This is a genomic window from Paraburkholderia caledonica NBRC 102488 (assembly GCF_000685095.1).
GTDB lineage: Bacteria > Pseudomonadota > Gammaproteobacteria > Burkholderiales > Burkholderiaceae > Paraburkholderia > Paraburkholderia caledonica.
The window spans coordinates 456,451-512,479 of record NZ_BAYE01000003.1; the positions used below are offsets into that span (position 1 = coordinate 456,451).

58 protein-coding genes and 1 tRNA gene (2 of these 59 running past the window's edge) are annotated in these 56,029 nt (G+C 61.3%); 39 read left to right on the forward strand and 20 right to left on the reverse strand.

Features of this window, described 5'->3' with window-relative positions; translation table 11 throughout:
* From BCA01S_RS09140 to BCA01S_RS09165, 6 genes are all read right to left on the reverse strand, one after another.
* Positions 1–627 carry the 5' portion of a glycosyltransferase family 4 protein gene (locus BCA01S_RS09140; RefSeq protein WP_027776646.1) on the reverse strand. It extends 405 nt beyond the left edge of the window, so the window shows 627 of its 1,032 coding nt (coding positions 1–627); its start codon is at positions 625–627; its stop codon lies off the left edge, out of view.
* 42 nt (positions 628–669) lie between these two features.
* Positions 670–1,611, reverse strand: a complete 942-nt coding sequence (locus BCA01S_RS09145; protein ID WP_027776647.1) for a UDP-2,3-diacylglucosamine diphosphatase — start codon at positions 1,609–1,611, stop codon at positions 670–672.
* A gap of 155 nt (positions 1,612–1,766) precedes the next feature.
* Entirely contained in the window at positions 1,767–2,228 is a 462-nt protein-coding gene (locus BCA01S_RS09150) for an RDD family protein (RefSeq protein ID WP_244217811.1), read from the reverse strand.
* A gap of 109 nt (positions 2,229–2,337) precedes the next feature.
* Positions 2,338–3,096 carry a DUF3106 domain-containing protein gene (locus BCA01S_RS09155; protein WP_027776649.1) on the reverse strand — a complete coding sequence of 253 codons (759 nt, stop codon included), beginning with the start codon at positions 3,094–3,096 and terminating at the stop codon, positions 2,338–2,340.
* Between the two features lie 16 nt (positions 3,097–3,112).
* A complete protein-coding gene (locus tag BCA01S_RS09160; protein ID WP_027776650.1) occupies positions 3,113–3,541 on the reverse strand; it encodes a DUF3619 family protein in 429 nt (142 codons plus the stop codon).
* Positions 3,538–4,101 carry an RNA polymerase sigma factor gene (locus BCA01S_RS09165; protein ID WP_020069568.1) on the reverse strand — a complete coding sequence of 188 codons (564 nt, stop codon included), beginning with the start codon at positions 4,099–4,101 and terminating at the stop codon, positions 3,538–3,540. The genes BCA01S_RS09160 and BCA01S_RS09165 overlap by 4 nt, the downstream gene beginning before the upstream one ends.
* A gap of 355 nt (positions 4,102–4,456) precedes the next feature.
* On the opposite strand from BCA01S_RS09165, the gene BCA01S_RS09170 reads away from it, so the two are divergent.
* From BCA01S_RS09170 to BCA01S_RS09195, 6 genes are all read left to right on the forward strand, one after another.
* On the forward strand, positions 4,457–6,220 hold the full coding sequence (locus BCA01S_RS09170) for an acetolactate synthase 3 catalytic subunit (RefSeq protein ID WP_027776651.1): 1,764 nt from the start codon (positions 4,457–4,459) through the stop codon (positions 6,218–6,220).
* A gap of 123 nt (positions 6,221–6,343) precedes the next feature.
* The gene (gene ilvN, locus BCA01S_RS09175) at positions 6,344–6,835 is read left to right on the forward strand and encodes an acetolactate synthase small subunit (protein ID WP_020069570.1); all 492 of its coding nucleotides are present in this window, start codon (positions 6,344–6,346) and stop codon (positions 6,833–6,835) included.
* Positions 6,836–6,947: 112 nt separating this feature from the next.
* Positions 6,948–7,964 carry a ketol-acid reductoisomerase gene (gene ilvC / locus BCA01S_RS09180; RefSeq protein ID WP_020069571.1) on the forward strand — a complete coding sequence of 339 codons (1,017 nt, stop codon included), beginning with the start codon at positions 6,948–6,950 and terminating at the stop codon, positions 7,962–7,964.
* A gap of 134 nt (positions 7,965–8,098) precedes the next feature.
* A complete protein-coding gene (locus BCA01S_RS09185) occupies positions 8,099–8,737 on the forward strand; it encodes a phosphatidylserine decarboxylase (RefSeq protein ID WP_027776652.1) in 639 nt (212 codons plus the stop codon).
* Positions 8,738–8,761: 24 nt separating this feature from the next.
* Positions 8,762–9,631: a CDP-diacylglycerol--serine O-phosphatidyltransferase gene (gene pssA / locus BCA01S_RS09190; protein ID WP_027776653.1), complete on the forward strand. Its 870-nt coding sequence runs from the start codon at positions 8,762–8,764 to the stop codon at positions 9,629–9,631.
* Between the two features lie 469 nt (positions 9,632–10,100).
* Complete coding sequence (locus tag BCA01S_RS09195; protein ID WP_027776654.1) at positions 10,101–11,648, forward strand: 2-isopropylmalate synthase; 1,548 nt, start codon at positions 10,101–10,103, stop codon at positions 11,646–11,648.
* A 120-nt stretch (positions 11,649–11,768) separates the two neighbouring features.
* Here BCA01S_RS09195 and BCA01S_RS09200 read toward each other — a convergent pair whose 3' ends face one another.
* The 3 genes from BCA01S_RS09200 to BCA01S_RS09210 form a co-directional block, all read right to left on the reverse strand.
* Complete coding sequence (locus BCA01S_RS09200) at positions 11,769–13,349, reverse strand: SulP family inorganic anion transporter (RefSeq protein WP_027776655.1); 1,581 nt, start codon at positions 13,347–13,349, stop codon at positions 11,769–11,771.
* A gap of 76 nt (positions 13,350–13,425) precedes the next feature.
* A complete protein-coding gene (locus tag BCA01S_RS09205) occupies positions 13,426–14,061 on the reverse strand; it encodes a carbonic anhydrase (RefSeq protein WP_027776656.1) in 636 nt (211 codons plus the stop codon).
* Between the two features lie 233 nt (positions 14,062–14,294).
* Complete coding sequence (locus BCA01S_RS09210) at positions 14,295–14,846, reverse strand: hypothetical protein (RefSeq protein ID WP_027776657.1); 552 nt, start codon at positions 14,844–14,846, stop codon at positions 14,295–14,297.
* 185 nt (positions 14,847–15,031) lie between these two features.
* On the opposite strand from BCA01S_RS09210, the gene BCA01S_RS09215 reads away from it, so the two are divergent.
* The 16 genes from BCA01S_RS09215 (at position 15,032) to nuoI (ending at position 31,244) form a co-directional block, all read left to right on the forward strand.
* Entirely contained in the window at positions 15,032–16,348 is a 1,317-nt protein-coding gene (locus tag BCA01S_RS09215; protein WP_027776658.1) for a branched-chain amino acid ABC transporter substrate-binding protein, read from the forward strand.
* A 207-nt stretch (positions 16,349–16,555) separates the two neighbouring features.
* A complete protein-coding gene (rpsO, locus tag BCA01S_RS09220) occupies positions 16,556–16,828 on the forward strand; it encodes a 30S ribosomal protein S15 (protein WP_006048211.1) in 273 nt (90 codons plus the stop codon).
* A gap of 357 nt (positions 16,829–17,185) precedes the next feature.
* Positions 17,186–19,324, forward strand: a complete 2,139-nt coding sequence (pnp, locus tag BCA01S_RS09225; RefSeq protein ID WP_027776659.1) for a polyribonucleotide nucleotidyltransferase — start codon at positions 17,186–17,188, stop codon at positions 19,322–19,324.
* Positions 19,325–19,559: 235 nt separating this feature from the next.
* The gene (locus BCA01S_RS09230; protein WP_027776660.1) at positions 19,560–20,576 is read left to right on the forward strand and encodes an NAD(P)H-quinone oxidoreductase; all 1,017 of its coding nucleotides are present in this window, start codon (positions 19,560–19,562) and stop codon (positions 20,574–20,576) included.
* A 277-nt stretch (positions 20,577–20,853) separates the two neighbouring features.
* Positions 20,854–21,633, forward strand: coding sequence for a triose-phosphate isomerase (gene tpiA / locus BCA01S_RS09235; RefSeq protein WP_027776661.1), 780 nt, complete (start codon positions 20,854–20,856; stop codon positions 21,631–21,633).
* A gap of 82 nt (positions 21,634–21,715) precedes the next feature.
* Entirely contained in the window at positions 21,716–22,093 is a 378-nt protein-coding gene (gene secG, locus BCA01S_RS09240; protein WP_027776662.1) for a preprotein translocase subunit SecG, read from the forward strand.
* A 112-nt stretch (positions 22,094–22,205) separates the two neighbouring features.
* Positions 22,206–22,290 (forward strand) — tRNA-Leu (locus BCA01S_RS09245).
* A 160-nt stretch (positions 22,291–22,450) separates the two neighbouring features.
* Positions 22,451–22,810, forward strand: a complete 360-nt coding sequence (locus BCA01S_RS09250; protein WP_013339872.1) for an NADH-quinone oxidoreductase subunit A — start codon at positions 22,451–22,453, stop codon at positions 22,808–22,810.
* Positions 22,811–22,873: 63 nt separating this feature from the next.
* Positions 22,874–23,353 (forward strand): NuoB/complex I 20 kDa subunit family protein, encoded by a 480-nt coding sequence (locus BCA01S_RS09255; protein WP_006052903.1) that lies wholly within the window; start codon positions 22,874–22,876, stop codon positions 23,351–23,353.
* 20 nt (positions 23,354–23,373) lie between these two features.
* Positions 23,374–23,976 (forward strand): NADH-quinone oxidoreductase subunit C, encoded by a 603-nt coding sequence (locus BCA01S_RS09260; RefSeq protein ID WP_020069583.1) that lies wholly within the window; start codon positions 23,374–23,376, stop codon positions 23,974–23,976.
* Between the two features lie 9 nt (positions 23,977–23,985).
* A complete protein-coding gene (locus BCA01S_RS09265; protein ID WP_027776663.1) occupies positions 23,986–25,239 on the forward strand; it encodes an NADH-quinone oxidoreductase subunit D in 1,254 nt (417 codons plus the stop codon).
* 131 nt (positions 25,240–25,370) lie between these two features.
* The gene (gene nuoE / locus BCA01S_RS09270) at positions 25,371–25,856 is read left to right on the forward strand and encodes an NADH-quinone oxidoreductase subunit NuoE (RefSeq protein WP_006052900.1); all 486 of its coding nucleotides are present in this window, start codon (positions 25,371–25,373) and stop codon (positions 25,854–25,856) included.
* On the forward strand, positions 25,853–27,181 hold the full coding sequence (gene nuoF / locus BCA01S_RS09275) for an NADH-quinone oxidoreductase subunit NuoF (protein WP_020069585.1): 1,329 nt from the start codon (positions 25,853–25,855) through the stop codon (positions 27,179–27,181). Before nuoE ends, nuoF begins: the two co-directional genes overlap by 4 nt.
* Before the next feature lie 160 nt (positions 27,182–27,341).
* On the forward strand, positions 27,342–29,675 hold the full coding sequence (nuoG, locus tag BCA01S_RS09280; protein ID WP_027776664.1) for an NADH-quinone oxidoreductase subunit NuoG: 2,334 nt from the start codon (positions 27,342–27,344) through the stop codon (positions 29,673–29,675).
* The gene (nuoH, locus tag BCA01S_RS09285) at positions 29,676–30,740 is read left to right on the forward strand and encodes an NADH-quinone oxidoreductase subunit NuoH (RefSeq protein ID WP_020069587.1); all 1,065 of its coding nucleotides are present in this window, start codon (positions 29,676–29,678) and stop codon (positions 30,738–30,740) included.
* A gap of 15 nt (positions 30,741–30,755) precedes the next feature.
* Positions 30,756–31,244 (forward strand): NADH-quinone oxidoreductase subunit NuoI, encoded by a 489-nt coding sequence (nuoI, locus tag BCA01S_RS09290; RefSeq protein ID WP_027776665.1) that lies wholly within the window; start codon positions 30,756–30,758, stop codon positions 31,242–31,244.
* On the opposite strand, the gene BCA01S_RS37940 is transcribed toward nuoI, so the two are convergent.
* Positions 31,241–31,468 carry a hypothetical protein gene (locus tag BCA01S_RS37940; RefSeq protein ID WP_156955041.1) on the reverse strand — a complete coding sequence of 76 codons (228 nt, stop codon included), beginning with the start codon at positions 31,466–31,468 and terminating at the stop codon, positions 31,241–31,243. The genes nuoI and BCA01S_RS37940 overlap by 4 nt on opposite strands.
* On the opposite strand from BCA01S_RS37940, the gene BCA01S_RS09300 reads away from it, so the two are divergent.
* The 14 genes from BCA01S_RS09300 to BCA01S_RS09360 all read left to right on the forward strand — a co-directional run bounded on the left by BCA01S_RS09300 (position 31,458) and on the right by BCA01S_RS09360 (position 43,675).
* Positions 31,458–32,144 carry an NADH-quinone oxidoreductase subunit J gene (locus tag BCA01S_RS09300; protein WP_027776666.1) on the forward strand — a complete coding sequence of 229 codons (687 nt, stop codon included), beginning with the start codon at positions 31,458–31,460 and terminating at the stop codon, positions 32,142–32,144. The genes BCA01S_RS37940 and BCA01S_RS09300 overlap by 11 nt on opposite strands.
* Before the next feature lie 20 nt (positions 32,145–32,164).
* Positions 32,165–32,470, forward strand: a complete 306-nt coding sequence (nuoK, locus tag BCA01S_RS09305) for an NADH-quinone oxidoreductase subunit NuoK (protein ID WP_013339863.1) — start codon at positions 32,165–32,167, stop codon at positions 32,468–32,470.
* A 17-nt stretch (positions 32,471–32,487) separates the two neighbouring features.
* On the forward strand, positions 32,488–34,569 hold the full coding sequence (gene nuoL / locus BCA01S_RS09310; RefSeq protein ID WP_027776667.1) for an NADH-quinone oxidoreductase subunit L: 2,082 nt from the start codon (positions 32,488–32,490) through the stop codon (positions 34,567–34,569).
* A 14-nt stretch (positions 34,570–34,583) separates the two neighbouring features.
* Positions 34,584–36,074, forward strand: a complete 1,491-nt coding sequence (locus BCA01S_RS09315; protein ID WP_027776668.1) for an NADH-quinone oxidoreductase subunit M — start codon at positions 34,584–34,586, stop codon at positions 36,072–36,074.
* Between the two features lie 24 nt (positions 36,075–36,098).
* On the forward strand, positions 36,099–37,571 hold the full coding sequence (gene nuoN, locus BCA01S_RS09320) for an NADH-quinone oxidoreductase subunit NuoN (protein WP_042318281.1): 1,473 nt from the start codon (positions 36,099–36,101) through the stop codon (positions 37,569–37,571).
* Positions 37,571–37,867: a DUF2818 family protein gene (locus BCA01S_RS09325; RefSeq protein WP_027776670.1), complete on the forward strand. Its 297-nt coding sequence runs from the start codon at positions 37,571–37,573 to the stop codon at positions 37,865–37,867. Before nuoN ends, BCA01S_RS09325 begins: the two co-directional genes overlap by 1 nt.
* 43 nt (positions 37,868–37,910) lie before the next feature.
* Entirely contained in the window at positions 37,911–38,501 is a 591-nt protein-coding gene (locus BCA01S_RS09330) for an NUDIX domain-containing protein (protein ID WP_027776671.1), read from the forward strand.
* Between the two features lie 320 nt (positions 38,502–38,821).
* The gene (locus BCA01S_RS39005) at positions 38,822–39,067 is read left to right on the forward strand and encodes a hypothetical protein (protein WP_084166832.1); all 246 of its coding nucleotides are present in this window, start codon (positions 38,822–38,824) and stop codon (positions 39,065–39,067) included.
* 45 nt (positions 39,068–39,112) lie between these two features.
* The gene (locus BCA01S_RS09335; protein ID WP_027776672.1) at positions 39,113–39,637 is read left to right on the forward strand and encodes a helix-turn-helix transcriptional regulator; all 525 of its coding nucleotides are present in this window, start codon (positions 39,113–39,115) and stop codon (positions 39,635–39,637) included.
* Positions 39,638–39,898: 261 nt separating this feature from the next.
* Entirely contained in the window at positions 39,899–40,324 is a 426-nt protein-coding gene (locus tag BCA01S_RS09340) for a DUF1178 family protein (RefSeq protein ID WP_027776673.1), read from the forward strand.
* A gap of 48 nt (positions 40,325–40,372) precedes the next feature.
* Positions 40,373–41,569, forward strand: a complete 1,197-nt coding sequence (locus BCA01S_RS09345) for an acyl-CoA dehydrogenase family protein (protein WP_027776674.1) — start codon at positions 40,373–40,375, stop codon at positions 41,567–41,569.
* A 10-nt stretch (positions 41,570–41,579) separates the two neighbouring features.
* The gene (locus BCA01S_RS09350; protein WP_027776675.1) at positions 41,580–42,707 is read left to right on the forward strand and encodes an acyl-CoA dehydrogenase family protein; all 1,128 of its coding nucleotides are present in this window, start codon (positions 41,580–41,582) and stop codon (positions 42,705–42,707) included.
* Between the two features lie 36 nt (positions 42,708–42,743).
* On the forward strand, positions 42,744–43,202 hold the full coding sequence (locus tag BCA01S_RS09355) for a MaoC family dehydratase (protein ID WP_027776676.1): 459 nt from the start codon (positions 42,744–42,746) through the stop codon (positions 43,200–43,202).
* Positions 43,203–43,204: 2 nt separating this feature from the next.
* Positions 43,205–43,675: a MaoC family dehydratase gene (locus BCA01S_RS09360; RefSeq protein ID WP_042318285.1), complete on the forward strand. Its 471-nt coding sequence runs from the start codon at positions 43,205–43,207 to the stop codon at positions 43,673–43,675.
* A gap of 90 nt (positions 43,676–43,765) precedes the next feature.
* Here BCA01S_RS09360 and BCA01S_RS09365 read toward each other — a convergent pair whose 3' ends face one another.
* The 6 genes from BCA01S_RS09365 to BCA01S_RS09390 form a co-directional block, all read right to left on the reverse strand.
* Positions 43,766–44,467, reverse strand: coding sequence for a glutathione binding-like protein (locus BCA01S_RS09365; protein WP_027776678.1), 702 nt, complete (start codon positions 44,465–44,467; stop codon positions 43,766–43,768).
* A gap of 143 nt (positions 44,468–44,610) precedes the next feature.
* The gene (locus BCA01S_RS09370) at positions 44,611–45,867 is read right to left on the reverse strand and encodes an acyl-CoA dehydrogenase family protein (protein WP_027776679.1); all 1,257 of its coding nucleotides are present in this window, start codon (positions 45,865–45,867) and stop codon (positions 44,611–44,613) included.
* 120 nt (positions 45,868–45,987) lie between these two features.
* Positions 45,988–47,094, reverse strand: coding sequence for a phosphotransferase (locus tag BCA01S_RS09375; RefSeq protein WP_027776680.1), 1,107 nt, complete (start codon positions 47,092–47,094; stop codon positions 45,988–45,990).
* A 20-nt stretch (positions 47,095–47,114) separates the two neighbouring features.
* The gene (locus BCA01S_RS09380; protein ID WP_027776681.1) at positions 47,115–47,831 is read right to left on the reverse strand and encodes a histidine phosphatase family protein; all 717 of its coding nucleotides are present in this window, start codon (positions 47,829–47,831) and stop codon (positions 47,115–47,117) included.
* Positions 47,832–47,841: 10 nt separating this feature from the next.
* Positions 47,842–48,630, reverse strand: coding sequence for an oxepin-CoA hydrolase, alternative type (locus BCA01S_RS09385; protein WP_027776682.1), 789 nt, complete (start codon positions 48,628–48,630; stop codon positions 47,842–47,844).
* Positions 48,627–50,192, reverse strand: coding sequence for a 3-hydroxyacyl-CoA dehydrogenase (locus BCA01S_RS09390; protein WP_027776683.1), 1,566 nt, complete (start codon positions 50,190–50,192; stop codon positions 48,627–48,629). Before BCA01S_RS09390 ends, BCA01S_RS09385 begins: the two co-directional genes overlap by 4 nt.
* Before the next feature lie 123 nt (positions 50,193–50,315).
* On the opposite strand from BCA01S_RS09390, the gene BCA01S_RS09395 reads away from it, so the two are divergent.
* A complete protein-coding gene (locus tag BCA01S_RS09395; protein ID WP_027776684.1) occupies positions 50,316–50,963 on the forward strand; it encodes a glutathione S-transferase family protein in 648 nt (215 codons plus the stop codon).
* Between the two features lie 121 nt (positions 50,964–51,084).
* On the opposite strand, the gene BCA01S_RS09400 is transcribed toward BCA01S_RS09395, so the two are convergent.
* The gene (locus tag BCA01S_RS09400) at positions 51,085–52,257 is read right to left on the reverse strand and encodes a pyridoxal phosphate-dependent aminotransferase (RefSeq protein WP_020069608.1); all 1,173 of its coding nucleotides are present in this window, start codon (positions 52,255–52,257) and stop codon (positions 51,085–51,087) included.
* A gap of 124 nt (positions 52,258–52,381) precedes the next feature.
* Positions 52,382–52,921, reverse strand: coding sequence for a putative toxin-antitoxin system toxin component, PIN family (locus BCA01S_RS09405; protein WP_027776685.1), 540 nt, complete (start codon positions 52,919–52,921; stop codon positions 52,382–52,384).
* Between the two features lie 57 nt (positions 52,922–52,978).
* Here BCA01S_RS09405 and yaaA point away from each other — a divergent pair, with 57 nt between their 5' ends.
* Entirely contained in the window at positions 52,979–53,761 is a 783-nt protein-coding gene (gene yaaA, locus BCA01S_RS09410) for a peroxide stress protein YaaA (RefSeq protein ID WP_020069610.1), read from the forward strand.
* Positions 53,762–53,852: 91 nt separating this feature from the next.
* The gene (locus BCA01S_RS09415; protein WP_027776686.1) at positions 53,853–55,007 is read left to right on the forward strand and encodes a M14 family metallopeptidase; all 1,155 of its coding nucleotides are present in this window, start codon (positions 53,853–53,855) and stop codon (positions 55,005–55,007) included.
* Positions 55,008–55,197: 190 nt separating this feature from the next.
* On the opposite strand, the gene BCA01S_RS09420 is transcribed toward BCA01S_RS09415, so the two are convergent.
* Positions 55,198–55,827, reverse strand: a complete 630-nt coding sequence (locus BCA01S_RS09420) for a BspC domain-containing protein (protein WP_027776687.1) — start codon at positions 55,825–55,827, stop codon at positions 55,198–55,200.
* A gap of 193 nt (positions 55,828–56,020) precedes the next feature.
* Positions 56,021–56,029: the final stretch of an energy-coupling factor ABC transporter permease gene (locus BCA01S_RS09425; RefSeq protein ID WP_027776688.1), read on the reverse strand. Its footprint extends 666 nt past the window's final position; 9 of the gene's 675 nt are visible here — the last part of the coding sequence; the start codon falls outside the window, past its right edge; it ends in the stop codon at positions 56,021–56,023.

Genomic DNA, 56,029 nt, shown 5'->3' on the forward strand with positions numbered 1-56,029 from the left:
GGCAACCCATTTCGAGCCGGGCAAATCGAGCTTCAGGAAAGCCTCGACGTTTTTCTCGACGGCGACGCGGCCCACGTACAGAAAGATCGGCCGCGCGGTATTCAGAACCTTCGAATCCATCGGGTGAAAAATGTCGAGATCGACGCCGCGCGTCCACAACACGACATTCGTAAAGCCGTATTTTTCGAGGTCGCTTTTGACGACCGGCGTCGGCGCCATCACGGCAAGCGACGGCTTATGAAACCAGTGCAGGAACTTGTACGTCGCGGCGAGCGGAATGCCGAAGCGCGCCTGCACATATTCGGGAAAGCGCGTGTGATACGCGGTCGTGAACGGTAGCTTGTGCTGGATCGCATAAGCGCGCGCGGCCATGCCGAGCGGGCCTTCGGTCGCGATGTGGAGCGCGTCGGGCGCAAATTCGTCGATACGCTGGCGCAGCTTGCGGCGCGGCAGCAGCGACAGGCGAATCTCGGGATACGTCGGGCAGGGAATCGTCCGGAATTCGAGCGGCGTCAGCAAGTCGACGCGGTGGCCGAGCTCGGTCAGCTCGCGCGTGGTGTTCTTCAGCGTGCGCACGACGCCGTTGACCTGCGGTTCCCATGCGTCGGTGACGATCATGATCTTCATCGATTGGTTTCCTCGATTCGAGCCAGCAGAGGTTAAGAGGGATTACGCCGTCGCCCGGGCCTTTTGCACGCCCGCTTCCGGGGCTCGCATCACGGTCCAGTAAATCACCTTGAGTTCGCCTTCGTACGTCTCGACGAGCGCCGACAGGCTTTCGACCCAGTCGCCGTCATTGCAGTACAGCACGCCGTCGATGTCGCGTATTTCGGCCTTGTGGATGTGCCCGCAAACTACGCCGTCGCAGCCGCGGCGGCGCGCTTCGTCGGTCATCACGCGTTCGAACGACGAGATGAAGTTCACCGCGTTCTTGACCTGATGCTTCAGGTATTGGGAAAGCGACCAGTACGGAAAGCCGAGCCGGCTGCGGATCCGGTTGAACCAGCGGTTCAGGATCAGGATCATCGTGTAGAGGGTGTCGCCGAGATAGGCGAGCCATTTCGCGTGCTGGATCACGCCGTCGAACAGATCGCCGTGCACGATCCACAGGCGCTTGCCGGCTAGCGTGGTATGGAAGGCTTCGCCGCGCACGTGGATGTCGCCGAACGCGAGGTCGCAGAACTGGCGCGCCGCTTCGTCGTGATTGCCGGGCACATAGACCACCTGCGTGCCTTTACGCGCCTTGCGCAGCACTTTCTGCACGACGTCGTTGTGGGCCTGCGGCCAGTACCAGCCTTTTTTCAACTGCCAGCCGTCGATGATGTCCCCGACGAGATACAGATACTCTGACTCGTTGTAGCGCAGGAAATCGAGCAGATAAGGCGCCTGGCAGCCGCTCGATCCGAGGTGGATGTCCGACAGCCAGATCGTGCGGTAACGGTGCGGCTCCGCGTGCTCGTCGTCGTGCTGGCGCGCGTGCGTGTCGAGCGGCAACGGTGCGACGGGAAGCGGCAAGCCGTGGCTATGGGTGGATTCGGGGCGGAACGCGACGGGGTCGACGCTCGGGCCAGTCTGGCGGAACAGGGAAGTCGCGGACGTTTTGGAGTCCATGGCTCACGCGTCGAGTTGCGGTGCCTGTATTGGGCCTACGGCGCGTGACTGTGCCGTGACAGTCATGAGAAGTTCTTATTACTGCGGCGGACGAGGAGGTACGAGAAGGACGAGCGGGGACTGCGGGACGGATGCGGATATCTGGGCCGGGCCGCTCAGCGCGCGACGTCGATGACGCGCGTTCCGGCAAGACGGTCATGCAGAAACTGGCGGCTTGCGCCGAAGCGGCCGGTGGCCGCCCACAACACGAACCAGATAGCGGCGATCACGAGGGTTTGCGGCAAGCGCAGGCCGAGGAGCGGATGCAATGCGAGCGGCGGCAAAAACCATAGCCACGCGAGCACGTAGCGTGCAATCGCCCGCCACGCGGAGAGCGGCGCGCCGCTGGCCGCGACTACGCGCAGACGCCAGGTTTTCATCGGCAGGGTCTGGCCGCTGTGGGTCCAGAACCACACGAAATACAGACCGACGACAAGGCCGATCCACGCCGCCAGCAGATTGTGGTGCGTGAGTCCGTTGCGCTGCTGCGTGAGCGTGCTGAACAGATAACCGGCGACGAAGACGACGCCGAACAGCAGCAGCGCTTCGTAAAGCAACGCGGCGAGGCGGCGGCGCACAGTAGGCGGGGTGTCGGTTGAACCGCGCGGTTTGGCCTGAGAAGGACTCGCGTTGGAGTTCGAACTGGATCTGGAAGTCACGCGCGGTTCTGACACGGGCAGGAGCGGTTCAAGAACCGTTGAAAATCGACGGCGCTTCCGCCGGGGAGACCGGCAGCGGCGTGGCCGGCACGAAGCTGCCGGCTGCCGGGATACCCGGCAGCGAAGCCGGGCTCGGCAAAGACACGGCCGCCGCCGCGCTTGCCGACGACGTGCCGCTAGCGGCACGCTCGCGCGCATTGACGAGCCGGTCGAGCCCCTTGATCTCGCTGCGGCCCGACGGAGGCGCGCTGACCACGCTCGGACGCCGCTTGTGCTCGCTCGCGGCAAGCCGCTGCTTCAGTTCTTCCGGCAACTCCTGATAGGCCTTCCACGCGTTTTGACGCGCTTCACGGGGCAATTGCTTGGAAACCTGGTAGTTTTCACGCGCGACGCGGCGCTGATCCGGCGTCATGCGCACCCATTCGGTCATCCGCTCATGCAGGCGTTTTTGCGCATCAGGTGACAACTTGGAGTAACGCGACGCGATCTTCAGCCATTTTCGTTTGCGTTCGTCACTGAACGAATCCCACTGCGCCTCGAAGGGCGCGAGCGCCATGTGCTCCGCGGCGCTCAGTCGCGACCACGCCAGCGGGCTTTTGCTGCCAGGCAGGCCAGGCAATTCGACGCCGAGTGCGGGCGCGGGCGGGGGCGCCGCGCCGTTACCGGTCGCGGCAGGCGCGCCGGCGGGCGAAGGGCTCGGGTAAAAGCGCGGATACGTTGCGGCAAACGACACGAGAGCCGCAATCGCACATCCGAAAACAACGGCAAGACCGCGCTTGTAGCTCACCCGAACACTCTCCCGCTCAGTGGGCGCGCGAAAGATACGCGTTGAAACCGTGGTCGAGATAGGCATTGAGCGGCAGGTCGTCGCTTAACATGGCGGCATCGATATCGGCGAGTTCAGCCGTGCGCTGCTGGTCTTCCCAGTAGGCAATGCCGACGAGGCTCACGACGAGCGCAGCGAGCGGCCACGCGAGAGCGAAGCGGCGCAGCGGCGAACGGCGGCGTTGTGGCAGTTCGCCATGCGACAGACCGCCCGGCATTCCCGCTCCGGCGAGCGCGGGCGCGAACACCGGCGCGCTCACGGTTTCGGGCTTCTTGCGGGCGAGCGCGGCGCGGCGCGCCGCGGCGAGTCGATCGACGGTGGCGGGCGGAATGCTGGCGGCGTTTTCGTCGAGCGCGCGGCGCACCTGGCGCGCGAACTCGAGTTCTTTTGTTTCTTGGGAGCTCATAGCGTGATTCCTTTGGCCTTGAGCGCTTGCGCCAGCGTGTGGGTGGCCCGCGAACAGTGCGTCTTCACACTGCCTTCGGAGCAGCCCATTGCGGCGGCAGTCTCGGCGACATCCATATCTTCCCAATAACGCATGAGAAACGCCTCCCGTTGACGTGCCGGTAACTTTCGGATCTCGTCGTCGATCATCTGCAAGACCTGTTCGCGTTCGAGCTTCTGTTCGTTGCTCTCGGCGCCGGCAGAGCCCTGCTGGGCCTCGAACGTTTCCAGTGGATCGAATTCGTCGTCGTCGGCATTGCCAAGCGACGAGAAGAGACTGACCCACGTATTGCGTACTTTCGCACGACGGAAATGGTCGTGCATCGCATTCTGCAGAATACGCTGAAACAGCAGCGGAAGCTCGGCCGCCGGACGGTCGCCGTATTTTTCGGCGAGCTTGATCATCGCGTCCTGCACGATATCCAGCGAGGCGTCGTCGTCCCGCACGGCGTAGACCGTCTGCTTGAATGCGCGCCTTTCGACGCCCGCCAGAAAATCGGCGAGTTCCTTGTCTGATGCCATCCGTTTGGGGGTCGGCGCAGCGAGCGTGCGCGTAATCGGTCGAAAAATGTCGTAAAACTCGCGGATGCTAACAAACTTTTGCGAAAGCAGGGGCGAAAGCTGGACCGGCCGACATCGTCATGACGTTGGCAGCCGGTCAGAAGGGCGCGTCAGGGACGGGGGTTCGGGCAATATTTGCTTGACCGCGCGGGCGTCTGCCGCTATCGTCGCTGGTTCGCAACATAAGTGACTTGTCTCATTGAGGTGTAGCCCAAGAAGCTCACCTGTCAACTGGACGCGCCGCTTGAACCCGAGCCACAAGCCCGGCAGAGAGCACCCGATCAATTTTTTGCCGAAAATTCGAAAGGTGAATTGAATGAATATGCCCAGCGCGGAATTCTCCACGTCGGATACCACTCCACAACACGAAGCTGACTCTATCGGCGCCACCGTGCTCATGAAGGCACTGGCCGACGAAGACGTCGAATTTGTTTGGGGCTATCCCGGCGGCTCGGTACTCTACATTTACGACGAGCTGTACAAGCAGGACAAGTTTCAGCACATCCTCGTGCGTCACGAGCAGGCCGCGGTTCACGCCGCCGACGCTTATTCGCGTTCCACCGGCAAGGTCGGTGTATGCCTCGTGACTTCCGGCCCCGGTGTCACCAATGCGGTGACCGGTATCGCCACCGCCTACATGGATTCGATCCCGATGGTCGTGATCAGCGGCCAGGTGCCGACTGCCGCGATCGGCCAGGACGCGTTCCAGGAATGCGATACGGTCGGCATCACGCGTCCTTGCGTGAAGCACAACTTTCTCGTGAAAGACGTGCGCGATCTCGCCGCGACCGTCAAGAAAGCGTTCTACATTGCCCGTACCGGCCGGCCCGGCCCGGTGCTGATCGACATTCCGAAAGACGTGTCGAAGGCGCCTTGCCAGTACGAGCCGATCAAGACGGTTTCGCTGCGCTCGTATAACCCCGTCACGAAGGGCCACTCCGGTCAGATCCGCAAGGCGGTTTCGCTGCTGCTGTCGGCGAAGCGCCCGTACATCTACACCGGCGGCGGCATCATCCTGGCCGATGCATCGCGCGAGCTGAACCAGTTCGCCGACCTGCTCGGCTACCCCATCACGAATACGCTGATGGGTCTGGGCGGCTACCGCGCGAGCGACAAGAAATTTCTCGGCATGCTCGGCATGCATGGCACGTACGAAGCCAACATGGCGATGCAGCACTGCGACGTGCTGATCGCAATCGGCGCGCGCTTCGACGACCGCGTGATCGGCGACCCGGCGCACTTCGCGTCGCGTCCGCGCAAGATCATCCATATCGACATCGATCCGTCTTCCATTTCCAAGCGCGTCAAGGTCGACATTCCGATCGTCGGCGACGTGAAGGAAGTGCTGAAGGAACTGATCGAACAGTTGCAAACGGCCGAGCATGGCCCGGACACCGCGGCGCTCGCCGACTGGTGGAAGGACATCGAAGCCTGGCGCGCGAAAGACTGCCTGAAGTTCGATCGCAAGAGCGACATCATCAAGCCGCAGTACGTGGTGGAAAAGGCGTGGGAATTGACCGACGGCAATGCGTTCGTCTGTTCCGACGTCGGCCAGCATCAGATGTGGGCTGCGCAGTTCTATCGCTTCAACAAGCCGCGCCGCTGGATCAATTCGGGCGGCCTCGGCACGATGGGCTTCGGCCTGCCCGCGGCGATGGGCGTAAAGATGGCGCACCCGGACGACGACGTGCTGTGCATCACGGGCGAAGGCTCGATCCAGATGTGCATCCAGGAACTCTCGACCTGCAAGCAGTACGAGACGCCCGTGAAGATCATCTCGCTGAACAACCGCTATCTGGGCATGGTCCGCCAGTGGCAGCAGATCGAGTACAGCAAGCGCTACTCGCATTCGTACATGGACGCCTTGCCGGATTTCGTGAAGCTCGCTGAAGCGTACGGCCACGTCGGCATGCGCATCGAGCGCACGGCCGATGTCGAGCCGGCGCTCAAGGAAGCGCTGCGCCTGAAAGATCGCACGGTGTTTCTCGACTTCCAGACCGATCCCACCGAAAACGTCTGGCCGATGGTACAGGCCGGCAAGGGCATCACCGAGATGCTCATGGGTTCGGAAGATCTATAACGACAGCGCGTTGGGGTAGGCCCAGCGTCGGCTTCGTCATGCGCGCCTTCAAGAAAGGCGTCGGCGGGCGAAGCGGCGCGAAGCCGCTCGCGTACATCGACAAACATCTGGAAGAAGCGAAACATGAGACACATTATTTCCGTCCTGCTGGAAAACGAACCGGGCGCGTTGTCACGCGTGGTGGGTCTCTTCTCGGCACGCGGCTACAACATCGAAACCTTGACGGTGGCTCCGACCGAAGACCGTTCGCTGTCGCGCATGACCATCGTCTCCATTGGCTCGGACGACGTGATCGAACAGATCACGAAGCATCTGAACCGCCTGATCGAGGTGGTGAAAGTGGTCGACCTTACCGAGGGCGCCCACATCGAGCGCGAGCTGATGCTGATCAAGGTGAGGGCGGTCGGCAAGGAGCGTGAGGAGATGAAGCGGATGTCGGATATTTTCCGCGGCCGCATCATCGACGTCACCGAAAAGACCTACACGATCGAACTGACGGGCGCAGCCGACAAGCTCGACGCCTTCATCGAAGGGCTCGACGCCACAGCGATTCTCGAAACGGTCCGCACGGGCAGTTCGGGCATTGGGCGCGGCGAGCGCATTCTGAAGGTGTAACCCGCTCCGCTTCGACCCGGCCGGGTGGCGTTCATCACTATCCGGCCTTGCAACACAACATTCGCAGTATCTGAATCTCTCTGAATCATCCGAATTTAGCCAAGGAACCGACATGAAAGTTTTCTACGACAAGGACGCCGATCTCTCCCTCATCAAGGGCAAGCAGGTCACCATCATCGGCTATGGCTCGCAAGGCCATGCGCACGCGCTGAACCTGAAGGAAAGCGGCGTGAACATCACGGTCGGTCTGCGCAAGGGCGGCGCATCGTGGAGCAAGGCTGAGAACGCCGGCCTACAAGTCAAGGAAGTGGCGGAAGCCGTGAAGGGCGCGGATGTCGTCATGATGCTGCTGCCGGACGAGCAGATCGCCGAAGTCTATGCCAAGGAAGTGCACGGCAACGCCAAGCAGGGCGCGGCACTCGCATTCGCGCACGGCTTCAACGTTCACTACGGTCAGGTGATCCCGCGTGCGGATCTGGACGTGATCATGATCGCGCCCAAGGCGCCCGGCCACACGGTTCGCGGCACCTACACGCAAGGTGGCGGCGTGCCCCACCTGATCGCCGTTGCGCAAGACAAGTCGGGCGCGGCACGTGACATCGCTCTGTCGTACGCGGCAGCGAACGGCGGCGGCCGTGCGGGCATCATCGAAACGAACTTCCGCGAAGAAACCGAAACCGACCTGTTCGGCGAACAGGCCGTGCTGTGCGGCGGTACCGTCGACCTGATCAAGGCCGGTTTCGAAACGCTGGTTGAAGCCGGCTACGCGCCGGAAATGGCGTACTTCGAATGCCTGCACGAACTGAAGCTGATCGTCGACCTGATCTACGAAGGCGGCATCGCGAACATGAACTATTCGATCTCGAACAACGCCGAATACGGCGAGTACGTGACGGGTCCGCGCATCGTGACGGCTGAAACGAAGAAGGCGATGAAGGCCGTGCTGACCGACATTCAGACGGGCGAGTACGCGAAGAGTTTCATCATCGAGAACAAGGCCGGCGCACCGACGCTGCAATCGCGCCGCCGCCTGACGGCCGAGCACCAGATCGAGCAGGTCGGCTCGAAGCTTCGCGCCATGATGCCGTGGATCGCGAAGAACAAGCTGGTCGACCAGTCGAAGAACTAAGAAGTCCGTTTTATCGCCTTGTACCGGCGCGGCGCACCGCCGCATGCGCCGGTAATGCAAAAAGCCGCCCGAGGGTGCTGAACCCCGGGCGGCTTTTGCTATCCTACGGTTTTACAAAAATACTGAAGCCACCCATGAATTACCCACATCCGATCATCGCGCGAGAAGGCTGGCCGTTCATCGCCATCGCGGCCGTCGTTGCATTACTGGTTCACGCCTTCGCGGGATTCGGCTTTGCGTGGCTGTTCTGGCTGATCCTGATCTTTATCGTGCAGTTCTTCCGCGATCCGGCACGCCCGATTCCGACTCAGGCGAATGCCGTGCTATGCCCGGCCGACGGCCGCATCGTCGCAGTCGAAACCGCGCATGATCCGTACGCCAATCGCGAAGCGCTGAAAATCAGCGTCTTCATGAACGTGTTCAATGTCCATTCGCAGCGCTCGCCCGTCGACGGTGCGATCTCGAAGGTCGAATATTTCCCTGGCGCTTATCTGAATGCCGCAGTGGAGAAGGCTTCGCTCGAAAACGAACGCAATGCAATCGTGATCGAAATGGCCGGCGGGCAAACGGTTACGTCGGTGCAGATCGCCGGTCTGATCGCGCGGCGCATTCTTTGCTATGTACGTGCTGGCGAGCCGCTTACGCGCGGCCAGCGCTATGGCTTTATCCGCTTCGGTTCGCGTGTCGATGTGTACCTGCCTGTGGGTAGCCGTCCGCGAGTGTCTATCGGCGAGAAGGTGTCGGCGTCGTCCACGATCCTCGCTGAACTGTAAAGCGGCACAAAGGAGATTGTCCGAATGGCCGCATTCAAACCGCGCCGACCGCGCACCAGTGGACCGTTACCGCGTCCGTTTCGCCGCAACAAGCCGATCGTTACGGATTCGCCGGTGGTGGAGAGTCGCCGCGCGCAGCGTCAGCAGTTCCTGAGAAAGCGCGGTATCTATTTGCTGCCGAACGCGTTCACCACGGCTGCGCTCTTCTGCGGCTTCTTTGCCGTCGTCCAGGCAATGAACGTGCGTTTCGAAGTCGCGGCAATCGCGATCTTCGTGGCCATGGTGCTCGACGGCATGGACGGCCGCGTCGCCCGCATGACACATACGCAAAGCGCATTCGGCGAGCAGTTTGACAGTCTGTCCGACATGGTGTCGTTCGGCGTTGCGCCGGCGCTCGTCATGTATGAGTGGATCCTCAAGGATCTGGGCCGGTGGGGCTGGCTTGCGGCTTTCGTCTACTGTTCGGGCGCGGCGTTGCGGCTTGCGCGCTTCAACACCAACATCGGCGTGGTCGACAAGCGTTTCTTCCAGGGCATGCCGAGCCCGGCAGCCGCGGCGCTCATCGCGGGCTTCGTGTGGCTTGCCACCGACAACCGCGTGCCGCTCAAGCTCGTCTGGCTGCCGTGGGTCGCTTTTGTGCTGACGATCTATGCCGGCGTGACGATGGTGTCCAACGCGCCGTTCTATAGCGGCAAGGCGCTCGACGTGCGGCATCGCGTGCCGTTCGGCGTGATTCTGCTGGTAGTGGTGGCGTTCGTTCTGGTGTCATCCGATCCGCCTCTGATGCTGTTCGGCCTGTTCGTGTTGTACGGTCTGTCCGGCTATGTGTTCTGGGGCTATCAGGCGCTCCGCGGCAGGGCAAATCCCGCTCGTTCGGTCGCGCACGACAGGTAGTCCTGTGTGCATGCACGCTATGCACGTGCAGTCCGAGAGCTTGCGAAGTATCGGAACGGCGACCTTTGGGTCGCCGTTCTCATTTCCGGGGGGCCGCTCCCAATCTCGCTCTGACGCTCGCTGCGCGGAGGTTTGACGTCAATTGCACGGCGAAGGGAATGCCGCTATAGTCGTTGGATGACTACGTCCGCGTTGGCTTTCCAGTCGCAGTAAATGCGGCAGGGGCGGGGGGCGCTACGAGCCACGATCGTGCCACCAGCAATCCACCAAGAGCCATCAAGAGCCACGATCGAGCCGCGCCGCGAACCTCGACAAGCCGGCGCATCTATTGCGCTGACCGTCGCACTGACCCGGCTGGTGCCCGTTGCGCTTCATCCATGGTCGAGCGTTGCTTGCGGCGCTAACGGCGGCGGCATCCACATTCCAATATCCGATTCCCACAATTGAACGACTCCGCAGGAGACTCGACATGTCCGACAAACTGATTATTTTCGACACTACGCTGCGTGACGGCGAACAATCGCCTGGCGCGTCGATGACGAAAGAAGAAAAAATCCGTATCGCGAAGCAACTCGAACGGATGAAGGTCGACGTGATCGAAGCAGGCTTCGCGGCAAGTTCGAATGGCGACTTCGACTCGATCCAGACAATCGCGGGTCTGATTAAAGAGAGCACGGTGTGCTCGCTCGCCCGGGCGAACGACAAAGATATCCAGCGTGCAGCCGACGCGCTCAAGCCCGCCGAGCGTTTCCGCATTCACACGTTTATCGCCACGTCGCCGCTGCACATGGAAAAGAAGCTGCGCATGACGCCGGACCAGGTGTTCGAGCAGGCGAAGCTCGCGGTTCGTTTCGCCCGCAAATTCACCGACGACGTCGAGTTCTCGCCGGAAGACGGCAGCCGCTCTGACATGGACTTCCTGTGCCGCGTGCTGGAGGCGGTGATCGCAGAAGGCGCGACCACCATCAACATCGCGGACACCGTTGGTTACGGCGTGCCCGAACTTTACGGCAACCTCGTGAAGACGCTGCGCGAGCGCATTCCGAACTCGCACAAGGCGGTGTTCTCCGTGCATTGCCATAACGATCTCGGCATGGCGGTGGCGAATTCGCTGGCCGGCGTGCAGATCGGCGGCGCACGTCAGGTCGAGTGCACGATCAACGGTCTCGGCGAGCGTGCGGGCAATACGTCGCTCGAAGAAATCGTGATGGCCGTGAAGACTCGCAAAGACTATTTCGGCCTCGAACTCGGTCTCGATACGACGCAGATCGTCCCGGCTTCGAAGCTCGTATCGCAAATCACCGGGTTTGTCGTACAGCCGAATAAGGCGGTGGTGGGCGCGAACGCATTCGCGCACGCGTCGGGCATTCACCAGGACGGCGTGCTGAAGGCGCGCGACACTTACGAGATCATGCGCGCGGAAGACGTGGGCTGGAGCGCAAACAAGATCGTGCTCGGCAAGTTGTCGGGCCGCAATGCGTTCAAGCAGCGTCTGCAGGAGTTGGGCATCGCGCTCGACAGCGAGGCCGAACTGAACGCGGCGTTTGCCCGCTTCAAGGAACTAGCCGATCGCAAGGCGGAGATTTTCGACGAGGACATCATTGCGATCGTCACCGAAGAATCGGCTGAAGCGCAGCAAAAGGAGCACTACAAGTTCCTGTCGCTCTCGCAGCATTCCGAGACCGGCGAGCAACCGCATGCGAAGATCGTATTCGCGATGGACGGCAAGGAGATCACCGGCGAGGCGCGCGGCAACGGTCCCGTGGATGCCACGCTCAACGCAATCGAAACGGAAGTCGGCAGCGGCTCGGAGTTGCTGCTTTACTCGGTGAATGCGATCACGACCGGCACTCAGGCGCAGGGCGAAGTGACCGTGCGGCTTTCCAAGAGCGGACGCATCGTCAACGGCGTGGGCACCGATCCGGATATCGTCGCGGCGTCCGCGAAGGCTTATATCTCTGCGCTCAACAAGCTCTATTCGAACGTCGACAAAGTGAATCCGCAGCGTTCCGAATGAACTCGCGGCAGCGGCTCATGCGCTGCCGTCGCCAGAAAACGATGCCCCGCGCCTTGAGTGGCGCGGGGCATTTTTTATTGCGGCATGCTGGTCTCGCTCGTTCGCCGCAGTCTCCCCACGTTACTCGGTCGCCGTACGTCGCATCGACCAGCCGCGCGCCGCGCGTGCCTGGCCTCGCGCCTGATGCCGCACTTCGACTGCAATGCCGCGGCGTGGCGCGTCTTCGACAAAGGTATCTAGCAGTTCACGCACGTCGTGGTCGACGAAATCGGCGCGCGTCGCATCGACTATCAGCGTCGCGCCGTCGGGAATCTGCTGCAGGTAGTGCTTGAGCGGCACCTTGCCGAGAAACGACACGTCCTTGCGGAACGACAGCAGGTAATGATCGCCGTGTTGCGCAAGCACGATCGGGCTGCGCAGATTGGCGTACAGCGCAAGCATCACGCTGCACAGAATGCCGAGCACGATGCCGATCAGCAGATCGGTCGCGAGCACGCCGACCAGCGTGACGATGAACGGCGCGAAGGGCGCAAAACCCTGCTTCGCGACCGCGACGAACAGCGACGGCTTGGCGAGCTTGAGTCCCGTGAAAATCAGGATCGCCGCAAGACAGGCGAGCGGAATCAGGTTGATGACGCTCGTCAACGCAAACACGCTGACTAGCAGCAGCACGCCGTGAATGATCGCCGACAGACGGCTTTTTGCGCCGGCATGCACGTTGGCGGAACTGCGCACGATCACCGCCGTAATCGGCAGGCCGCCAATCGCGCCCGCAATCAGATTGCCGACGCCTTGGGCCTTCAGTTCACGATCGGGGGGCGCCGGGCGTCGTTCGGGGTCGATCTGCTCGACCGCTTCGAGGCTCAGCAAGGTTTCGAGACTAGCGACGATCGCAAGCGTGATCGCGACGCGCCACACGTCCGGGTTCGCGAGTTGCGCGAAATGCGGCCCGAAGTCGGCCCACTCGAGCGCGACGCTCAACGCCGCGAACGATTCGAGCGACGGTAACGCAACGCGATGCTCGGCGGGCGGCGCGAGCGACGGCGCCAGCACGTGCAGCAGCAAGGTGGCGCCGATACCCAGCAAGACCACCGCGAGCGGCGCTGGGACGATGCGCACCAGCGCAAAGCGGCGCATGGGGCGCGTTTCCCAGCCGATCAGGATCGCCAGAGACAGGAGCGTGATCACGCAGGCCACGAGCGACACGGAGCCGAACGGCGCGACTATCGTGCCGGCAGCTTGCGCTGCGGCGGGCGCGTCGTTTGCCGCTTGTCCGGCGACCAGCCCGAGCGCAAGCGGGAACTGTTTGACGATCAGCAGGACGCCGATCGCGGCCAGCATGCCTTTGATGACCGGCGAGGGCACATAGGCGGCGAAACGGCCTGCCTTGAGCATACCGAAGCCGAACTGGATCGCGCCGGACAGCAGCACGGCCGCGAGGAACGCCGAAAAGCTGCCAAGCTGCGCGATTCCGTCGACGACGATCACGACGAGACCCGCCGCCGGTCCGCTGACGCTCAGGCGCGAGCCGCTGAGAACCGCGACCACGAGGCCGCCGACGATGCCCGATACAAGTCCGGCAAACGGCTCGACGCCCGACGCATTGGCGATGCCAAGGCACAGCGGCAGAGCCACGAGGAAAACGACAGTGCCCGCAAGCACGTCGCGCTGAAATGTCGAAAAGAAAGCTCGAAGGTTCATGGTGTCGGTGCTGGAATGAGTGATGCCTGATCGCAGGCGAAGGCTGAACCGGATAGGCCCCGAACGAAGCCGCGCATCAGGCGGCGCTATGGGCGGCGGTCTCGCAGGTCATTGCATCGTCGGCCTCGTAACCGGACGCAAGCACCTTGATGCGCCCGTCTTCGAGCGCGAAGATCCAGCCGTGCACGAGCGGCGCAGTCTCGGCGTCGCGCACGATCGGATTCGCCCGAAGCTGGCCGACCTGTTCGAGCACGTTGAGTTCGGCGAGGCGGTCGACGCGCTCGCGTTCGCTCGCGTGTGCGTCGAGTTCATCGCGATGAATCCTGGCGAGTGAACAGAGCGGCGCGATACGGCGATTTACGTGCGGCAGGCTCGGGTCGGGCGGCAACAACGAGGCGCGCACGCCACCGCAACCATAATGTCCGCAGACGATCACATGACCGACCTTGAGCACGCGCACCGCGTATTCGAGGACGCTCGCGGAGTTGTCGTCGTGGGGATGAAACAGGTTGGCGATGTTGCGGTGTACGAACAGGTCGCCAGGCTCGCAGTGCGTGATGGTTTCGGCCGGCACGCGGCTATCGGAGCAGCCGATCCACAGTACGTGCGGATTCTGTCCGCGTACCAGATCGCGGAAAAACTCGGGGTTGCGCTCGGCGGTTTCATGCGCCCATGCGACGTTGGCGACGAGAAGGCGTTTGGGACGATTCATCGATAGCGGCTCCAAAAAGGGCGCATCGTCCGGTGCAGCAATCACGGCTGTGCCGTGTGGTCGCGCTCGTTGTTCCGCAGTCGGACCTGCATCGGATCAATGCTTACAAAAGCCTTTCTATCAAAAAATTAATGGCCTGTGTGTGAAATAAAATTCGTGGCTATGCGAAATAAATAAAAAAAACCGCTCCAAGGAGCGGTTTTGGGAGATGCGCGGGCAGGACTCGCAGCATGCTAGAACAAGTTGCGGCGGTCGGGATCGTGCAACGGGTCCGGCGATTTCTGCGTGAGACGCAGCACACCCTGATCGTCGAAATAGAAACTGAACATCATGTACCAGTAGTTGTCCTCGAGATAGCGATAGGTCCAGACTTCGCGCTTCATCAGCGGGAAGTAGGACGTCTCCACCGGGCGGCCAAAATTCACCAGCACGTCGCTTCTCGTCCACTTGCCGATTTCGGAGCGATAGAACTCGTTCGGCTGCAATACCTGGCGGACGGTCACGATCTTGCCGGAGGCGTCGATGTCCGCCGCGGTGGTCGTTTCGCCCATTGGCTGGGTCGGCCACATGAGCCGCTTGCCGCCGTTTGGCAAATCGTAGCTTTCTCGCGGCGGGCCGAGGCGCGCGACGATTGTCGATTCGTCCGCGCCCGCCTGGTATTGCTGCCAGGGCTGCGCGCAGCCGGCGAGGGCGAGCGCGCTCAGGCACACGAGCGCCGCGCGGCGCACGCGCCCGGTAGCCGGCGCCACGATCAAGGCCGCCTTACGGCGATGGCGGTTCAACATGATTCCTCCGATGGCTTTCAAGTAGCGTTTTTATCATCAACACAGATTATTTTGACACGCGCCGCCGTAAAAGAATCGCGATGCGCGCGCGTTTGCCAGCCTGCACGATAACGGTTGGAGCGGCTTGCTTATTCCATTGTCGACGCCCTATGATCCGCGCTTCGACGAATCAGACGGAACGGACGATGGCGAAGTGGCAATGGAAGACGGCCGTAGCATTGGCGGCACTCTCGGTAACGGTGGCGGCGACCTGCGCGGCTGCGGCGCAGACGCCGCAACCGACCCAGACACCGGAAGCGGCGCCGGGGTCGACCGGCGCGCCGATCCAGCTGGCGCTGATCGAAGGCATGTCAGGTCCGTTCGCGAACGCCGGCGCGGCAGTTGAGCGCAATCTGCGTTACGGCGTCGAACAGGTGAATGCGCGCGGCGGTGTGAAGCTTGCGGACGGCGCTCATCCGCTCGAGCTGGTCGTGCTGGACAGCAAGGGCGGCACCGAAGAGGCGCTGACGCAACTGCGTAGCGCGGCCGACCGTCACATCGGTTATATCCTGCAGGGCAACAGTTCGGCGGTCGCGGCGGCGCTCATCGGCGCAATTGAAAAGCAGAACAGCCGCGAGCCGGGCAACCGCGAGCTATTTCTCAACTATTCCGCCGACGACCCGGCACTGACCAACGCCAATTGCAGTTTCTGGCACTTTCGCTTCGACGCGCATGCGGGTATGCGCATGGACGCGCTCGCCGACGTGATCGAGCGCGACCGGGCGGTGAAGAAGGTGTATCTGCTGAACCAGGATTACAGCTTCGGTCACGACGTGAGCCGTCTCGCGCGTTCGGCGCTGTCGGCGAAGCGCCCGGACATTGCCGTGGTCGGCGACGAGTTCCATCCAATTGGCCGTGTGAAGGATTTTTCGCCGTACGTCGCGAAAATTCGCGCGAGCGGCGCGCACGCCGTCATTACCGGCAATTGGGGCAATGATCTGACACTGCTCGTCAAGGCGGCGCGTGAGCAGGGGCTCGACACGAAGTTCTACACGTTTTACGGCAACAGTCTCGGCGCGCCTGCCGCACTGGGCGACGCGGGCGTCGGGCGGGTGATTGCCGTCGCGGACTGGCATCCCAACGCGGGCGGCGCGGCCTCCGACGCCTGGTACGAGGCGTTTCGCACCCGCTTCCCGGCCGCGCAGGACGACTACCCGATCCTGCGCATGCCGCTGATGATCGAAACCCTCGCCGCGGCGATGAATCGGGCGAAAAGCGCCGATCCTGCGGCGGTCGCGCGGGCGCTCGAAGGCATCCGGTTCGACAACGGCTTCCACCCGTCGTGGATGCGCGCGGACGATCATCAACTGATCCAGCCGCTTTACGTGATGGAAATGGACAAGGTCGGCACGCGCGGCGTGCGCTTCGATAACGAGGGCTCCGGCTTCGGTTTCCGCACGGTGCTGGCGTTGCCGGCTGAGCGCACCGTTCCAGCGAGCGTGTGCAAGATGAAGCGCCCCTGACCGGTTGTTGCCCGCGCGCGCGGCGTCCTCGCGGTCGCTGTCCGGCGCGGCAGGCAGGGTTCGCGGCGGAATCGCGCTGTGCTACAATACGCGTCCCGTTGCGGTACCGGCTGTCATGCAAGGTGTCTGGCAGCGCTAGTTCGCACGGGTAACCCACGGCACGGCCTTTCTTCCGTGACCGCCTGTCTAGTTCTCAAGGAAATCGACATGTCCGCAGTTGATACAAGCAAGAAGTCCGAAGTCGTTGCGCAATTCGCACGCGCAGCCAACGACACCGGCTCCCCCGAAGTTCAGGTCGCGCTGCTCACGACCCGCATCAACGAACTGACCGTTCACTTCAAGGCACACGCGAAAGATCACCACAGCCGCCGCGGTCTGCTGCGCATGGTGAGCCGCCGCCGCAAGCTGCTCGACTACCTGAAGGGTAAGGACGCGGATCGTTACCGCGCACTGATCGAGAAGCTGGGTCTGCGTAAGTAATCGGCCAGTCGTTCAGCAAGATGCCTGTGTCAGTTCCACTGATACAGGCATTTTGTTTTTGCGCGGTGCGCTTCATGTGGGGCGCACAGCCTGTAGTCCGCCGCGGCGTGCCGGTTCATGTGGCGGGGCAGTAAGCAGTAAAAGCAGTAGAAAAGCAGCAAATACAGAAACATGGCCGGGCTTCAGGGCGGAGCTTTGTGTCATTCCAGCGATTCGCGCGCTTAGTCGACGTAAGCAATGCAGACGGCGCAGAGCGTGGCTCCCTGGAATGGCATAACACTACTCTTCCCATGCGGCGCCGGTCCTGGCGTTGCCGCGCCGCTTCTGGTCCGCGCGGCATAACGATGAGGAAAAGCAATGACTATGTTCAGCAAGATCGTCAAAGAATTTAAGTGGGGACAACATAACGTTCGCCTCGAAACCGGCGAGATTGCTCGCCAGGCGAGCGGTGCGGTGATCGTCGACGTCGAAGACACCGTGGTTTTGGCGACCGTGGTGGGCGCCAAGACGGCCAAGCCGGGCCAGGACTTTTTCCCGCTGACCGTCGACTATCTCGAGAAGACCTACGCCGCCGGCAAGATCCCCGGCGGTTTCTTCCGCCGCGAAGGCCGTCCGTCTGAGGGCGAAACGCTGATCTCGCGCCTGATCGACCGCCCGTTGCGCCCGCTTTTCCCGGAAGGCTTCTACAACGAAGTCCAGGTCGTGATCCACGTCCTGTCGCTGAACCCGGAAATTCCCGCTGACATTCCCGCGCTGATCGGCGCGTCGGCGGCGCTCGCCGTGTCCGGTTTGCCGTTCAACGGCCCGGTCGGCGCTGCACGCGTGGCCTACATCAACAACGAATATGTGTTGAACCCGACGCGTCCGCAAATGAAGGAATCGGCGCTCGACCTGATCGTCGCCGGCACGGAACGCGCGGTGCTGATGGTGGAATCGGAAGCGCAGCAACTGAGCGAAGAAGTCATGCTCGGCGGCGTGGTGTTCGGCCATGAGCAGATGCAAATCGCGATCGACGCGATCCACGATCTGGTCCGCGAAGGCGGCAAGCCCGAATGGGATTGGCAACCGGCCGCGAAGAACGAGCCGCTGATCGCGCGCGTGACGGAACTGGCGCAAGCCGAACTGCTCGCCGCATACCAGATCCGCGACAAGCAGGCGCGTTCGACCAAGCTGAAAGAAATCTACGCAGCAGTTTCCGCGAAGCTGGAACAAGACGCGTCGGCAAGCGGCACCGTGGCGGCCGACAAGGCAACCGTCGGCAACGTGCTGTTCGACATCGAAGCAAAGATCGTCCGTACGCAGATCCTGAACGGCGAGCCGCGTATCGACGGCCGCGACACGCGCACCGTGCGCCCGATCGAAATCCGTACCGGCGTGCTGCCGCGTACGCACGGCTCGGCACTGTTCACGCGCGGCGAAACGCAGGCGCTGGTGGTCGCGACGCTCGGCACGAAGGGCGACGAGCAGAACATCGACGCGCTCGAAGGCGAGTACCGCGAACGTTTCATGCTTCACTACAACATGCCTCCGTTCGCGACCGGCGAAACGGGCCGCGTCGGTTCGCCGAAGCGCCGTGAAATCGGTCACGGCCGTCTCGCCAAGCGCGCGCTCGCCGCATGCCTGCCTAGCGCCGACGAATTCGGCTACTCCATCCGCGTCGTGTCGGAAATCACGGAATCGAACGGCTCTTCGTCGATGGCTTCGGTGTGCGGCGGCTGCCTCGCGCTGATGGACGCCGGCGTGCCGATGAAGGCGCACGTCGCCGGCATCGCCATGGGCCTGATTCTCCAAGGCAACAAGTTTGCCGTGCTGACTGACATCCTCGGCGACGAAGATCACCTCGGCGACATGGACTTCAAGGTGGCGGGCACCGAACATGGCGTGACCGCACTGCAGATGGACATCAAGATCCAGGGCATCACGAAGGAAATCATGCAGGTCGCCCTCGCGCAAGCGAAGGAAGGCCGCATGCATATCCTCAGCAAGATGACTTCGGCGGTGTCGGGCGCGAACACGCAATTGTCGGAGTTCGCACCGCGCATGATCACCATCAAGATCAATCCGGAAAAGATCCGCGACGTGATCGGCAAGGGCGGTTCGGTGATCCGCGCGCTGACGGAAGAAACCGGCACGACGATCGATATTTCCGACGACGGCGTCGTGACCATCGCGAGCACCAGCAGCGAAGGCATGGCCGAAGCGAAGAAGCGTATCGAGAACATCACGCTTGAAGTCGAAGTGGGTCAGGTGTACGAAGGCACCGTGCTCAAGTTGCTCGATTTCGGCGCGATCGTGAACATCCTGCCGGGCAAGGACGGTCTGCTGCACATCTCCGAAATCGCCAACGAGCGTATCAAGGACATCAACGACTACCTGAAGGATGGCCAGCAAGTGAAGGTCAAGGTCATCCAGACGGACGAAAAGGGTCGTGTGCGTCTGTCGGCAAAGGCGTTGCTGAACGACGGCGCGCCGCAAGGCGAGCCGACGCCGCAGTAAAGCGGTAGCTTCACAACGGCCGGCAGCGCGTACGCGCGCCGGCCGTTTTTCATGATGGGCGCAGGGTGGATTGCCTTGCAGACAGATCCGATTCGACAGGCGAATAACCGGGTCGAAGCGGCGGTTTTATCGGCGGTTCACGCGGCTCGTGCCTGATTGCCGTGATCCGGCGACAATGCAGGGAACGCGGACGAACGCGGGTACGCAACGCAATCCAATCTTGGAGCTGACGCAGATGAAAGCGATCGAAATCACGGAATTCGGAGCGCCGGAAGTTCTCAAGCTCGCGGAGCGGCCTACGCCGCAGCCGAAAGCGGGGGAGGTGCTGATCAAGGTGGCGGCTTTTGGCATCAACCGTCCGGACGTGTTTCAACGCAAGGGCGCCTATGCGCCGCCTCCGGGCGCCTCCGATCTGCCGGGGCTCGAAGTGGCGGGCGAGATCGTCGGCGGCGACATCGACGGAAAGAACAATCCGTTCGGCCTGAAAATCGGCGATCGCGTATGTGCGTTGCTAGCGGGCGGCGGCTACGCCGAGTATGCGACCGCGCCGCTATTGCAATGCTTGCCGGTGCCCAACGGCCTGTCCGATGTCGAAGCGGCTTCGCTGCCCGAGACTTTTTTTACGGTCTGGAGCAACGTGTTCGATCGCGCGCAGCTCGGCAAGGGCGAGGGTGGCCCGAACGAAACTTTGCTGGTGCAGGGCGGCTCGAGCGGTATCGGCGTCACCGCGATCCAGATTGCACATGCGCTGGGTTTTCGCGTGTTCGCAACCGCCGGCTCGGACGAAAAGTGTCGTGCGTGCGAGGCGCTGGGCGCGGAACGTGCCATCAACTACAAGACGGAAGACTTCGTCGAAGTCATCAAGTCGCTGACTAACGACCGTGGCGTGGACGTGGTCCTCGACATGGTGGCGGGCAGCTACGTGTCGCGCGAACTCACGGCACTCGCCGACGGCGGGCGCATTGTGCTGATCGCGCTGCTGGGCGGTGCGAAGGCGGAATTGAATTTGAACGAGGTGCTGCGCCGCCGCTTGACGGTGACCGGTTCGACGCTGCGTCCCCGGCCGGTCGAATTCAAGGCGAAAATTGCCGCACAACTCAAGGCGCAGGTGTGGCCGCATCTGGAAGACGGTCGGATCAAGCCGGTGGTGCATCGCGTGTTTCCTGCCGCGCAGGCTGCTGAAGCGCATGCGCTGATGGAAAGCAGCACGCACGTCGGCAAAATCGTGCTGACCTGGGGTCAGGACGCTTGATGCAGGCTCCCGGGCGGGATTCGGTGTGCGCAGGCTTGTTTGACCCGATCTCGCCCACGCAGTAAAATTGCGCGTTTTGCGCACGCTGCATGAATTCGAAAGGCGGGCTGCGAGGTACACAAAGGGTGCACGCAAAGGGTGCACGCAAAGGGTGCACGCAAAGGGTGCACGCAAAGGGTGTACGCAAAGGGTGTACGCAAAGGGTGTACGCAAAGGGTGCACGCGAAAGCCCGCCGCCAAGGCACCGCAAGCAGACGACAAGGGGCAAGACGAGACGATGTCGACGCAACGAGCGAAACTGGTAGTTGGTAACTGGAAGATGCACGGGTGTCTCGCCGACAACGCGGGGCTGTTGCAGGCGGTGGCGAAAGGTGCCGCAGAACTCCCGGCTGACGTGCGCGTCGGTGTTTGCGTGCCGAGCCCGTACCTCGCGCAAGCGCAGTCGCTGCTGGAAGGCAGCCGGGTGGTGTGGGGCGTGCAGGACATTTCCGCTTTCACGCACGGTGCTTATACCGGTGAGGTGGCTGCGCAAATGGTGGCGGATTTCAGCGCCGCGTTTGCCATCGTCGGGCATTCGGAGCGCCGCGCCTATCATCGCGAAAGCGCCGAACTGGTCGCCGTAAAGACACAGCGCGCGCTCGAGGCGGGATTGACGCCGATCGTATGCGTCGGCGAAACGCTCCAGGAGCGCGAAGCCGGATCGACCGAGCAGGTGGTCGGCGTGCAGCTCGACGAGGTGCTGGCGAAGCTGTCGGCGGAGGAAGCGGCGCGTATCGTGGTTGCGTACGAGCCCGTTTGGGCGATCGGCACGGGCAAGAGCGCGAGTTCCGGGCAGGCGCAGGCGGTGCACGCTTTCTTGCGCTCGCGTCTTGCGGCAAAGGGCGCCAGTGTCGCGAATGTGACGCTGCTGTATGGCGGCAGTGTGAAGCCGGACAACGCGGAAGAGTTGTTCAGCCAGCGGGATATCGACGGCGGCCTGATCGGCGGCGCGTCGTTGAAGGACCAGGATTTTCTGGCGATCTGCAAGGCGGCGGCTGCAACGACAGCCGCGACTTAAGTGGCTCGCCTTCGTCGAGGATGACCCATTCCGGGGCTCGCAGCCTGCGAGGCCCGGCTAAATAAAGACTCAGGTGAGTGTAATGCTGTATTTGAAAACATTGATTATCGTCGTTCAGCTGTTGTCGGCGCTCGGGGTCATCGGCCTCGTCTTGCTGCAGCACGGCAAAGGCGCCGATATGGGCGCGGCTTTTGGCAGTGGAGCGTCGGGCAGCCTGTTCGGCGCCACTGGATCGGCAAACTTTTTGTCGCGGACAACGGCAGTGCTCGCCGCGGTGTTTTTTGTAACTACGTTGACGCTGACCTACCTCGGCGCGTATCGCGCAAAGCCTTCTGCAGGCGTGCTCGGTGCGACGGCTACGGCACCTGTTGTAGCTTCTGCCGCTTCGGCACCGGCAGGTACTTCGGGCGCGTTGGCGGCATCGGCCGCGTCCGTGCCTGCTACCGACGTGCCGAAATAAATTTTCGTAGAAAGTGGTTTTGTGCGTTGAACAAACTGTTTAGAGCAGATACAATCTAAGTCTTGAAGCGATTCGCGGGTTTTATAAGTTGTTTTCCCGGATTGCATACAGTGCCGACGTGGTGAAATTGGTAGACACGCTATCTTGAGGGGGTAGTGGCGAAAGCTGTGCGAGTTCGAGTCTCGCCGTCGGCACCAAATGTTATCTAATGCCAGCCGCTTGCTTCGCTTCGGCTGGCATTTTCACTTCTGGCGCACGGATTGCACTCAATCCGTGGCATGTACGTCTCAGAAGTGATTTCGCGTCAGGGGTGCTATGCTCCTGACGGCACTCAGAACCAACCGATTGAGGATAGTCTTGAACCTCGCAGCCTATTTCCCCGTCTTGTTGTTCCTCGTTGTGGGCACCGGTTTAGGCGTAGCACTGGTCAGTATTGGCAAGATCCTCGGTCCCAACAAGCCCGACACCGAGAAGAACGCACCGTACGAGTGCGGCTTCGAAGCATTCGAAGATGCGCGCATGAAGTTCGACGTGCGCTATTACCTCGTCGCCATTCTCTTCATCATTTTCGACCTTGAAACCGCGTTCCTGTTCCCGTGGGGCGTCGCCCTGCGCGACATCGGCTGGCCCGGCTTCATGGCGATGATGATTTTCCTGCTCGAATTCCTGCTGGGCTTCGCCTATATCTGGAAGAAGGGCGGCCTCGACTGGGAATGATGGTTTAATCGCCGGTTTGCGTGGGTGGCCAAGGCTTGCCGCCCCGTCTGGAGTGGAAAGCAAATGAGTATCGAAGGGGTCTTGAAGGAAGGGTTTGTCACCACAACGGCTGACAAACTGATCAATTGGACGCGTACCGGCTCCCTGTGGCCGATGACGTTCGGTCTTGCGTGCTGCGCGGTCGAGATGATGCATGCGGGCGCTGCCCGTTATGACCTCGACCGCTTTGGCGTGGTGTTTCGTCCGAGTCCGCGTCAATCGGACGTGATGATCGTCGCCGGCACGCTTTGCAACAAAATGGCGCCGGCTCTGCGCAAGGTGTACGACCAGATGGCCGAGCCGCGTTGGGTGATTTCGATGGGCTCGTGCGCGAACGGCGGCGGCTACTACCACTACTCGTATTCGGTAGTACGTGGCTGCGACCGCATCGTGCCGGTCGACGTCTACGTACCGGGCTGCCCGCCAACAGCGGAAGCGCTGGTGTACGGCGTGATCCAGTTGCAGGCCAAGATTCGTCGCACTAACACAATCGCCCGTCAATAAGGCAACGCCTCCCCCACAATATGGCAAGCAAACTCGAGACCCTGAAAGCGAACCTCGAGGCGGCATTTGGCGGCCTCCTGCTGAGCACCACCGAGGCAATCGGTGAGTTGACAATCGTCGTGAAAGCAAGCGACTACCTCAACGTGGCAACGCGTCTGCGCGACGACCGCTCGCTCGGTTTCGAGCAGATGATGGACCTGTGCGGCGTCGACTATCAAACCTATGCCGACGGCGCTTATGACGGTCCGCGTTTCGCGGCCGTTCTGCAGTTGTTGTCGGTGCAGAACAACTGGCGTGTGCGGCTTCGCGTGTTCGCGCCCGACGACGAAATGCCCATCCTGCCATCGGTGGTCGACGTGTGGAATTCGGCGAACTGGTACGAGCGCGAGGCATTCGACCTGTACGGCATCGTCTTCGAAGGCCATCCGGACCTGCGCCGTATCCTGACCGACTACGGTTTCATTGGTCACCCATTCCGCAAAGATTTCCCTGTCTCCGGGTACGTCGAAATGCGTTACGACCCGGAAGAAAAGCGCGTCGTCTATCAGCCTGTGACGATCGAGCCGCGGGAAATCACGCCACGCGTGATCCGCGAAGATCGCTATGGCGGTCTGAAACACTAAGAGAACGCCATGGCAGAGATCAAGAACTACACGCTCAATTTCGGTCCTCAGCACCCGGCAGCGCACGGCGTGCTGCGTCTCGTGCTGGAGCTCGACGGCGAAGTCATCCAGCGCGCCGATCCGCACATCGGCCTGCTGCATCGCGCGACTGAAAAGCTCGCCGAAACGAAAACGTTCATTCAGTCGGTGCCGTACATGGACCGTCTCGACTACGTGTCGATGATGGTGAACGAGCACGGCTATGTAATGGCAATCGAAAAGCTGCTCGGCATCGACGTGCCGGTACGTGCCCAATACATCCGCGTGATGTTCGATGAAATCACGCGTGTGTTGAACCACCTTATGTGGATCGGCGCGCACGCGCTCGACGTCGGCGCAATGGCGGTGTTTCTGTACGCGTTCCGCGAGCGTGAAGATCTGATGGACGTGTACGAAGCAGTGTCCGGCGCACGGATGCACGCGGCTTACTATCGTCCGGGTGGTGTCTATCGCGACCTGCCGGACGCGATGCCGCAGTACAAGGCGTCGAAGATTCGCAATGCGAAGGCATTGTCGAAGATGAACGAGAACCGTCAGGGTTCGTTGCTCGACTTCATCGACGATTTCTTCACGCGTTTTCCGAAGTGCGTCGACGAATACGAAACGCTGCTCACCGACAACCGGATCTGGAAACAGCGTCTGGTCGGCATTGGCGTGGTCAGCCCGGAGCGCGCCCTGCAAATGGGTATGTCCGGTGCAATGCTGCGCGGGTCTGGCATCGAATGGGATTTGCGCAAGAAGCAGCCGTACGAAGTCTATGAAAAGCTGGATTTCGACATTCCCGTCGGCGTGAACGGCGACTGTTACGACCGCTACCTGGTTCGCGTCGAAGAAATGCGCCAGTCCACGCGAATCGTGAAACAGTGCATTGAGTGGCTGCGCAAGAATCCGGGCCCTGTGATGATCGACAATCACAAGGTTGCTCCGCCGTCGCGCGTGGGCATGAAGTCGAACATGGAAGAACTGATTCACCACTTCAAGCTGTTTACGGAAGGCTTCCACGTACCGGAAGGCGAGGCTTACGCCGCCGTCGAACATCCGAAGGGCGAGTTCGGTATCTACCTGGTGTCGGACGGCGCGAACAAGCCGTATCGCCTGAAGATCCGCGCACCCGGCTACGCGCATCTGTCCGCGCTCGACGAAATGGCGCGCGGTCACATGATCGCCGACGCCGTAACGATCATCGGCACGCAGGATATCGTGTTCGGCGAAGTAGATCGCTAGGACGTAATCATCGGCGCGCGCCTTCAGGAAGTTCCGAAAGCGCGCGTCAAGCAAGGAACGCCGGGTCTGTCGCAGCACGAAGTGAGCGACAGGTTTTCGTTCGGTAGGAATTGAAAGAGTCGTGTCTGAAAATGATCTCAGCTGAAGGCCTGAAAGAAATCGATCGTGCGATCGCGAAGTATCCCGCCGATCAGAAACAGTCCGCCGTGATGTCGGCGTTGGCCACTGCTCAGGAAGAGCATGGCTGGCTGTCGCCCGAACTCATGCAGTTCGTCGCGGACTATCTCGGCATGCCGGCAGTCGCCGTGCAGGAGGTGGCAACCTTCTACACGATGTACGAGACGTCGCCTGTCGGCAAGCACAAGATCACGCTCTGCACGAACCTGCCGTGTCAACTCGGCCCGGACGGCGGCTCCGACAGCGCCGCTGAATATCTGAAGCAGAAGCTCGGCATCGACTTCGGCGAAACCACGGCTGACGGCAAATTTACCTTGAAAGAAGGTGAATGCATGGGGTCGTGCGGCGACGCGCCGGTGATGCTGGTGAACAACCATCGCATGTGCAGCTTCATGAGCCGCGAGAAGATCGACCAGCTGCTCGAGGAACTTTCGAAATGACGTCTTTACACGATCGTCACATCAAACCGCTGATTCTCGCTGGCCTGAACGGCGACAACTGGCATCTCGAAGACTATGTGGCGCGCGGCGGTTACGCCCAGCTGCGTCGCATCCTTGAAGAAAAGATTCCGCCCGAGCAGGTGATCGCCGACGTCAAGGCGTCGGGTCTGCGCGGTCGTGGCGGTGCGGGTTTCCCCACCGGCCTGAAGTGGAGCTTCATGCCGCGTCAGTTTCCGGGTCAAAAGTACCTGGTCTGCAATTCGGACGAAGGCGAGCCGGGTACGTTCAAAGACCGCGACATCCTGCGCTTCAATCCGCATTCGCTGATCGAAGGCATGGCCATCGGCGCATACGCGATGGGCATCACGGTCGGCTACAACTATATCCACGGCGAAATCTGGGAAGTCTACAAGCGCTTCGAAGAAGCGCTGGACGAAGCTCGCCGCGCAGGTTTCCTCGGCGAGAACATCATGGGTTCGGGCTTCTCATTCGAACTGCATGCGCACCACGGTTACGGCGCCTACATCTGCGGCGAAGAAACCGCGCTGCTCGAGTCGCTGGAAGGTAAGAAAGGCCAGCCGCGCTTCAAGCCGCCGTTCCCCGCGAGCTTTGGCGTGTACGGCAAGCCGACCACGATCAACAACACCGAGACGTTCGCGGCTGTGCCGTTCCTGCTCGCGATCGGCCCGCAGAATTATCTGGAAATCGGCAAGCCGAACAACGGCGGCACGAAGATCTTCTCGATCTCGGGCGACGTCGAGCGTCCGGGCAACTACGAGGTTCCGCTCGGCACGCCGTTCGCGACGCTCATGGAGCTCGCTGGTGGCATGCGCGGCGGCAGAAAGATCAAGGCTGTGATTCCAGGCGGTTCGTCGGCACCGGTGATCCCGGGCGACGTCATGATGCAGACCGACCTGGACTACGATTCCATCGCCAAGGCCGGCTCGATGCTCGGCTCGGGCGCGGTCATCGTGATGGACGAGACGCGCTGCATGGTGCGTTCGCTGCTGCGTTTGTCGTACTTCTACTACGAAGAGTCGTGTGGTCAATGCACGCCTTGCCGTGAGGGCACGGGCTGGCTGTACCGCGTCGTGCATCGCATCGAGCACGGCCTCGGCCGTCCGGAAGATCTGGATCTGCTGAACTCGGTTGCGGAAAACATCATGGGCCGCACGATTTGCGCGCTCGGCGATGCAGCGGCCATGCCGGTGCGCGGCATGCTCAAGCACTACTGGGACGAATTCGAATATCACGTCGCTCACAAGCATTGCCTCGTCGGCGGTCATGCGGGCGCCGCGGCGGCTGCGGAAACAGTGGCTGCCTGAGAGGGCGGTAAGCGACCCCGGTAAGCGACCGGACAAGCGCTCCATAGGAATGCTGCACAGGTACGTACCAGAACACGTCAACCACGGGATTTCATTGCCTGAACGGGCGATGAACGGGGCGAACGATTGAGCGGTAACAGGTTAAGGAAGATTGACCATCATGGTTGAACTTGAAATAGACGGCAAGAAAGTAGAAGTGCCTGAAGGCAGCATGGTGATCCAGGCTGCGCATAAGGTCGACACGTACATTCCTCACTTCTGCTATCACAAGAAGCTGTCGATTGCGGCCAACTGCCGGATGTGTCTGGTCGATGTCGAGAAAATGCCGAAGGCCGTGCCCGCATGCGCGACGCCAGTGTCGGCCGGCATGATCGTGCGCACGAAGTCGGACAAGGCGGTGAAGGGCCAGCAAGCCGTGATGGAATTCCTGCTGATCAACCACCCGCTGGATTGCCCGATCTGCGATCAGGGCGGCGAGTGCCAGTTGCAGGATCTGGCGGTGGGCTACGGCAAGTCGTCGTCGCGTTATAGCGAAGAAAAGCGTGTCGTGTTCCACAAGAATGTCGGCCCGCTGATCTCGATGGAAGAAATGTCGCGTTGCATTCACTGCACGCGCTGCGTGCGCTTCGGCCAGGAAGTGGCCGGCGTGATGGAACTCGGCATGCTGGGCCGCGGCGAGCATTCGGAAATCACGTCGTTCGTCGGCAAGACGGTCGACTCCGAACTGTCGGGCAACATGATCGACCTGTGCCCGGTCGGCGCGCTGACCAGCAAGCCGTTCCGCTACAGCGCACGTACATGGGAACTGTCGCGCCGCAAGTCGGTGAGCCCGCATGATTCTGTCGGCGCAAACCTCGTGGTGCAAGTGAAGAACAACCGCGTGATGCGTGTTCTGCCGTTCGAAAACGAAGCCATCAACGAATGCTGGATTTCGGACAAGGACCGCTTCTCGTACGAAGGCCTGAATAGCCCGGAGCGTCTGACGCAGCCTATGCTGAAGCAGGGCGGCAAGTGGGTCCAAACCGACTGGCAGACCGCGCTCGACTACGTGGTTAAGGGTCTGAAGGGCATCAAGGGCGACCACGGCGCGAACGCGCTGGCCGCGCTTGGCAGCGCCCATAGCACGGTCGAAGAACTGTTCCTGCTGAAGCAACTCGCTCAAGCGGTCGGCACGCCTAACGTCGACTTCCGTCTGCGTCAGTCGGATTTCTCGGCTCCGGTCAACGGCACGCCGTGGCTCGGCACCGCGATTGCGGATCTGTCGAACATCGACTCCGCTCTGGTGATCGGCTCCGATCTGCGTCGCGACCATCCGCTGTTCGCCGCGCGCCTGCGTCAGGCCGCAAAGGGCGGCGCGAAGCTCACGCTGGTCCAGGCAACGGGCGACGACGCGCTGATTCCGCAAGGTCAGCGCCTGGCCGCAGCGCCGTCCGCGTGGCTCGATACGCTGGCTGGCATTGCATCGGCGGTCTCACAAGCGAACGGTACGGCGCTGCCTGAAGCTTTCTCGAGCGCACAAGCTACGGACTCGGACAAGGAAGTCGCGAAATCGCTCGCAACCGGCGAACGCCGTCTCGTGCTGCTCGGCAACGGTGCGGTGCGTCATCCGGATTTCGCAGTCATTCATGCGGCCGCCCAGTGGATCGCGGATGCAACCGGCGCAACGCTCGGTTTCATGACGGAAGCCGCCAACACGGTCGGTGCGCATCTGGTGAACGCATTGCCGGGCGAGGGCGGTCTGAATGCTCGCGAAGTGTTCGAACAGCCGCGCAAGGGCTATCTGCTGCTGAACGTCGAACCCGAATTCGATACAGCGAATCCGGCTCAGGCTTTGGCGGCGCTCACGCAAGCTGAAATGGTTGTCGTGATGTCGCCGTTCCAGACCGGCGCAGAATACGCCGACGTGCTGCTGCCGATCGCGCCGTTCACGGAAACGGCCGGCACGTTCGTCAACGCTGAAGGCACGGTGCAGTCGTTCAACGGCGTCGTGCGTCCGCTCGGCGACACGCGCCCGGCATGGAAGGTGTTGCGCGTGTTGGGCAGCCTGCTGGGCGTGCCCGGCTTCGAATACGACACAGCGGAAGAAGTTCGCCAGGCTGCTCTCGGCGACGGCGAACTGCAGTCGCGTCTGTCGAACAGAACAGGCGTGGCGGTTGCACGCGGCAAGACGGCTAAGGCGGCGGAAGGCAGGTTCGAGCGGATCGCCGACGTGCCGATCTATCACGCCGACGCGCTCGTCCGTCGCGCGGAGTCGCTGCATCTGACCGCCGCGGCGCGTGCCGCGAACAACGTCGGCCTGCCGGCTGCGCTGTTCGACAAACTGGGTTTGAAAGAAGGCGACGCGGTTCGCGTGCGCCAGGGCGAGCAATCGGTGCAGTTGCCGGCCGTGCGCGACGCGAATCTTGCGGAAACGGTCGTCCGCGTATCGGCGGCTACGCCTGCCGGTGCAGCGCTGGGCAGCCTGTTCGGTGAACTGGTGGTGGAGAAGGCGTAAATGAGCTTGTTCGATACGATCAACTCGGGCGGCACCCAGCTTCTCGGTGTGGCATGGCCTACGGTGTGGGCACTGGTGCGCATCCTTGTGGTGGCCGTCGTGATCCTGCTGTGCGTGGCTTACCTGATTCTGTGGGAGCGTAAGCTGATCGGCTGGATGCACGTGCGTCTCGGCCCGAACCGCGTCGGCCCGGCGGGTCTCCTGCAGCCTATCGCCGACGTGCTGAAGCTGTTGCTGAAAGAAGTGATCCAGCCTGCTCAGGCAAGCCGCTGGATTTACCTGATCGCGCCGATCATGGTGGTGGTGCCGGCCTTCGCGGTCTGGGCGGTCATTCCGTTCCAGGCGGGCGCGGTGCTCGGCGACATCAACGCGGGTCTGCTGTATGCGATCGCGATTTCGTCGATCGGCGTGTACGGCGTGATTCTGGCCGGCTGGGCGTCGAATTCGAAGTACGCGTTCCTCGGCGCCATGCGTGCCGCAGCGCAGATGGTCTCCTACGAAATTTCAATGGGCTTCGCGTTGGTCGTCGTTCTGATGACGGCGGGCACGCTGAACCTGTCGGGCATCGTCAATTCGCAGGAGCAGGGCTTCTTTGCATCGCACGGCCTGAACTTCCTGTCGTGGAACTGGCTGCCGCTGCTGCCCATGTTCGTGGTGTACTTCATCTCGGGCATCGCCGAAACGAACCGTCACCCGTTCGACGTGGTGGAAGGGGAGTCGGAAATCGTCGCGGGCCACATGATCGATTACTCGGGGATGGCGTTTGCGCTCTTCTTCCTCGCCGAATACATCAACATGATCGTGATCTCGGCCTTGGCGTCGACATTGTTCCTCGGGGGCTGGAGCGCACCGTTCGGGTTCCTGTCGTTTATCCCCGGCATCTTCTGGCTCGTCCTCAAGGTCTTCCTGCTGTTGTCGGTGTTCATCTGGGCGCGTGCCACGTTCCCGCGCTACCGTTATGACCAGATCATGCGTCTTGGCTGGAAAATTTTCATTCCGGTTTGCGTGGTATGGCTGGTGGTGGTCGGCTTCTGGATTATGTCGCCGTGGAATATCTGGAAATAAAGGGCGGATGAACTCATGACCGCAATCCAAAATTTTTTCAAGACCTTCTTTCTGACGGAGCTCCTCAAGGGCCTCGCGCTGACCGGACGTTATACGTTCCAGCGCAAGGTCACGGTGCAGTTCCCCGAAGAGAAGACGCCGATCTCGCCGCGTTTTCGTGGCCTGCACGCGTTGCGCCGTTATGAGAATGGCGAAGAGCGCTGCATCGCATGCAAGCTGTGTGAAGCGGTGTGTCCCGCGCTCGCCATCACGATCGAGTCGGAAACGCGCGAGGACAACACGCGCCGCACGACGCGTTACGACATTGATCTGACCAAGTGCATCTTCTGCGGTTTTTGCGAAGAGAGCTGTCCGGTCGACTCGATCGTCGAGACGCACATTCTCGAATATCACGGCGAGAAGCGCGGCGATCTGTACTTCACGAAGGAAATGCTGCTGGCCGTGGGCGATCGCTACGAAGCGGAGATCGCCGTGAACAAGGCTGCCGACGCACCGTATCGTTAAACGTTCGAGTTGTCGAAGCGGTAGATGCGGCAGTCGCGCATCGATATCAGTAAATGCAGCAGTAACACGGCCTGTTGTCGGGCCGAGCGCCGCGGCGGCCTGAGCGCCGTGGCACGGCGCACCTGTGCGGCTGTTCTGGCGGTTTTCACGCTGTTGCCAGACACACGTGCCAAAGAAAATGCCTGACGATGGCCTAACGATGAACCGGTAATCATGGAATTCACGACCGTACTGTTCTACATCTTCGCGCTGCTCCTGGTGGTTTCAGGGCTGAAGGTGATCACCTCGCGCAACCCGGTGTCGTCCGCACTGTTTCTCGTGCTGGCGTTCTTCAACGCAGCCGCGATCTGGATGCTTCTGCAAGCCGAGTTCCTCGCAATCCTGCTGGTGCTGGTCTATGTGGGCGCCGTGATGGTGCTGTTCCTGTTCGTCGTGATGATGCTCGACATCAACATCGACGTGCTGCGCAAGGACTTCAAACGCTTCGTACCAATGGCCACCGTGGTGGGCGCGATCATCGTGCTCGAAACCGCGCTGATCCTGTGGCACGGCTACGGCGCGACCAGCACCGTGGTGCGTGACACGACCGCTGCCGCGAACGGCATGGGCGACTGGTCGAACACCCGCCTGATCGGCAAGGTGATCTACACCGACTACATCTTTGCATTCGAAGTCGCCGGCCTCGTGTTGCTGGTCGCAATCATCGCGGCAATCGCGCTGACCACGAGCCACAAGAAAGACAGCAAACGCCAGAACGTCAGCCAGCAGGTGAAGGTGCGTGCCCAGGACCGTGTGCGCGTCGTCAAGATGCCGTCGGAAAAGAGCGCGGCAACCGTCGCGGCGGAAGAAGCCGCAGCAGCGGCGGCAGCTGCCGACTCGGCATCTGCCAAGAACAGCTGAGCGGACAGGAGATAGAAACCATGTTGACCCTTGCTCATTACCTTGTGCTCGGCGCGATTCTCTTTGCGATAAGCGTCGTTGGCATTTTCCTGAACCGTCGCAACGTCATCATCATCCTGATGGCGATCGAACTGATGCTGCTCGCGGTGAACACCAACTTCGTCGCTTTCTCGCATTACCTCGGCGACGTGCATGGCCAGATTTTCGTCTTCTTTGTGCTGACGGTTGCGGCAGCGGAAGCGGCGATCGGCCTCGCAATTCTGGTGACCCTGTTCCGTAGCCTCGACACGATCAATGTCGAAGATCTCGATCAGCTCAAAGGTTAATTTCAGGAAAAGCGGTTATGTCCACGATACTCAATGAAAACCTGCTGCTAGCGATTCCGCTGGCACCGCTGGCCGGTTCCCTGATTGCTGGGCTGTTCGGCAAGGCGGTAGGGCGCGCGGGTGCGCACTCGGTCACCATTCTCGGCGTTGCGATTTCGTTCGTGCTGTCGATGATGGTGTTCTTCCAGGTGCTAGACGGCGCGAGCTTCAACGCGACCGTCTACGAATGGATGACGATCGGCAAGACGAAGTTCGAGGTCGGCTTCCTCGTCGATTCGCTGACGGCAATGATGATGTGCGTCGTGACCTTCGTGTCGCTGATGGTGCACATCTACACGATCGGCTACATGGCCGACGACGACGGTTATCAGCGCTTTTTCTCGTACATCTCGCTCTTCACGTTCTCGATGCTGATGCTCGTAATGAGCAACAATTTCCTGCAGCTGTTCTTCGGCTGGGAAGCAGTGGGTCTCGTGTCGTATCTGCTGATCGGCTTCTACTTCACGCGTCAGTCCGCGGTGTACGCGAACATGAAGGCGTTTATCGTGAACCGCATCGGCGACTTTGGCTTTCTGCTGGGTATCGGCCTGCTGTTCGCGTTTGCCGGATCGATGAACTACGGCGACGTGTTTGCGAAGCGCACCGAGCTCGCGGCATTGAGCTTTCCGGGCACCGATTGGGGCCTGCTGACGGTGGCCTGCATCTGCCTCTTCATCGGTGCAATGGGTAAGTCGGCGCAGTTTCCGCTGCACGTGTGGCTGCCCGATTCGATGGAAGGTCCGACGCCGATTTCCGCGCTGATTCACGCGGCAACCATGGTGACGGCCGGTATCTTCATGGTCACGCGCATGTCGCCGCTGTTCGAACTGTCGGATTCGGCGCTGTCGTTTGTCATGGTGATCGGTGCGATTACCGCGCTGTTCATGGGCTTCCTCGGGATTGTCCAGAACGACATCAAGCGTGTGGTGGCATATTCCACGTTGTCGCAGCTCGGCTACATGACGGTCGCGCTCGGCGCCTCGGCTTATCCGGTCGCCGTGTTCCACCTGATGACGCACGCGTTCTTCAAGGCACTGCTGTTCCTTGGCGCTGGTTCGGTGATCATCGGTATGCACCACGATCAGGACATGCGCAATATGGGCGGCCTGCGCAAGTACATGCCCATTACGTGGATCACGTCGCTCGTTGGTTCGCTCGCGCTGATCGGCACGCCGTTCTTCTCAGGCTTCTATTCGAAAGACTCGATCATCGACGCGGTGAAGCTGTCGCATCTGCCGGGTTCGGGCTTTGCATACTTCGCCGTGGTGGCCAGCGTTTTCGTTACGGCGCTGTATTCGTTCCGTATGTACTTCATGGTGTTCCATGGCAAGGAGCGCTTCCGCGATCCGAAGCATCCGGAATCGCCGATGGGCGCGGAAGCCGCGGCACACGGTCATGGCAATGGCCACGACGACCACGGTCATGGACATGGTCATGGTCACGACGACCACGGTCACGCTCACGAGCCGCATGAAACGCCTTGGGTCGTCTGGCTGCCGCTCGTGCTGCTGGCGATTCCTTCTGTCGTGATCGGTGCAATCGCAATCGGTCCGATGCTGTTCGGCGACTTCTTCCAGCACGGTGTGGCGTTCGACAAGGTGATCTTCATCGGCGAAAACCATCCCGCATTGCATGAAATGGCGGAAGAGTTCCACGGCTGGGCGGCGATGGGGCTGCACTCGGTGGCGGGTCTGCCAGTCTGGCTGGCGCTCGCGGGTGTGGTCGTCGCATGGTTCCTGTATCTCGTTCGTCCCGAATTGCCGGCTACCATCAAGCGCGCGTTTGGACCGATCTACACGCTGCTCGACAACAAGTACTACATGGACAAGATCAACGAAGTCGTGTTCGCGCGGGGCGCCGTGGCAATTGGCCGTGGTCTCTGGAAGGAAGGCGACGTCGTCGTGATCGACGGTATCGTCAACGGCAGCGCACGTTTCATCGGCTGGTTCGCCGGCGTGATCCGCTTCCTCCAATCCGGCTACATCTATCACTACGCGTTCGCCATGATTATCGGCATGTTGGGGCTCCTGACCCTGTTTGTAACGCTCGGCGGCAAATAAGGCGAGGGACACTAATGCACGCTTATCCGATTCTTAGTCTCGCCATCTGGTTGCCGATCCTTTTTGGCCTGCTGGTTCTGGCCATCGGTTCTGACCGGAACCCGGGCCCCGCGCGCTGGGCCGCGCTGATCGGCTCGGTCGCCAGCTTCATCGTGACGATCCCGCTGATCACCGGTTTTGATTCGAGCAGCGCAGATCTGCAGTTCGTCGAGAAGGCGAACTGGATCGAACGATTCAACATTACTTATCACCTGGGTGTCGACGGCATCTCCATGTGGTTTGTCGTGTTGACCGCATTGATCACCGTGATCGTCGTGATCGCCGCGTGGGAAGTGATCACGAAGAACGTGGGCCAGTATCTCGCGTCGTTCCTGATTCTGTCGGGCATCATGGTCGGCGTGTTCAGCGCGGCCGACGGCATGCTCTTCTACGTGTTCTTCGAAGCGACGCTGATCCCGATGTACATCATCATCGGCGTGTGGGGCGGGGCGAACCGCGTGTACGCGGCGTTCAAGTTCTTCCTGTACACGTTGATGGGTTCGCTGCTGATGCTAGTTGCGCTGCTCTATCTGTACGTCCAGACCGGCACGTTCGACCTGGCGACCTGGCAACATGCACAGATCGCGATGACGCCACAGGTGTTGTTATTCATAGCGTTCTTCATGGCGTTCGCCGTGAAGGTGCCGATGTGGCCGGTTCACACGTGGTTGCCCGACGCCCACGTGGAAGCGCCGACGGGCGGCTCGGTGGTGCTGGCGGCGATCATGCTGAAGCTCGGCGCCTACGGTTTCCTGCGCTTCTCGCTGCCGATCGCGCCGGACGCCAGCCACTTTCTCGCGCCGGTTGTCATCACGCTGTCGCTGATCGCGGTCATCTACATCGGTCTGGTCGCGATGGTGCAGGCCGACATGAAGAAGCTGGTCGCGTATTCGTCGATTGCACACATGGGCTTCGTCACGCTCGGCTTTTTCATCTTCAATCAGCTCGGCGTTGAAGGCGCGATCGTCCAGATGATCTCGCATGGCTTCGTGTCGGGCGCAATGTTCCTGAGCATCGGCGTGCTGTACGACCGCATGCACTCGCGTCAGATCGCGGATTACGGCGGCGTCGTCAATGTCATGCCGAAGTTTGCGGCCTTCGTGATGCTGTTCTCAATGGCAAATTGCGGCTTGCCGGGCACCTCCGGTTTCGTCGGCGAATTCATGGTGATTCTGGCTGCCGTCCAGTACAACTTCTGGATTGCGGGCGGCGCGGCTGTCACCCTGATTCTCGGCGCGGCCTATACGTTGTGGATGTACAAGCGCGTGTACTTCGGCGCGGTCGCCAACGACCACGTGAAGAGCCTTGTCGACATCAGCCGCCGCGAGTTTTTTATGCTGGCAGTGCTTGCTGCACTGACACTGTTCATGGGCCTGTATCCGAAGCCCTTTACCGATGTGATGCACGTATCCGTGGAAAACCTCCTCTCCCACGTGGCGCAGTCCAAGCTGCCGTTGTCTCAGTAACGCAGAGCGGAGGAATTAAAGACCATGCAAAACGCCCCTATGACTGCCCTGTTGCCCGACGCGCTGGTGATGCTCGCCGTTGTCGTCGCGTGGCTCAACGACACGTTCGTCGGCCAGGCCGGTCGCCGTACCACGTACCTGATCGCGGTCCTGTCGACGCTCGTCGCCGGCATCTGGTTCGCGGTCAATGCGTTCGACCCGTCGGTGCACTACTTCTTTAGCCGCATGTATGTGGTCGACTCGTTCGCGAGTCTGATGAAAGCGGTGGTGACGCTCGGCTACACCGTCTCGATCGTGTATTCGCGCCGTTACCTCGAAGATCGCGACCTGTTCCGCGGCGAGTTCTTCCTGCTGGGCATGTTCTCGTTGCTCGGACAGCTCGTCATGATCTCGGGCAACAATTTCCTGACGCTGTATCTCGGTCTGGAACTGATGTCGCTGTCGCTGTATGGCGTAATCGCGCTGCGTCGCGAAGCCGCGCCGTCGAACGAAGCTGCGATGAAGTACTACGTGCTCGGCGCGCTGGCTTCCGGCTTCCTGCTTTACGGCATTTCGATGCTGTACGGCGCGACCGGCTCGCTGGACCTGAACGAGGTTTTCAAGGCAATCGGGCAAAGCCATTACGACCCGAGCGTGCTGCTGTTCGGCGTGATCTTCATCGTGGCGGGTGTTGCGTTCAAGATGGGTGCGGTGCCGTTCCACATGTGGGTGCCTGACGTGTACCAAGGCGCGCCGACGGCCATGACGCTGCTAGTTGGCGGTGGTCCGAAAGTCGCGGCATTCGCTTGGGGTCTGCGCTTCCTCGTCATGGGCCTCTTGCCGCTCGCCGTCGAATGGCAGCAAATGCTGGTAATCCTGGCGGCGCTTTCGCTGATCGTCGGAAATATCACCGGTATCGTGCAGCGCAACGTCAAGCGTATGCTCGCGTACTCGGCGATCTCGAACATGGGCTTCGTGCTGCTCGGTCTGCTGGCCGGCGTGGTCGACCACAAGACCACGGGCGCTGCCAGCGCATACGGCTCGGCGATGTACTACAGCATCGTCTATCTGATCACGACAATGGGGACGTTCGGCGTCATCATGCTGCTCGCACGCCGCGAATTCGAAGCCGACACGCTGGAGGACTTCAAGGGTCTGAATCAGCGCAGCCCGGTGTTCGCGTTCGTGATGATGGTCATGATGTTCTCGCTCGCCGGCATTCCGCCCGCAGTCGGTTTCTACGCGAAACTCGCAGTGCTGCAGGCCACCATGAACGCTGGCCTGACCTGGCTGACGGTGCTGGCCGTGATCACGTCGCTGTTCGGTGCGTTCTACTACCTGCGTATCGTCAAGCTGATGTATTTCGACGAGCCGCAGGACAAGTCGGCGATCGTGGCAGATACGGGCACCCGCGCGTTGCTCGCGCTCAATGGCGTTGCCGTGCTCGTGCTCGGTATCGTGCCCGACCCGCTGTTGAAAGCTTGCCTGCAGGCTATTCAGCACACCCTGTCGTTCTGATGTCCGCAGCGGGCTGGTTTATCGTGCTGTTGGCGCTGGTCGGTGCCAACCTGCCGTTCCTGAATCAGCGACTCTTCGCCGCCGTGCCGCTCAAGGCGGCGAAGAAAAGCGCATGGATCCGGATTGCCGAACTGATCGTGCTGTACTTTGTGGTCGGCGCGTTGGGGTTTCTGCTTGAAGCGCGTGCGGGCAATCGCTTCGATCAGGGCTGGCAGTTCTACGCGATCACATTCGCGCTATTCGTTGTGTTCGCGTTTCCCGGCTTCACCTTCCAGTATCTCGTCAAACGCCGCTGACGGCGTCCCGCCGTCGCGCACCACGCTGTTCCGAGGTCCGCATATGGCTGAACTCCCCGATCACGACGACCTGCTCACCGAGACGTGTGTCGAGAGCAAAACGGTTCATCAAGGGCCGTTTCTGACGCTCAAGTGCGACACGGTTCGTCTGCCGGACGGCAAGCATGCCACCCGCGAATACGTGCAGCATCCGGGCGCCGTGATGGTGATTCCCATGTTCGACGACGGCCGTGTGCTGCTGGAGAGCCAGTATCGCTATCCGATGGGCAAGGTCATGGTCGAATATCCGGCCGGGAAGCTCGATCCGGACGAAGGCGCACTGACTTGCGCGGTGCGCGAGTTGCGTGAAGAAACCGGGTACACGGCGCGTGAGTACGTGTACCTGACGCGCGTTCACCCAATCATTTCCTACTCCACCGAGTTCATCGACATCTATCTTGCACGCGGCCTCACGGCCGGCGAGCGCAAGCTGGACGACGGCGAGTTCCTGGAGCTCTTCACTGCGACGGTTCCCGAAGTGTCGGAGTGGGTACGGACCGGCAAGATCACCGACGTGAAAACGATAATCGGCACGTTCTGGCTCGAAAAGGTGTTGTCGGGCGCCTGGCCGCTCGCGCAGCCGCAGTCGCAATAAGTCCTTCGCCAGAGGGCGCCGGGCGGCGCTTTCATCGCATGCATCAAGCCCCTGTCGGTCGATGACCGGCGGGGGCTTTTTCATGGCGATGCGCCGCCCGGCCAAAGCATCTGCCGCCTTGTCTGAACAGGCGCGCCTTTGTCTTATGCCATCAGGCAGTCTCGCTTCGTCGCCGTGGTGACTTTAGTATGGATTTCCCAAAACGTCTTCATCGCTCACGTCTTTCGGATAACGAAATATGTGAAGCGCTTGAGCCGGATGAGGCGAACATAAGTTGTCACGTGACAACCTGCGTCGCGAGTACTAGATTGGAGGTCCGGATGGTTCGTCGAACCCATGCAAAGAAAGAGATAGAGGCCGCGTTGACCCATGCCGAGCGGCGTTGCTGGCGCATACAAAGCGGCGGAATGGGCCACGCCTGGGGAAAGATGTATTGCCCTTATAAAGAGGCGGAATGTCGCTGCGGAGAATTCTGCATTTCGAGCGTATGGAGCACGCCGAAGAATGCCTTGAATCACGCCAGACACTTGCGGCGCGTTGTCGATAATTGCACGGCGTACCGTTAGCAAACGTTGGGTGGCAAGCGTTGAATGAACAAGCAGGAGTAGCACATGGAATATACATTTACGTTGAAGTACAAGCTTGCCGCGCAAGACTGCGATCTTGACGCGATCGTCGAGAGGTTGGGCGAAGCGGGTTGCGACGACGCCACGATCGGCGTGGGGCAACCGGGGCGGCTCGCGCTGTTGTTCTCGCGTGAAGGGACGTCCGCGCTAGAGGCGCTGGTCAGCGCGCTCGGTGACGTTAAAGAGGCAGTGCCGTCGGCGCGACTGGTCGAGGCAGGCCCGGATTTTGTGGGATTGACCGACGTAGCGGAGATTGCCGGCGTGTCGCGGCAGAACATGCGCAAGCTGATGCTGAGTCATGCGGTCGAATTTCCGCCGCCGGTGCATGAGGGAAGTGCGTCAGTCTGGCATCTGTCCGACGTGCTCGATTGGCTGAACTCGCGCGGCGGGTACGATATCAACGCAGAGGTAGTCGACGTTGCCAGATCGGCCAAACAGATCAACCTGGCAAAAGAGGCACGAGGACTTGAGCCACGGCTTAATCGGCGACTGGAATGCCTCGTTGCTTGACTCCGGCAATGAGCAGAGACAGCAATGCGGCTCCGTTGGCAGACCCGTCGCGGCTCGGACTGCCGCTTACGTTCTAAGGTTGACCTCGCGCTTTGCGGTATCCGGCCTTCGGCAGCGGTTTGCCCAACGCGTTAAAATCGCCCACCACGTCTGATCTTCTGAGCAGCGCGCAATCGCGGCGCGCCGCGCATGAAGTTTTTACGAACGACCGTTCACAAATTTCTGATTTGCGCTAAACTGGCACGCAAGCCCTGATTCCACATGAAGGTCCTCGATTTACAGTGTCCGCACGGCCATCGGTTCGAAGGCTGGTTCGCTTCGGCTGATGACTTCGAATCGCAGCAGTCCCGCAAGCTGGTCGAATGTCCACTTTGCGGCGCGAAAGAGGTGAGCCGTTTGCCGTCGGCCCCGCGCCTCAATCTGTCGGGCGCGACGGAAACAAAGGCGTCGGCGGCACCCGGCGAATTGCAGGCGCGTGTCATGCGCGCATTGCGCGAGGTACTGGAAAAGACCGAGAACGTGGGCGACCGCTTCGCTGAGGAAGCGCGGCGCATTCACTACAACGAAGCGCCCGCACGCAACATTCGCGGTGTCACAACACCAGAAGACGCGCGAGCTTTGGTCGAAGAAGGCATCGAAGTGATGCCGTTGCCGGTCCCGGCTGCTTTGAAGGAACCTCTGCAGTAACGCAGTGGCTCTCTGGCGGCGGGTGGTGGCGGCCAGGAGACACTACGTATGAATCTGGACTATTCCCCCACTGAAACGGCGTTTCGCGCCGAGATCCGCGTTTGGCTCGAAGCCAATCTGCCTCGCGGCCTGAGCGAGAAAGTACTCAACCATAAGCGTTTGAATCGCGAAGACTTCGCAAGCTGGCACAAGCTGCTAGGTACGCGAGGCTGGTCGGCTGTGGCTTGGCCCAAAGAGTATGGCGGCCCCGGTTGGGACGCGACCCAGCGGCATATCTGGGACGAAGAGTGCGCGCGTGTCGGTGCGCCCACCGTATTGCCGTTCGGCGTGTCGATGGTCGCGCCCGTTCTCATGAAGTACGGTAGCGAAGCTCAGAAACGCTATTACCTGCCGCGTATTCTCGACGGCACCGACTGGTGGTGCCAAGGTTACTCCGAGCCGGGCTCAGGCTCCGACCTCGCGTCGCTGCGAACACGCGCCGAACGTGTCGGCGACCATTACGTCGTCAATGGCCAGAAGACGTGGACCACACTGGGGCAGCACGCGGACATGATGTTCTGCCTCGTGCGCACGGACAGCGGCGCGAAAAAGCAGGAGGGCATTTCATTCCTGCTCATCAACATGAAAACGCCGGGTATCACGGTACGGCCCATCATCACACTCGACGAAGAGCATGAGGTCAACGAAGTCTTCTTTGAAGACGTGAAGGTGCCCGTCGAAAATCTGGTCGGCGAAGAAAATCGCGGCTGGACTTACGCGAAGTATCTGTTGGGACATGAGCGCACCGGCATCGCGCGCGTCGGTCAATCCAAGCGCGAACTGGTTTTTCTCAAGCGCCTTGCGCTCGACACAAACAAGAACGGCAAGCCGCTATTCCATGACCCGGTATTCGCTGCAAAAGTCGCGAATCTCGAAATCGAACTGATGGCGCTCGAGGTCACCGTGCAACGCGTCGTCGCCAATGAAGCGGGCGGACGCGGACCAGGACCGGAGGCGTCGATGCTGAAGATCAAAGGTACGGAAGTGCAGCAAGCGTTGACCGAGCTCATGTTCGAGGCTGTAGGCCCTGCCGCCGCGCCGTTTGACGTACCGTTCCTCGAAGGTGAGCGCGAGCACAGCATCGCCGGAGACGACGACGCTGCGCCGTTGGCTGCGTATTACTTCAACTTCCGCAAGACGTCGATTTACGGCGGCTCGAACGAAATTCAAAAGAACATCATCGCGCAGATGATTCTCGGACTTTGAGGAGCGGCGCATGGACTTCACTTTCAACGACGAGCAACAGCAACTTGCCGACGCGCTGCGCCGCTATCTGGAGAGGAACTACAGCTTCGAAGCGCGCCAGGCGATCGTGAGATCGGACGCAGGGATATCGGAAACGCATTGGGCCGCTTTGACTGAATTAGGCTTGCCGGCATTGCCTGTACCGGAGGCCCAAGGCGGCTTCAATGGCGGGGCCGTCGATATGCTGGTCGTCATGCAGGAGCTCGGTCGCGCGTTGGTGGTCGAGCCTTACTGGGCCACCGCGGTTGGCGTCGAAGCGCTGCGTCTTGCCGGCACGGGGCAGGGCGAGGACGCAACGTTACTGGAGCGCGCGGCCCAAGGCGAGATCAAGCTCGCCGTGGCGTTTCACGAGCCGAAGGCGCGCTACGATCTGTTCGAGATTGCGACAGTCGCGACCTCGCAAGGCGAACAGCACACGTTGACCGGTACGAAGTCAGTCGTGCTGCACGGCGCGCAGGCGAATTACTGGATCGTGCCTGCGCGTTCGAACGGCGAGATTGCGCTCTTTGTCGTGCCGCGCGACGCGGCAGGCGTCAAGGTCACCGATTACCGAACCATCGACGGCCAACGCGCGGCGACGCTCGAATTCAACGGCACGCCCGCGCGCCATTTGCGCGGCCAACACTCAGGCGCGGCGGCGTTGGAGCACATCGCCGACTACGGCACGCTGCTGCTCTGTGCTGAAGCGGTTGGCGCGCTAGACGCATTGAACACCGCAACCGTCGACTACACAAAAACTCGCCAGCAGTTCGGCCAGCCGATTGCGCGCTTTCAGGCATTGCAGCACCGCATGGTCGAGATGCTGATTCACGCCGAGCAGGCCCGCTCGGTCACCTACCTGGCCGCCATGCGCTATTCGAGCGAAGACGCCGATCAGCGTCGCCGCGCGATCTCCGCCGCGAAAGTACGTGTGGGGCAAGCGGCGCGTTTCGTCGGCCAGCAAGCGGTTCAGTTGCATGGCGGCATGGGCGTGACGAACGAGGTCGCGGCCGCGCATCTGTTCAAACGTCTCGCTATCATCGAGACCACACTAGGCGATGTCGATCATCACCTTGCGCGGTTCGCCGCGCTGCCCGGTTTTGCCAGCATCGAAGTTTAAGTGGCCGATTGAATCGACCCGCAAGGAGATAGCGCGATGGCTTTGAGTTACGAGGACATGACGGTCGGATCAACGACCGAGATCGGCAAGCATACTTTCACGCGCGACGAGATCGTCGAATTCGCTGAGAAGTTCGATCCGCAGCCGTTCCATCTGAACGAGGCCGCGGCTGAGAAGTCGCCGTTCCGCGGATTGGTGGCGAGCGGCTGGCATACGTGTTCGGTCATGATGGGCATGCTGGTGCGTAACGCGCTGGCGGATTCCACGTCGATGGGGTCGCCCGGCATCGACGAGATACGCTGGCTCAAACCGGTGCGCGTCGGCGATACGATCACCATGACGAATTCCGTGCTCGACAAGCGCATCTCCGAAAGCAAGCCGGATCGCGGCATCGTATCCACGCAATGGGCGGGCATCAACCAGCATGGCGAGACGGTCGTTACGGTGCGTTCGAAAGGAATGTTCGGACTGCGCAATCCGGGCGCGGCGTCGTGACAATGGAGAGTACGCCACCGGCTGCCGCGTTTCGGACTGCCGCGGCGTTGCGTGCGCTTGTCGGAGCGGCGCCGCTCATTAGCGACTGGGTGACGATCGACCAGCAGAGCGTCGATCGTTTCGCGCAAGCCACCGGCGACCACCAATGGATTCACGTGGATCCGGAGCGGGCGCGGCGCGAGTCGCCCTTCGGCGGCGCAATCGCGCACGGCTTCATGACCCTCTCACTGATCCCCGCGCTGCTTGAAAAAACGGTACGGCTCGAGCAGCGGATGGGCGTGAACTACGGGTTAAATCGCGTGCGGTTTACTTCGCCGGTACTCGTCGGCTCGCGATTGCGCGCACAGTTCGCCGTCACGTCCGTCGCCGACGTCGATGCCGGCGTGCAGGTAGTGTGGAACGTCACGTTGGAGCGGGAGGGCAGCGAACGGCCCGTGTGCGTCGCCGAGTTCATCACTCGCCACTATTTCTGACGCCCCGCGGTCGATACGCAAAGACGGCGTAGACGGCAAGCTCTCCGGCTCACGCTTGCTTGCCATCTTGCCGCCCCACACCTCGATTCTTTAATGCTTCGCGTATTGCGTTGCGCCGAACAGCACTTCTTTCGCCTTGTCGTCCATGAGAGGCTTGCGAGCGGACGCCAGCACTTCGACGCCGCGTACAACCGCCGGGCGCGCCGCGATTTCCTCGTGCCATCGCTTCACATTTGGAAATGCATCGAGTTCGATGCCCTGGTTTTGCCACGAGCGGGTCCACGGGAACGAAGCGATGTCCGCGATCGTATAGTCGTTTCCGGCGAGGTACCGGGTTTTGCCAAGCTGCTTGTCCATGACGCCATACAGGCGCCGCGTTTCGTTCGTATAACGGTTGATCGCGTACTCGATCGGCTCGGGCGCATAGACACGGAAGTGGTGTGTCTGCCCCAGCATCGGACCGAGACCGCCCATCTGAAACATCAGCCATTGCAGCACGGAATAACGCTCAGCCGGACCGGTCGGCAGAAAGCGGCCCGCTTTCTCGGCGAGATAAATCAGGATCGCGCCGGACTCGAACAACGCGAACGGTTTGCCGTCCGCGCTCTTGGGACCTTCGGAATCCACAATGGCGGGAATCTTGTTGTTCGGGCTGATTTCGAGAAATTCGGCCTTGAACTGATCGCCAGCGCCGATGTCCACCGCGTGTACCGCGTACTCGAGTCCCGTCTCCTCGAGCATGATATGAACCTTGTGGCCGTTCGGGGTCGCCCAGCTATAGACGTCGATCATCCTCGCTCCTTTCGTTCTGTAAAGCGGCGCTCCGACGAGCGCCGCGCTTGACGAAAATTAGAGCATAGATCGCACGATGATGCTGGCGGCGCCCTCAGATGCGCGCCTGCCAGCAGTGCTCGAAACGAAGTTCGAGCAGGACGTCAAACGCGCGCAGCCGGCTTCTCCACACTAGCCGCCCCAGGCTCGATGTAACGCGCGAGTTCGAGTTTCGCGATTGCATTGCGATGCACTTCGTCCGGACCGTCCGCGAAGCGCAAGGTCCGCGCGGAGGCGTAAGCATAAGCCAGCGGGAAGTCGTCGCTGACGCCGCCGCCGCCGTGCGCCTGAATCGCCCAGTCGATTACCTGACACGCCATGTTCGGCGCCACCACCTTGATCATCGCGATCTCGCCGCGCGCGCCCTTGTTGCCGACGGTGTCCATCATGTACGCGGTTTTGAGCGTGAGCAGCCGTGCCTGTTCGATCATGCAGCGCGCCTCGGCGATGCGTTCCTGCGTGACGCCTTGCGCGGCAACGGGCTTGCCGAACGCAACGCGTTGCATCGAGCGTTTGCACATCAATTCGAGCGCGCGCTCCGCAAGTCCGATCAGGCGCATGCAGTGGTGGATGCGTCCCGGTCCAAGACGCCCTTGTGCAATCTCGAAGCCGCGGCCTTCGCCGAGCAGCATGTTCGTTGCGGGCACGCGTACATTGTCGAGCGTGATTTCCATATGGCCATGCGGCGCGTCGTCGTAACCGAAAACGGAAAGAGGGCGGTGCACCGTGACGCCTGTGGCGTCGGCGGGCACGAGGATCATTGACTGCTGCTGATGGCGCGGTGCCTCGGCATCCGTCTTGCCCATCACGATATAAATTTTGCAGCGGGGGTCGCCCGCGCCCGAAGACCACCACTTGTGACCATTGATCACGTAGTAGTCGCCATCGCGCACGATGCTGGTCTGGATATTAGTGGCATCGGACGACGCTACTTCCGGCTCCGTCATCAGAAAGGCAGAACGAATCTGCCCTTGCAGAAGAGGTTCGAGCCATTCGCGTTTGTTCTCTTCGCTGCCGTATCGCTCGATCGTTTCCATGTTGCCGGTGTCGGGCGCATTGCAATTGAACACCTCCGGCGCCCACGGCACCCTGCCCATGATTTCGCACAGCGGCGCATATTCGAGGTTGGTCAAGCCGGCGCCGCGCACCGAGTCGGGTAGGAACAAATTCCACAAGCCCGCGTCGCGCGCATTCTGCTTGAGTCGCTCAATCAGTTCAGTCGGCTGCCATGCGTTGCCGTTCAGCCGGTTTTGCGCAATCTCCGCATAGAACGCTTGTTCGTTCGGATAAATGTGCTCGTCGAAGAACGCGAGCAGTTTTTCGCGCAATGCCTGAACTTTCGGCGTGTAATCGAAATTCATCTATGGACCTCGCGGATAACGGACGAAATTTAATGTGGGCGCTGCTTGCTGTGCTGTTTGCTATTCGCTATTTGCTGCGCGCAGGCGTGGTCAGAACTCTCCAGGCGTATTCAAGCGCGGTCAACGCACTTTCTGCGCATATTGCCACGCGAGTTCGGCCATCGGCTTTGCCCGCCTGCCGGCGTCGAGCGCCTGCGCGCTGGCCGCAGTGCCGTCGACCACACGCTTCATGATTCCCTGCAGAATCGCGGCGATGCGGAACATGTTGTACGCGAGGTAGAAATTCCAGTCACCCTGAATTTCAAAGCCCGTGCGCTTGCAATAACGCGCGACGTACTGCTGTTCGTCGGGAATGCCGAGCGCCGGCCAATCGAGACCGGCGATGCCGCGAAACTGTGCGGGATCGACATGCCACGACATGCAGTGATAGGCGAAGTCGGCGAGCGGATCGCCTAACGTAGACAGTTCCCAATCGAGCACCGCAAGCACTTTCGGTTCCTCGCGATCGAAGACGAGGTTATCGAGCCGGTAGTCGCCATGCACGATCGACGCGCGCTCGCCGGATTGCGTCGGCATGTGCTGCGGTAGCCATTCGATCAGGCGCTGCATTGCGTCGATAGGGTCGGTCTCGGACGCAAGGTACTGCTTGCTCCAACGGCCGATCTGACGCGCGAAATAGTTGCCAGGCTTGCCGTAGTCCGATAGTCCCACGCTCGTGGGATCGACGCTGTGCAGCGCTGCAATCACACGGTTCATCTCGTCATAGATTGCGCTTCGTTCACTGGCGGTCATGCCTGGCAGTGACTGGTCCCACAACACGCGGCCATCGACGAACTCCATGACATAGAACGCTCGGCCTATCACGCTTTCGTCTTCGCACAGGGCCAGCATTTGCGCAACAGGCACGTCGGTGTCTGCGAGCGCATGCATTACGCGGTATTCACGTTCGATAGCGTGCGCGGACGGCAACAACTTTGCCGCCGGTCCAGGCTTCGCGCGCATCACGTAGGCTCGCGACGGCGTGACGAGTTTGAACGTCGGATTCGACTGGCCGCCGGCGAACTGCTCGACCGTAACCGGTCCGGAAAATCCATCGACATGTTGTGTCAGCCAGGCGGCAAGCGCTTCGTCGTTGAAACGCTGCCGCTCATTGACCGGGCGCGTGCCCTCGAAGGCAGAGTAGTCCGCCTGCTGTTCCGGCTCGCCGCTTTGTGTGGCTTGCACCATGTGTCTCCTCCGGTTTGGGTTCAGCTACGCGTGTATTGGATGAATTGTGCGTAGAGGATTTCCATCGTCGTATTGCGGATGTCGCGATGCAGCGGCGACGGCGGCGAATAATTGATCGCGCGCAGCACCCAGTCGCGCGGTGTTGCGCCGACGTCGAGCGCGTTTATGCAGCCGGTCGCCTGCGCGAGATGGCCGAAAAATGTGCGTCCGCCCGCGGTAAGCGCATGCGAAAGGATTGCGCGATTCACGCCGCCATGCAGCACTAGCAGAACCGTATCCCACGAAGTGTCCTCGCGCAGAGCGGCCACGGCGGGCAGCACGCGATCGAACAACTCGCCGATCGTCTCGCCGTCGAGAAAGCGCGTGCTCTCCGGCACGATTCCGTCGAATACACCGAGAAACGCGGCCTCGATATCTTCCAACGGAATATGGCGCAGCTTGCCGCCGCGAATCTCCCGCCATGCAGGCTCGATTTCCAGTGCGATCTGCTGACCCGTCTCGGCCAGCACGCGCTGAGCGGTTTCGACAGTACGCGGCAAGCCGCTCACGATCACGCGATCGAACCGAACCTGCTGCTCGGCAAACACCCGGCCCGCCGCGCTCGCCTGTTCGCGGCCATTCGCGTTGAGCGGCACCGTTTCGGGATCGATCGTGCGGCCTGAATCGTCAAAGTACGTCACGTCGCCGTGACGCATTAAGAAAATGCGGCGGCGTTTAGGTAACTGATAAGCGGGCATGGTTTCTCGCTTACTTATAAACGGGCGCGCGTTTTTCGAGGAACGCGGAAATGCCTTCAAGGCCCTCCCGATGATGCAGCGACGCGACGAAGTTATCGCGCTCTGCGACCAGGTGTTCGGAAAGCGGCTGCGTACCGGCTGCACAGACGAGGGTCTTGATACGCGCGACCGAGTTCGGCGATATTTTGCCGAGTTCGTCGGCCCATGCGACTGCGGCGTCGCGCGCGGTGCCCGGCTTCGTCAGTTTGTTGACGACGCCTAGTTCGTGCAAGCGTGCCGCGCCGATCGGCTTGCCTTCGATCAGCACTTCGGTCGCGAGCTGGCGAGGCAAGGCCTGTGCGAGAAACCATGAGCCGCCGCCGTCGGGCGTGAGGCCGACCCGGGCGTACGACATCACGAACTTGGCGTCGTCGGCCGCGACGATCAGGTCGCACGCGAGCGCAAGCGAGAATCCCGCGCCGGCTGCCGCGCCGTCGACGGCGGCGATCACGGGTTTCGAGGACAGCCGCAGCGCCGAGATCCACTCGGCTAGCAAATCGATACTCTGCGCCTGGACCGACGGATCCTTCGCGCGGTTCTCAAGCAGTCGGTTCAGGTTGCCGCCTGCACAGAAAAAATTGTCCGCGCCCGTGATCACCACGGCGCGGATCGACGGATCACGTTCCACTGAATCGAGCGCCTCGATGCCGGCCGCGTACATGTCGGGATGCAGTGCGTTGCGTGCGCCCGGGTTGGACAGCGTGAGTACCAGCGTCGATTCGCTTTCGGTAGGGCGCGAGGTCAGCAGTTCGGCGCTCATTGTTGGGTCTCCGGGTTCTCTGTTTGAATGTCGGCAGCGTCGCTCTGGGTCAGCGACATGCCGAGTTGCGCGCGGCGTGCGAGCCACGGCGAGGGGCGGTAGCGTGGATCGCCGAGCACGTCGAACATATTGCGCAGGATGGTGAGGATGGTTTTCGCACCGAGCGCGTCGCCGAGCGCGAGCGGCCCGCGTGGATAGCCGAGGCCGAGCATGACAGCGAGGTCGATGTCCTCTGGCGTCGCAATCTGCTTTTGCGCGATATCGCAGCCGATGTTGACGATCGTAGCGATCACGCGCTGCGCGACGAAGCCGGTGGAATCGCGGATCACGGTGACGGGCACGCCGTCGGCCGAAAAAAGCGCATGTCCTGCGTCACGCGCGGCACGGGTTGTCGCGGGCGTGGTCATTAACGTACGGCGCCGCGTGCCGACGAGCGGAAAGAGTGCGTCGATAGCCACGACGCGACTCGCGTCCAGCGCTTCGTCGACCGCGGCCGTGGTCGCGTCGTGACCGAACGGCGTGATCACGATCAGCGAGCCCGCAGCGGGCGAGGCGCCGTCGTCGAGCTTCACGCCGGCTTTGGCGACGAGTTCCACGACGGCCTGGTACGCCTCACGATAGCGCTTGCTGACCCACACGCTTGTCGGCAGCGTGGCCGGCGCCGGGGCTTCGGCAGGCGCCTGCTGCTTGCCGTCTTCGTACCGATAAAAACCTTCGCCCGTCTTGCGGCCAAGCAGTCCACCCGCGAGCCGTGTGCCGGTGATAGGCGAAGGCGTGAAGCGCGGCTCTTCATAGAACTGATGGTAGATCGACTCCATGACCGGGTGCGATACGTCGAGCGCGGTCAGATCGAGCAATTCGAACGGGCCGAGACGAAAACCCGCCTGCTCGCGCATGATCCTGTCGATATCGACGAAGCTTGCCACGCCTTCGCCCGCCACGCGCAGGCCCTCGGTGTTCATGCCGCGGCCCGCGTGATTGACGATGAAGCCAGGCATGTCTTTCGCGCGCACCGGCGTGTGACCCATGCGGCGCGCGAGGTCCATTAATGCGTCGCCTGCCTGGCGGTCGCTGCGCAGGCCGTCGATCACTTCGACGACTTTCATCAGCGGGACCGGATTGAAGAAGTGATAGCCGACCACGCGCGAGGGGTCCGTGCAGCCGGCCGCGATTGCTGTGATGGATAGCGAAGACGTGTTCGACGCGAGCACGCAACGTCCGCTCACCACGGTCTCTAGTTCGCGAAAGAGCGCCTGCTTGACTTCCAGCTTCTCGACGATCGCCTCGACGACCAGATCGCAATCCGCCAGATCGGTGATCGCGTGCGCGGCCGTGACGTTGGCGAGCGCCGCAAGCGAGCGCGCCTGCTCGAGCTTGCCTTTGGCGGTCAGTCTGGCGAAAGTTTCGGCGAGATAGTCGCGTGCGGCGCCGATCGCAGCGGGGTTGGCGTCGTACAGACGCACGGTGAGGCCCGCGAGTGCTGCGATCTGTGCAATGCCGCGGCCCATTGCTCCGGTTCCGACAATGCCGATTGTCTCTATGCTGAAGTTGCGAGAGGTCATTGTGTTGCTCGACTCCATGGTTATTTTAGAATAGCACGCTCGTACAATTCATTTGATGATCGTCCGAAGACCGCCTTCCTTCGATGCGGCGGTCTCAAACACCGAAGAAGGAAGGAGACAACGATGATCAGGCTCTGTGGGTTCGCGCTCTCTAACTACTACAACAAGGTGAAGTTCGTTCTGCTCGAACACGGTATCGAGTTCGAAGAGGTGCTCGTACAGCCGAGCCAGGACGAGGCCATGCTCGCACATTCGCCGCTTGGCAAAGTGCCTTATCTGCAAACCGAAGAGGGCGATCTGTCGGAATCGCAATGTATTGTCGAGTATCTGGCCGCGCGCTTTCCCGACAAGCGGATTTTTTCCGCCGATCCGTGGGAGGCGGCCAAGGAGCGCGAGTTGATCACCTTCGTCGACGTGCACCTGGAACTGACCGCACGCAACCTGTACAAGGAAGCATTTTTCGGCGGCACGTTGACCGACGCGACCAAGGGCCGGGTCGAGAAACTGCTCACGCATCACATTGCGGGATTCAGGCGGATCGCCCGATTCACACCGTATTTGCGCGGGGAACGGTTCAGTGTCGCGGACGCGGCGGGCTACGTGAGTTTGCCGCTCGTCGGCATGGCCACGCAGGCAATCTACGGTCGCGATTTCCTGCTCGACGCGGGTCTCGACTGGAAGAGCTACGTGAAGACGATCAACAGCCGGCCGGCTGCGCAGCGTGTGACTGAAGACCGGAAGGCGTACATTGCGGCGTCGCGTCCGGCCTGACGCATAGCCCTGTGCGATCCGACGCGAACCGCGACGCGAACTTCGACGCGTAACGCACGTGTTGACGGTTGCGCGCGATGGCGAGGAACGTGGGTTCGTTCGCAGCATCGCGCGTGACATGCTAGAGGCGCGCGAGCCGTTCGAGCGCGGTGGCGAGCGTGCTTTCCTGCTTCGCGAAACAGAAGCGCACGACGCCCGATTCATGCGCTTCGTGATAGAAGGCCGACACCGGAATGGCCGCGACGCCGATTTCGCCGGTCAGCCACTGTGCGAACTCTGCTTCGGGCAGATCGCTGATTGCCGAATAATCGACGCACTGGAAGTACGTGCCGGTACAGGGCAATAGTTTGAAGCGCGAATTGGCGAGGCCGGCGCGGAAGAAGTCACGCTTGCTCTGATAGAACGCCGGCAGTTCGAGATAGGGCGCCGGGTCCTTCATGTATTCAGCCAGTCCGATCTGCATCGGCGTGTTCACTGTGAACACGTTGAACTGATGCACTTTGCGAAATTCAGCGGTGAGCGCGGCCGGCGCCGCGACATAGCCGACTTTCCAGCCAGTCACGTGATACGTCTTACCGAAGCTCGACACGACAAAACTGCGCTGCGCCAGTTCTGGATAACGCGCCACGCTCTCGTGCGGCGCTCCGTCGTAAACCATGTGTTCATATACTTCGTCCGACAGAATCAGCACGTTGGTGCCGCGCACGATTTCTTCGAGCTTGCGCATGTCTTCGGCGCGCCAGACGGTGCCGGTCGGATTGTGCGGCGTGTTGATCAGCAGGAGCCGGGTTTTCGGCGTGATCGCGGCGGCGAGCTTGTCGAAGGGGATTGCGTAGTCCGGCGCGTCGAGCGTGACGAATACCGGCTTGCCGCCCGCCAGTTCGATTGACGGTAAGTAGCTGTCGTACGTCGGCTCGATCACGACTACTTCGTCGCCGGGGTGGACCGCGCAGAGAATCGCCGTGAGCAGTGCCTGCGTCGCTCCGGCCGTGACCGTTATTTCGGTGGTGGCGTCGTAGCGGCGGCCATACACGTTTGCGATTTTGTCCGAGATCGCCTCACGCAGCGGCGCGGCGCCCGCCATCGGCGGATACTGATTGTGGCCGTCGCGCATCGCGTTCGCAACCGCATCCACGATTCGGGGATCGCAGCCGAAGTCGGGAAAGCCCTGGCCAAGATTGACCGCGCCTTTTTCGGCGGCGAGCGCGCTCATAACGGTAAAGATCGTCGTGCCCACATTCGGCAGACGCGATGGAAACGAGGGACTCATGGGCGTGTCGTGCGGTGCATTCATAGCGCTGTTCGGGCGTGACGAGTGAGTGGACGAAGGCATCGTTTTCAAACCGGCGAAGCCTGATTGTAGGGAATAGCGGCAGGGCGTGCGCGCCTGCCGTGTGCCGTTAGCCTTTCGGCCAGGGTTATACCGGACTTTCCGCCGGTGCGGCGGACCCGCTCGTCGAATCGCTGACCGAGCCGGCAACCGAAGGGGCTAGCGAACCAGCAAGCGAAGCGGCGAACGGCGCCGGCTGTGCAATCTGAAACCCGAAATCCCGTGCGACCCGCTTCGCAAGTTTCAGCACCGCGCGATCTTTTGACACGAGCCAGTCTGCGCGGGCGGCGTGCGCGAGTTCGAGAAATTTTTGATCGTCGCGGTCTTTGCATTTGGGCAGCGGACGCGAGTCTTCCGGCTCGGCGGCAAGTTCGACCATTTGTGCGAGCCGAGCGACGACGGCGAGCGCGGCGGACTTATCCACATTGCGACCGGCGAATTGTGGATAGTCCAGCACGTAGGTCAGTTCGGCGAGGCAGCGGGCGTCGATCACTGCGGCGAGCGAGCCGTTTTCCAGCGCGGCGCGAATCGGACGCGTGTGCGGGTCGTCGAACACGAGAATATCGATCCACACATTTGAATCGAGAACGACGCGCAAAGCGTCGTGTGAGGCATGGGAACCGGGCATTCGTTACAATCTGGCTTTCGTCTTTGACCGCCAGGCACGGCGTGCCTGCAAGCCTCTATGATAATCGTTCTGTCGCCGGCGAAATCGCTCGACTACGAAACTCCACCGCACGTCAAGAAACACACGATCCCCGATTTCGTCGACGATGCCGCCGAATTGATCGGCGGTTTGCGTCGTTTGTCGCCGCAGCAGATCGCTTCGCTAATGAGCATTTCCGACCAGTTGGCGCACCTCAATTTCGAGCGCTACGCGCAGTGGTCGCCGCGCTTCGGCACGGACAACGCGAAGCAGGCCGTGCTCGCGTTCAATGGCGACGTGTACGAGGGCTTCAACGCGAAGACGCTGTCCTCGGCAGATCTGGATTTTGCGCAGAATCATGTGCGCGTGTTGTCAGGTCTCTATGGTCTGCTGCGCCCGCTCGACCTGCTGCAGCCGTACCGGCTGGAAATGGGTACACGCCTGCCCAATCCGCGCGGCAAAGACCTTTACGCGTTCTGGGGCGAGCGGATCACGCAGGCGTTGAACGCCCAGTTGAAAAAGCGCGCTGCTAAATCCCGTGTGCTGGTGAATTGCGCGTCGGGCGAGTATTTCAAGTCGGTCAAACCGAAGCTGCTTGAAGCACCGGTCGTCACGCCCGTGTTCGAGGACTGGAAGGGCGGCCGCTACAAGATCATCAGCTTTCATGCGAAGCGGGCTCGCGGTTTGATGGCGCGCTACGCGGTAGAAAACCGCCTCGACGAGCCCGAACAACTGAAGGGGTTCGATTCTGAGGGCTATGCGTTCGACGCCGAAGCCTCGAACGATTCCACGTACGTATTTCGCCGCCGCGTCGCTGAATGAGCGCGGTGCGCCCAACGGGGCGCCCAGCGGATTGCCGCCCAGCGGACTGCCGCCCAGCGGATTGCCGCCCACATATGCAGGAAATGACATCATGAGTTTATCGATTACGAGCAACTTCGACGGCGGCGCAATCGAGGTGCTGTCTTGCGCCGAGGCCGGCAATATCCGCTTGCGCGTGCGGCCCGACAGCCACGCGGAGTTCGCGCAGTGGTTCTACTTCCGCCTCTCCGGCGCGGCGGGCGAGCGCTGCGTGATGGCCTTCGAGAATGCGGCGGCGTGCGCGTTCGCGGAAGGCTGGCGCGACTACCAGGCCGTCGCCAGCTACGACCGCGTGAACTGGTTTCGCGTGCCTACGTCGTACGACGGCCGTGTGCTGACGATCGATCACACGCCCGAATTCGATCGCATTTATTACGCGTACTTCGAACCGTATAGCGAGGAACGCCACTCCGAGTTTCTCGGCGCAGTTCAACAGATGCCGCAGGCCACGCTTACTGAGTTGGGCAGGACCGTCGAAGGCCGGCCGGTGTCGCTGCTCACGCTCGGCACGCCGCAAACCGGCGACGTCGCAAGGAAAAAGATCTGGCTGATCGCGCGTCAGCATCCGGGCGAGACCATGGCCGAATGGTTCATCGAAGGACTCGTGAAGCGGCTGGTCGGTTGGGGCGATTGGGCGGGCGATCCGGTGGCGCGCAAACTGTACGACCACGCGGTGTTCTACATTGTGCCGAACATGAATCCGGACGGCAGCGTGCGCGGCAACCTGCGCACCAATGCAGCCGGCGCCAACCTGAACCGTGAGTGGATGGAACCGGACGCCGCGCGCAGTCCCGAAGTGCTCGTAGTGCGTGACGCGATTCACGCAACCGGCTGCGACCTCTTTTTCGATATTCACGGCGATGAGGCGCTGCCTTACGTCTTCGTGGCCGGCTCGGAGATGCTGCCGGGATTCACTGAGCGACAAGGCGAGGAACAAAGAGCGTTCATCGAAGCGTTCAAACAGGCAAGCCCTGATTTCCAGAACGAGTACGGCTACGCCGCGAGCAAGTATCGCGAGGACGCGCTCAAGCTCGCTTCGAAATATATCGGCAACGAGTTTGGCTGCCTTTCATTGACGCTCGAGATGCCCTTCAAGGACAACGCCAACTTGCCGGACGAACGAGTGGGCTGGAACGGCGAGCGCAGCGCGTCGCTCGGCGCGGCAATGCTGCAGGCCATCTTGCGGCACGTAGAGACGTTCGCCTGAGTTCGCCGCATCGACGAAGGCACACATGCATTGCGTGTGTGCCTTTTTTTTGTTCGCTGGTCTGAACGGCCGGCGGGTTAATGCGCCTTACCGGTTTGCTGACAAGGGTCGCGAATTCGCTTGATTGTCGAATCTAGTAACGCTGCCATCGTGCATTACGGCTCGCACGATTCGCAGCCTTAGCTTGGTCCTAGTGCTTTTTCTTCGCGGGCGCAGTCTTGCTGGACGACTTGCCCGAAGTGCTTTTCGACGACTTCGCGGAACTCTTCTTCGCGCCTTTGCCGCTTGCCGCCTGCTTGCCCTTCGCCCCGCGATGCTTACCCGATGCTGCGCGCGACGTTGAGGGCTCGGAGCTGCGCGCCCGCGCCGGGGGCACCGGATCGTTCCAGCTGAACGCCAGCATCTGCGCGCCGACATAGCCGCAGCGGAACTTCAGGTCGGCAGCGTCGCCCCCGCCGCTTTGACGGATACCGAGCCCTTCGACGGTGACGATGTTGTCGACCTTGACGCGTTGCTTGCCTTCGTCGAACGAATCGTTCCACGGTGTGATTGCGGCGTGCGCGCTGTCGAACGAACTAGGTGGAAACTCGACATGATCGAACGCGGTCGAGGTGCTCGCGACAAAGTTGCCGTGTGCGGCGCAATCCGCGACGAGCGGATCGGCGTGCATTTCATTGACAAATCTGTTGACGAGATCGTTGTGCTGTTCGAGTTGATCGGCGAATGCGGGCGCAGTGCATGCGAGTGAGAGGCTCGCTGCGAGTGTTGCCAACCGGCCGACCAGCCGCAGCAATCGGCGCGGTACGTTGGTGCAATCCATCTAGTTCGTTAGGCGCTATCGAGACGTGAGGCACGTAAGATGCCTGGCGGCAGGGTTGAGTTCAATCGTGCCGCAATCATTTTTTTTTCGGCCGCGGTTTTCGCCGCGCTTTGCAATGCTGGGCGCGCGACTGAACGCATTGACGCGGCAAGCCCACCAGCACGTTGATCACGCATTGGGCGTTGCGTGGGTCTCACGTGCG

Bases quoted from the DNA above. Each gene is read 5' to 3' on its own strand.
- tpiA (WP_027776661.1), top strand. From the start codon at position 20,854: ATGTCGACGCAACGAGCGAAACTGGTAGTTGGTAACTGGAAGATGCAC.
- BCA01S_RS09345 (WP_027776674.1), top strand. From the start codon at position 40,373: ATGAATCTGGACTATTCCCCCACTGAAACGGCGTTTCGCGCCGAGATC.
- nuoG (WP_027776664.1), top strand. From the start codon at position 27,342: ATGGTTGAACTTGAAATAGACGGCAAGAAAGTAGAAGTGCCTGAAGGC.
- BCA01S_RS09355 (WP_027776676.1), top strand. From the start codon at position 42,744: ATGGCTTTGAGTTACGAGGACATGACGGTCGGATCAACGACCGAGATC.
- BCA01S_RS09380 (WP_027776681.1), bottom strand. From the start codon at position 47,831: ATGCCCGCTTATCAGTTACCTAAACGCCGCCGCATTTTCTTAATGCGT.
- BCA01S_RS09265 (WP_027776663.1), top strand. From the start codon at position 23,986: ATGGCAGAGATCAAGAACTACACGCTCAATTTCGGTCCTCAGCACCCG.
- secG (WP_027776662.1), top strand. From the start codon at position 21,716: ATGCTGTATTTGAAAACATTGATTATCGTCGTTCAGCTGTTGTCGGCG.
- BCA01S_RS09415 (WP_027776686.1), top strand. From the start codon at position 53,853: ATGAGTTTATCGATTACGAGCAACTTCGACGGCGGCGCAATCGAGGTG.
- BCA01S_RS09260 (WP_020069583.1), top strand. From the start codon at position 23,374: ATGGCAAGCAAACTCGAGACCCTGAAAGCGAACCTCGAGGCGGCATTT.
- BCA01S_RS09325 (WP_027776670.1), top strand. From the start codon at position 37,571: ATGTCCGCAGCGGGCTGGTTTATCGTGCTGTTGGCGCTGGTCGGTGCC.
- BCA01S_RS09350 (WP_027776675.1), top strand. From the start codon at position 41,580: ATGGACTTCACTTTCAACGACGAGCAACAGCAACTTGCCGACGCGCTG.
- BCA01S_RS09405 (WP_027776685.1), bottom strand. From the start codon at position 52,921: ATGCCCGGTTCCCATGCCTCACACGACGCTTTGCGCGTCGTTCTCGAT.
- BCA01S_RS09200 (WP_027776655.1), bottom strand. From the start codon at position 13,349: ATGAACCTTCGAGCTTTCTTTTCGACATTTCAGCGCGACGTGCTTGCG.
- nuoF (WP_020069585.1), top strand. From the start codon at position 25,853: ATGACGTCTTTACACGATCGTCACATCAAACCGCTGATTCTCGCTGGC.
- BCA01S_RS09165 (WP_020069568.1), bottom strand. From the start codon at position 4,101: ATGGCATCAGACAAGGAACTCGCCGATTTTCTGGCGGGCGTCGAAAGG.
- BCA01S_RS09340 (WP_027776673.1), top strand. From the start codon at position 39,899: ATGAAGGTCCTCGATTTACAGTGTCCGCACGGCCATCGGTTCGAAGGC.
- nuoE (WP_006052900.1), top strand. From the start codon at position 25,371: ATGATCTCAGCTGAAGGCCTGAAAGAAATCGATCGTGCGATCGCGAAG.
- ilvC (WP_020069571.1), top strand. From the start codon at position 6,948: ATGAAAGTTTTCTACGACAAGGACGCCGATCTCTCCCTCATCAAGGGC.
- BCA01S_RS09385 (WP_027776682.1), bottom strand. From the start codon at position 48,630: ATGAGCGCCGAACTGCTGACCTCGCGCCCTACCGAAAGCGAATCGACG.
- BCA01S_RS09335 (WP_027776672.1), top strand. From the start codon at position 39,113: ATGGAATATACATTTACGTTGAAGTACAAGCTTGCCGCGCAAGACTGC.
- BCA01S_RS09395 (WP_027776684.1), top strand. From the start codon at position 50,316: ATGATCAGGCTCTGTGGGTTCGCGCTCTCTAACTACTACAACAAGGTG.
- pnp (WP_027776659.1), top strand. From the start codon at position 17,186: ATGACTATGTTCAGCAAGATCGTCAAAGAATTTAAGTGGGGACAACAT.
- BCA01S_RS09215 (WP_027776658.1), top strand. From the start codon at position 15,032: ATGGCGAAGTGGCAATGGAAGACGGCCGTAGCATTGGCGGCACTCTCG.
- pssA (WP_027776653.1), top strand. From the start codon at position 8,762: ATGGCCGCATTCAAACCGCGCCGACCGCGCACCAGTGGACCGTTACCG.
- nuoN (WP_042318281.1), top strand. From the start codon at position 36,099: ATGCAAAACGCCCCTATGACTGCCCTGTTGCCCGACGCGCTGGTGATG.
- BCA01S_RS09210 (WP_027776657.1), bottom strand. From the start codon at position 14,846: ATGTTGAACCGCCATCGCCGTAAGGCGGCCTTGATCGTGGCGCCGGCT.
- BCA01S_RS09185 (WP_027776652.1), top strand. From the start codon at position 8,099: ATGAATTACCCACATCCGATCATCGCGCGAGAAGGCTGGCCGTTCATC.
- BCA01S_RS09370 (WP_027776679.1), bottom strand. From the start codon at position 45,867: ATGAATTTCGATTACACGCCGAAAGTTCAGGCATTGCGCGAAAAACTG.
- BCA01S_RS09160 (WP_027776650.1), bottom strand. From the start codon at position 3,541: ATGAGCTCCCAAGAAACAAAAGAACTCGAGTTCGCGCGCCAGGTGCGC.
- BCA01S_RS39005 (WP_084166832.1), top strand. From the start codon at position 38,822: ATGGTTCGTCGAACCCATGCAAAGAAAGAGATAGAGGCCGCGTTGACC.
- rpsO (WP_006048211.1), top strand. From the start codon at position 16,556: ATGTCCGCAGTTGATACAAGCAAGAAGTCCGAAGTCGTTGCGCAATTC.
- BCA01S_RS09360 (WP_042318285.1), top strand. From the start codon at position 43,205: ATGGAGAGTACGCCACCGGCTGCCGCGTTTCGGACTGCCGCGGCGTTG.
- BCA01S_RS09365 (WP_027776678.1), bottom strand. From the start codon at position 44,467: ATGATCGACGTCTATAGCTGGGCGACCCCGAACGGCCACAAGGTTCAT.
- nuoH (WP_020069587.1), top strand. From the start codon at position 29,676: ATGAGCTTGTTCGATACGATCAACTCGGGCGGCACCCAGCTTCTCGGT.
- BCA01S_RS09315 (WP_027776668.1), top strand. From the start codon at position 34,584: ATGCACGCTTATCCGATTCTTAGTCTCGCCATCTGGTTGCCGATCCTT.
- yaaA (WP_020069610.1), top strand. From the start codon at position 52,979: ATGATAATCGTTCTGTCGCCGGCGAAATCGCTCGACTACGAAACTCCA.
- BCA01S_RS09195 (WP_027776654.1), top strand. From the start codon at position 10,101: ATGTCCGACAAACTGATTATTTTCGACACTACGCTGCGTGACGGCGAA.
- BCA01S_RS09375 (WP_027776680.1), bottom strand. From the start codon at position 47,094: ATGGTGCAAGCCACACAAAGCGGCGAGCCGGAACAGCAGGCGGACTAC.
- BCA01S_RS09230 (WP_027776660.1), top strand. From the start codon at position 19,560: ATGAAAGCGATCGAAATCACGGAATTCGGAGCGCCGGAAGTTCTCAAG.
- BCA01S_RS09400 (WP_020069608.1), bottom strand. From the start codon at position 52,257: ATGAATGCACCGCACGACACGCCCATGAGTCCCTCGTTTCCATCGCGT.
- BCA01S_RS09205 (WP_027776656.1), bottom strand. From the start codon at position 14,061: ATGAATCGTCCCAAACGCCTTCTCGTCGCCAACGTCGCATGGGCGCAT.
- nuoI (WP_027776665.1), top strand. From the start codon at position 30,756: ATGACCGCAATCCAAAATTTTTTCAAGACCTTCTTTCTGACGGAGCTC.
- BCA01S_RS09390 (WP_027776683.1), bottom strand. From the start codon at position 50,192: ATGACCTCTCGCAACTTCAGCATAGAGACAATCGGCATTGTCGGAACC.
- nuoL (WP_027776667.1), top strand. From the start codon at position 32,488: ATGTCCACGATACTCAATGAAAACCTGCTGCTAGCGATTCCGCTGGCA.
- ilvN (WP_020069570.1), top strand. From the start codon at position 6,344: ATGAGACACATTATTTCCGTCCTGCTGGAAAACGAACCGGGCGCGTTG.
- BCA01S_RS09255 (WP_006052903.1), top strand. From the start codon at position 22,874: ATGAGTATCGAAGGGGTCTTGAAGGAAGGGTTTGTCACCACAACGGCT.
- BCA01S_RS09420 (WP_027776687.1), bottom strand. From the start codon at position 55,827: ATGGATTGCACCAACGTACCGCGCCGATTGCTGCGGCTGGTCGGCCGG.
- BCA01S_RS09145 (WP_027776647.1), bottom strand. From the start codon at position 1,611: ATGGACTCCAAAACGTCCGCGACTTCCCTGTTCCGCCAGACTGGCCCG.
- nuoK (WP_013339863.1), top strand. From the start codon at position 32,165: ATGTTGACCCTTGCTCATTACCTTGTGCTCGGCGCGATTCTCTTTGCG.
- BCA01S_RS09170 (WP_027776651.1), top strand. From the start codon at position 4,457: ATGAATATGCCCAGCGCGGAATTCTCCACGTCGGATACCACTCCACAA.
- BCA01S_RS09330 (WP_027776671.1), top strand. From the start codon at position 37,911: ATGGCTGAACTCCCCGATCACGACGACCTGCTCACCGAGACGTGTGTC.
- BCA01S_RS09300 (WP_027776666.1), top strand. From the start codon at position 31,458: ATGGAATTCACGACCGTACTGTTCTACATCTTCGCGCTGCTCCTGGTG.